This is a genomic window from Mesorhizobium sp. M0848, assembly GCF_040319805.1.
In the GTDB taxonomy this organism is placed as follows: domain Bacteria; phylum Pseudomonadota; class Alphaproteobacteria; order Rhizobiales; family Rhizobiaceae; genus Mesorhizobium.
Genome location: NZ_JAMYOM010000030.1, coordinates 1 through 56,704, shown reverse-complemented (window position 1 = coordinate 56,704; position 56,704 = coordinate 1). Strand labels below are relative to the sequence as shown.

General features: G+C 62.9%; 52 protein-coding genes. 34 read left to right on the top strand and 18 right to left on the bottom strand.

Annotated features, from left to right (window positions below; translation table 11 throughout):
* Window positions 1-24: 24 nt before the first annotated feature.
* Entirely contained in the window at window positions 25-1,134 is a 1,110-nt protein-coding gene (locus tag NKH95_RS28210; RefSeq protein WP_136621867.1) for a TRAP transporter substrate-binding protein, read from the bottom strand.
* Between the two features lie 263 nt (window positions 1,135-1,397).
* Here NKH95_RS28210 and NKH95_RS28205 point away from each other — a divergent pair, with 263 nt between their 5' ends.
* On the top strand, window positions 1,398-2,171 hold the full coding sequence (locus NKH95_RS28205; protein WP_126067369.1) for a gamma-glutamyl-gamma-aminobutyrate hydrolase family protein: 774 nt from the start codon (window positions 1,398-1,400) through the stop codon (window positions 2,169-2,171).
* On the opposite strand, the gene NKH95_RS28200 is transcribed toward NKH95_RS28205, so the two are convergent.
* The 5 genes from NKH95_RS28200 to NKH95_RS28180 all read right to left on the bottom strand — a co-directional run bounded on the left by NKH95_RS28200 (window position 2,172) and on the right by NKH95_RS28180 (window position 6,217).
* Window positions 2,172-2,576 carry a hypothetical protein gene (locus tag NKH95_RS28200; RefSeq protein ID WP_352893929.1) on the bottom strand — a complete coding sequence of 135 codons (405 nt, stop codon included), beginning with the start codon at window positions 2,574-2,576 and terminating at the stop codon, window positions 2,172-2,174. It abuts the gene before it with no gap.
* 77 nt (window positions 2,577-2,653) lie between these two features.
* Complete coding sequence (locus NKH95_RS28195) at window positions 2,654-3,637, bottom strand: 2-hydroxyacid dehydrogenase (protein WP_352794631.1); 984 nt, start codon at window positions 3,635-3,637, stop codon at window positions 2,654-2,656.
* Entirely contained in the window at window positions 3,634-4,656 is a 1,023-nt protein-coding gene (locus NKH95_RS28190) for a LacI family DNA-binding transcriptional regulator (protein ID WP_352673202.1), read from the bottom strand. The genes NKH95_RS28195 and NKH95_RS28190 overlap by 4 nt, the downstream gene beginning before the upstream one ends.
* Before the next feature lie 77 nt (window positions 4,657-4,733).
* Complete coding sequence (locus NKH95_RS28185; protein WP_032909476.1) at window positions 4,734-5,618, bottom strand: DMT family transporter; 885 nt, start codon at window positions 5,616-5,618, stop codon at window positions 4,734-4,736.
* A gap of 191 nt (window positions 5,619-5,809) precedes the next feature.
* Complete coding sequence (locus tag NKH95_RS28180; protein ID WP_023813609.1) at window positions 5,810-6,217, bottom strand: DUF2000 family protein; 408 nt, start codon at window positions 6,215-6,217, stop codon at window positions 5,810-5,812.
* A gap of 48 nt (window positions 6,218-6,265) precedes the next feature.
* Here NKH95_RS28180 and NKH95_RS28175 point away from each other — a divergent pair, with 48 nt between their 5' ends.
* A complete protein-coding gene (locus NKH95_RS28175) occupies window positions 6,266-7,135 on the top strand; it encodes an AraC family transcriptional regulator (protein ID WP_352893919.1) in 870 nt (289 codons plus the stop codon).
* A gap of 24 nt (window positions 7,136-7,159) precedes the next feature.
* Here the strand turns inward: NKH95_RS28175 and NKH95_RS28170 are convergent, their stop codons facing one another.
* Window positions 7,160-7,630 (bottom strand): MarR family winged helix-turn-helix transcriptional regulator, encoded by a 471-nt coding sequence (locus NKH95_RS28170; RefSeq protein ID WP_127289750.1) that lies wholly within the window; start codon window positions 7,628-7,630, stop codon window positions 7,160-7,162.
* Window positions 7,631-7,845: 215 nt separating this feature from the next.
* Entirely contained in the window at window positions 7,846-8,577 is a 732-nt protein-coding gene (locus tag NKH95_RS28165) for an intradiol ring-cleavage dioxygenase (protein WP_352893917.1), read from the bottom strand.
* A gap of 201 nt (window positions 8,578-8,778) precedes the next feature.
* On the opposite strand from NKH95_RS28165, the gene NKH95_RS28160 reads away from it, so the two are divergent.
* The 4 genes from NKH95_RS28160 (at window position 8,779) to NKH95_RS28145 (ending at window position 11,804) form a co-directional block, all read left to right on the top strand.
* Window positions 8,779-9,831, top strand: coding sequence for a CobW family GTP-binding protein (locus tag NKH95_RS28160; protein ID WP_023813612.1), 1,053 nt, complete (start codon window positions 8,779-8,781; stop codon window positions 9,829-9,831).
* Window positions 9,832-9,919: 88 nt separating this feature from the next.
* Entirely contained in the window at window positions 9,920-10,198 is a 279-nt protein-coding gene (locus NKH95_RS28155; RefSeq protein WP_023813613.1) for a type II toxin-antitoxin system TacA family antitoxin, read from the top strand.
* A complete protein-coding gene (locus NKH95_RS28150; protein ID WP_352442658.1) occupies window positions 10,195-10,722 on the top strand; it encodes a GNAT family N-acetyltransferase in 528 nt (175 codons plus the stop codon). The genes NKH95_RS28155 and NKH95_RS28150 overlap by 4 nt, the downstream gene beginning before the upstream one ends.
* A gap of 107 nt (window positions 10,723-10,829) precedes the next feature.
* The gene (locus NKH95_RS28145; RefSeq protein WP_023813614.1) at window positions 10,830-11,804 is read left to right on the top strand and encodes a WD40 repeat domain-containing protein; all 975 of its coding nucleotides are present in this window, start codon (window positions 10,830-10,832) and stop codon (window positions 11,802-11,804) included.
* 6 nt (window positions 11,805-11,810) lie between these two features.
* On the opposite strand, the gene NKH95_RS28140 is transcribed toward NKH95_RS28145, so the two are convergent.
* Window positions 11,811-12,263, bottom strand: a complete 453-nt coding sequence (locus tag NKH95_RS28140; protein ID WP_023813615.1) for a hypothetical protein — start codon at window positions 12,261-12,263, stop codon at window positions 11,811-11,813.
* A gap of 156 nt (window positions 12,264-12,419) precedes the next feature.
* Between NKH95_RS28140 and NKH95_RS28135 the strand changes: the two genes are divergently transcribed.
* The 4 genes from NKH95_RS28135 to NKH95_RS28120 all read left to right on the top strand — a co-directional run bounded on the left by NKH95_RS28135 (window position 12,420) and on the right by NKH95_RS28120 (window position 18,005).
* Window positions 12,420-13,799, top strand: a complete 1,380-nt coding sequence (locus NKH95_RS28135; RefSeq protein WP_352442657.1) for an aspartate aminotransferase family protein — start codon at window positions 12,420-12,422, stop codon at window positions 13,797-13,799.
* On the top strand, window positions 13,796-15,217 hold the full coding sequence (locus tag NKH95_RS28130) for a glutamine synthetase family protein (protein WP_502895369.1): 1,422 nt from the start codon (window positions 13,796-13,798) through the stop codon (window positions 15,215-15,217). The genes NKH95_RS28135 and NKH95_RS28130 overlap by 4 nt, the downstream gene beginning before the upstream one ends.
* A gap of 86 nt (window positions 15,218-15,303) precedes the next feature.
* Window positions 15,304-16,539 carry a putative DNA modification/repair radical SAM protein gene (locus NKH95_RS28125; RefSeq protein ID WP_023813618.1) on the top strand — a complete coding sequence of 412 codons (1,236 nt, stop codon included), beginning with the start codon at window positions 15,304-15,306 and terminating at the stop codon, window positions 16,537-16,539.
* A gap of 2 nt (window positions 16,540-16,541) precedes the next feature.
* Window positions 16,542-18,005 (top strand): UdgX family uracil-DNA binding protein, encoded by a 1,464-nt coding sequence (locus NKH95_RS28120; RefSeq protein WP_352442655.1) that lies wholly within the window; start codon window positions 16,542-16,544, stop codon window positions 18,003-18,005.
* A gap of 63 nt (window positions 18,006-18,068) precedes the next feature.
* On the opposite strand, the gene NKH95_RS28115 is transcribed toward NKH95_RS28120, so the two are convergent.
* From NKH95_RS28115 to NKH95_RS28100, 4 genes are all read right to left on the bottom strand, one after another.
* Window positions 18,069-19,334, bottom strand: coding sequence for a glycerate kinase type-2 family protein (locus NKH95_RS28115; RefSeq protein WP_352442654.1), 1,266 nt, complete (start codon window positions 19,332-19,334; stop codon window positions 18,069-18,071).
* Window positions 19,331-19,834 (bottom strand): heme-degrading domain-containing protein, encoded by a 504-nt coding sequence (locus tag NKH95_RS28110; RefSeq protein WP_128302778.1) that lies wholly within the window; start codon window positions 19,832-19,834, stop codon window positions 19,331-19,333. The genes NKH95_RS28115 and NKH95_RS28110 overlap by 4 nt, the downstream gene beginning before the upstream one ends.
* Before the next feature lie 217 nt (window positions 19,835-20,051).
* Window positions 20,052-21,368 carry a guanine deaminase gene (gene guaD / locus NKH95_RS28105; RefSeq protein WP_128302777.1) on the bottom strand — a complete coding sequence of 439 codons (1,317 nt, stop codon included), beginning with the start codon at window positions 21,366-21,368 and terminating at the stop codon, window positions 20,052-20,054.
* Window position 21,369: 1 nt separating this feature from the next.
* Window positions 21,370-22,587: a urate hydroxylase PuuD gene (locus tag NKH95_RS28100; protein ID WP_352442653.1), complete on the bottom strand. Its 1,218-nt coding sequence runs from the start codon at window positions 22,585-22,587 to the stop codon at window positions 21,370-21,372.
* Window positions 22,588-22,749: 162 nt separating this feature from the next.
* Here NKH95_RS28100 and NKH95_RS28095 point away from each other — a divergent pair, with 162 nt between their 5' ends.
* The 3 genes from NKH95_RS28095 to NKH95_RS28085 all read left to right on the top strand — a co-directional run bounded on the left by NKH95_RS28095 (window position 22,750) and on the right by NKH95_RS28085 (window position 26,040).
* Window positions 22,750-23,670, top strand: a complete 921-nt coding sequence (locus NKH95_RS28095; RefSeq protein ID WP_128302775.1) for a LysR family transcriptional regulator — start codon at window positions 22,750-22,752, stop codon at window positions 23,668-23,670.
* 103 nt (window positions 23,671-23,773) lie between these two features.
* Window positions 23,774-24,787, top strand: a complete 1,014-nt coding sequence (locus NKH95_RS28090) for an LLM class flavin-dependent oxidoreductase (protein WP_128302774.1) — start codon at window positions 23,774-23,776, stop codon at window positions 24,785-24,787.
* Window positions 24,784-26,040: an LLM class flavin-dependent oxidoreductase gene (locus tag NKH95_RS28085; RefSeq protein WP_128302773.1), complete on the top strand. Its 1,257-nt coding sequence runs from the start codon at window positions 24,784-24,786 to the stop codon at window positions 26,038-26,040. Before NKH95_RS28090 ends, NKH95_RS28085 begins: the two co-directional genes overlap by 4 nt.
* A gap of 19 nt (window positions 26,041-26,059) precedes the next feature.
* On the opposite strand, the gene xdhC is transcribed toward NKH95_RS28085, so the two are convergent.
* The 4 genes from xdhC to uraH all read right to left on the bottom strand — a co-directional run bounded on the left by xdhC (window position 26,060) and on the right by uraH (window position 31,270).
* Window positions 26,060-26,998, bottom strand: coding sequence for a xanthine dehydrogenase accessory protein XdhC (xdhC, locus tag NKH95_RS28080; protein ID WP_023813627.1), 939 nt, complete (start codon window positions 26,996-26,998; stop codon window positions 26,060-26,062).
* Between the two features lie 61 nt (window positions 26,999-27,059).
* A complete protein-coding gene (gene xdhB / locus NKH95_RS28075; protein WP_023813628.1) occupies window positions 27,060-29,411 on the bottom strand; it encodes a xanthine dehydrogenase molybdopterin binding subunit in 2,352 nt (783 codons plus the stop codon).
* Entirely contained in the window at window positions 29,411-30,892 is a 1,482-nt protein-coding gene (gene xdhA, locus NKH95_RS28070) for a xanthine dehydrogenase small subunit (protein WP_352893916.1), read from the bottom strand. The genes xdhB and xdhA overlap by 1 nt, the downstream gene beginning before the upstream one ends.
* A 3-nt stretch (window positions 30,893-30,895) precedes the next feature.
* Window positions 30,896-31,270, bottom strand: coding sequence for a hydroxyisourate hydrolase (gene uraH / locus NKH95_RS28065; RefSeq protein WP_023813630.1), 375 nt, complete (start codon window positions 31,268-31,270; stop codon window positions 30,896-30,898).
* A gap of 203 nt (window positions 31,271-31,473) precedes the next feature.
* On the opposite strand from uraH, the gene puuE reads away from it, so the two are divergent.
* The 16 genes from puuE (at window position 31,474) to NKH95_RS27985 (ending at window position 48,610) form a co-directional block, all read left to right on the top strand.
* A complete protein-coding gene (gene puuE / locus NKH95_RS28060) occupies window positions 31,474-32,892 on the top strand; it encodes an allantoinase PuuE (protein ID WP_023813631.1) in 1,419 nt (472 codons plus the stop codon).
* Window positions 32,893-32,902: 10 nt separating this feature from the next.
* Window positions 32,903-33,766: a bifunctional allantoicase/(S)-ureidoglycine aminohydrolase gene (locus tag NKH95_RS28055; protein ID WP_128302771.1), complete on the top strand. Its 864-nt coding sequence runs from the start codon at window positions 32,903-32,905 to the stop codon at window positions 33,764-33,766.
* Window positions 33,763-34,254 (top strand): ureidoglycolate lyase, encoded by a 492-nt coding sequence (locus NKH95_RS28050; protein WP_128302770.1) that lies wholly within the window; start codon window positions 33,763-33,765, stop codon window positions 34,252-34,254. Before NKH95_RS28055 ends, NKH95_RS28050 begins: the two co-directional genes overlap by 4 nt.
* Before the next feature lie 66 nt (window positions 34,255-34,320).
* A complete protein-coding gene (locus tag NKH95_RS28045; RefSeq protein WP_128302769.1) occupies window positions 34,321-34,914 on the top strand; it encodes a nucleoside deaminase in 594 nt (197 codons plus the stop codon).
* 60 nt (window positions 34,915-34,974) lie between these two features.
* Complete coding sequence (locus NKH95_RS28040) at window positions 34,975-35,280, top strand: type II toxin-antitoxin system MqsR family toxin (RefSeq protein WP_352753122.1); 306 nt, start codon at window positions 34,975-34,977, stop codon at window positions 35,278-35,280.
* Entirely contained in the window at window positions 35,277-35,696 is a 420-nt protein-coding gene (locus tag NKH95_RS28035; RefSeq protein WP_050592750.1) for a type II toxin-antitoxin system MqsA family antitoxin, read from the top strand. Before NKH95_RS28040 ends, NKH95_RS28035 begins: the two co-directional genes overlap by 4 nt.
* 79 nt (window positions 35,697-35,775) lie before the next feature.
* Entirely contained in the window at window positions 35,776-37,761 is a 1,986-nt protein-coding gene (locus tag NKH95_RS28030) for a CocE/NonD family hydrolase (protein WP_352753120.1), read from the top strand.
* A 154-nt stretch (window positions 37,762-37,915) separates the two neighbouring features.
* On the top strand, window positions 37,916-39,502 hold the full coding sequence (locus NKH95_RS28025; RefSeq protein WP_023813638.1) for an ABC transporter substrate-binding protein: 1,587 nt from the start codon (window positions 37,916-37,918) through the stop codon (window positions 39,500-39,502).
* A gap of 16 nt (window positions 39,503-39,518) precedes the next feature.
* Window positions 39,519-40,478, top strand: coding sequence for an ABC transporter permease (locus tag NKH95_RS28020; RefSeq protein WP_352629889.1), 960 nt, complete (start codon window positions 39,519-39,521; stop codon window positions 40,476-40,478).
* A gap of 9 nt (window positions 40,479-40,487) precedes the next feature.
* On the top strand, window positions 40,488-41,312 hold the full coding sequence (locus NKH95_RS28015; RefSeq protein WP_027039888.1) for an ABC transporter permease: 825 nt from the start codon (window positions 40,488-40,490) through the stop codon (window positions 41,310-41,312).
* Entirely contained in the window at window positions 41,312-42,967 is a 1,656-nt protein-coding gene (locus NKH95_RS28010) for an ABC transporter ATP-binding protein (protein ID WP_352672745.1), read from the top strand. Before NKH95_RS28015 ends, NKH95_RS28010 begins: the two co-directional genes overlap by 1 nt.
* 183 nt (window positions 42,968-43,150) lie before the next feature.
* A complete protein-coding gene (locus tag NKH95_RS28005; RefSeq protein WP_352629893.1) occupies window positions 43,151-44,740 on the top strand; it encodes an ABC transporter substrate-binding protein in 1,590 nt (529 codons plus the stop codon).
* 98 nt (window positions 44,741-44,838) lie between these two features.
* On the top strand, window positions 44,839-45,678 hold the full coding sequence (locus NKH95_RS28000) for an alkaline phosphatase family protein (RefSeq protein ID WP_023813643.1): 840 nt from the start codon (window positions 44,839-44,841) through the stop codon (window positions 45,676-45,678).
* A gap of 271 nt (window positions 45,679-45,949) precedes the next feature.
* Window positions 45,950-46,516 (top strand): sigma-70 family RNA polymerase sigma factor, encoded by a 567-nt coding sequence (locus NKH95_RS27995; RefSeq protein ID WP_023813644.1) that lies wholly within the window; start codon window positions 45,950-45,952, stop codon window positions 46,514-46,516.
* Complete coding sequence (locus NKH95_RS27990) at window positions 46,513-47,181, top strand: hypothetical protein (RefSeq protein WP_023813645.1); 669 nt, start codon at window positions 46,513-46,515, stop codon at window positions 47,179-47,181. Before NKH95_RS27995 ends, NKH95_RS27990 begins: the two co-directional genes overlap by 4 nt.
* Complete coding sequence (locus tag NKH95_RS27985) at window positions 47,171-48,610, top strand: S8 family serine peptidase (protein ID WP_023813646.1); 1,440 nt, start codon at window positions 47,171-47,173, stop codon at window positions 48,608-48,610. Before NKH95_RS27990 ends, NKH95_RS27985 begins: the two co-directional genes overlap by 11 nt.
* A 32-nt stretch (window positions 48,611-48,642) precedes the next feature.
* On the opposite strand, the gene NKH95_RS27980 is transcribed toward NKH95_RS27985, so the two are convergent.
* Complete coding sequence (locus NKH95_RS27980; protein ID WP_023813647.1) at window positions 48,643-49,665, bottom strand: substrate-binding domain-containing protein; 1,023 nt, start codon at window positions 49,663-49,665, stop codon at window positions 48,643-48,645.
* 361 nt (window positions 49,666-50,026) lie between these two features.
* On the opposite strand from NKH95_RS27980, the gene NKH95_RS27975 reads away from it, so the two are divergent.
* The 5 genes from NKH95_RS27975 to NKH95_RS27955 all read left to right on the top strand — a co-directional run bounded on the left by NKH95_RS27975 (window position 50,027) and on the right by NKH95_RS27955 (window position 56,585).
* A complete protein-coding gene (locus NKH95_RS27975; protein WP_127267791.1) occupies window positions 50,027-51,382 on the top strand; it encodes an ABC transporter substrate-binding protein in 1,356 nt (451 codons plus the stop codon).
* Window positions 51,383-51,609: 227 nt separating this feature from the next.
* A complete protein-coding gene (locus NKH95_RS27970) occupies window positions 51,610-52,623 on the top strand; it encodes a carbohydrate ABC transporter permease (protein ID WP_023813648.1) in 1,014 nt (337 codons plus the stop codon).
* Window position 52,624: 1 nt separating this feature from the next.
* Window positions 52,625-53,779, top strand: a complete 1,155-nt coding sequence (locus tag NKH95_RS27965; protein WP_352794646.1) for a carbohydrate ABC transporter permease — start codon at window positions 52,625-52,627, stop codon at window positions 53,777-53,779.
* 4 nt (window positions 53,780-53,783) lie between these two features.
* Window positions 53,784-55,448, top strand: a complete 1,665-nt coding sequence (gene bglA, locus NKH95_RS27960) for a beta-galactosidase BglA (protein WP_352893914.1) — start codon at window positions 53,784-53,786, stop codon at window positions 55,446-55,448.
* A 24-nt stretch (window positions 55,449-55,472) separates the two neighbouring features.
* On the top strand, window positions 55,473-56,585 hold the full coding sequence (locus tag NKH95_RS27955; protein ID WP_023813651.1) for an ABC transporter ATP-binding protein: 1,113 nt from the start codon (window positions 55,473-55,475) through the stop codon (window positions 56,583-56,585).
* Window positions 56,586-56,704 lie beyond the last annotated feature (119 nt).

Genomic DNA, 56,704 nt, shown 5'->3' with positions numbered 1-56,704 from the left:
TTTTGCGTCAATGCGATGGGCTGATTACAGCTTCCCGTTGCGCTGCTGCACCATCATGAAGGTGTCGTAATTGTATTCGGCCACCTGCGCCCAGAGATAATGCTCCTTGCGGAAGCCCTTGATCGATTCCCAGATCTTCTTGAACGGGGCGTTGGAGGCTTCCATTTCGGCATAGACCTCGTTGGCCTTTTCGAAACAGGCGGCCATGATCTCCTGGCTGAACGGGCGCAGTTTCGCGCCGCCAGCCACCAGCCGCTTCACCGCTGCAGGGTTCAGATAATCGTATTTCTGCAGCATGTTGGCGTCGGCCGCTTGTGCCGCGGTGCGCAGCAGCGACTTGTAAGCCGGCGAAAGCTCGTCGTATTTCGCCTTGTTGAACATCAGGTGGACGGTCGGGCCGCCTTCCCACCAGCCGGGATAGTAGTAATAGGGCGCGACCTTGTAGAAGCCGAGCTTCTCGTCGTCATAGGGGCCGACCCATTCGGCGGCGTCGATGGTGCCTTTTTCCAGCGCCGGATAGATATCGCCGCCGGCGATCTGCTGCGGCACGACGCCGAGCTTCTGCACCACTTTACCGGCAAAACCGCCGATGCGCATCTTGAGGCCGGAAAGGTCGGCCACCGTGTTGATTTCCTTGCGGAACCAGCCGCCCATCTGCACGCCGGTGTTGCCGCCAGGCAGGCCGAAAAGGCCCTGCGTGGCGAGGAACTCGTTGAACAGGTCGATGCCGCCGCCATGGTAGTGCCAGGCATTCATGCCGCGCGCGTTGAGCGAGAAGGGAACGGCCGCACCGAGCGCCCATGTCGGGTCCTTGCCCCAGTAATAATATGCCACCGTGTGGCAGGCTTCGACCGTGCCGGCCGTGGTGGCGTCGGCGGCCTGCAGGCCCGGCACCAGCTCGCCGGCGGCGAAGACCTGGATCTGGAAATTGCCATCAGTGGCTTCCGACAGCATCTTGGAAAACACCTCGGCGCCGCCATAGATGGTGTCGAGCGACTTCGGGAAGGACGACGCCAGCCGCCACGTCACCTTGGGATTGGACTGCGCTATTGCAGGCGCCGCCAGCGTGGCCGCTGCCGCTGCGGCACCGACGCCGGTGACACCGGCCTTACGAATGAATGAACGACGATCCATGAAGTTCCTCCCTTTTGGATCAACAGACCGACGTTCGGGATACCTCGTTCCCGTGTCGGTTGGGGGAAAACAATACACAGGCAAAAGGTCGAGTCCAGCACGCTGGCCCGATTCGATGGCGAAGCCGCGCGGCCCTGCAACTATAGTCTAACGAGATGTTTCGTGGCCCATGCGACACGCTGAAACTTGGCATGGAAAAATACCCAGGGATCGCCTATTTTAGAGGCAGGACATCCCTTGCCCAAATGGAACACAGAGCCAAAATGCACCAGCCGCTCGTCGCCATATCGACCGACGTCCGTCAGTTCGACAACTACACCTGGCATGCCGCCCCGCAGCAATATCTGGAAGCGGCGATCACCGGCGCTGGCGTGTTCCCGCTGCTGGTGCCATCGTTCGGCGACCGGCTCGACTTCGACGAGCTCCTGTCGTCAGTCGACGGCGTCATGGTTACCGGCTCGAAATCCAATGTGCATCCTTCGCTCTATGGCGGCGACGCCAGCGAAGCCAATGGCCCCTATGACCCGGCGCGCGACGCCACGACGCTGCCGCTGATCCGCCGGGCGATCGAGCGCGGCGTGCCGCTGCTCGCCATCTGCCGCGGCATCCAGGAATTGAACGTGGCGCTCGGCGGCACGCTGGGCACCGAGATCCAGGAGCGAGAGGGTTCGCTCGACCACCGCGCGCCGGTGAGCGACAAACAGGACGAACGCTTCGCCATCCACCAGACCATTTCGATCAAGCCAGGCAGCTGCCTGGCCGGCGTGTTCGGTGCCGGCGACATCAAGGTCAATTCGTTGCACCGCCAGGCGATCGACCGGCTCGGCTCGAAGCTGCAGATCGAGGCGGTCGCCAGCGATGGCACGGTCGAGGCGGTTTCGGTGCGCGACTCCCGCGCCTTCGCCGTCGGCGTGCAATGGCACCCGGAATATTGGGTCAAGTCGGACAGCAACTCGGTGAAAATATTCCGGGCCTTCGGCGATGCGGTTCGCCTGCACGCCGCAGCGAAGGCTGGCGCGCGGGCCGCAGCGGAATAATCAGTCGCCCGATTTCGGATCGCCGGTGACCGCCAGCGACAGCAGCGGCAGCGCCGGGGCATAGGATTCGTAGCCGTCGCCGTCGGCAGCCGCGAAGGTGACGATCGGATCGAAACCGTTGACGCTGAAGGCGACCGTGCCGTCGTTTTGCTCGCGCCAGAACTTCGCCTGCTCTATGCCCGGCAAGAGCCGACGGCATTTCGGAGCAACGGTGAGCAGCGACAAGCCGTCCGAAATTTCGGCCCCGCGGCTGACTGCACAGGCCGCCTCATCGCCATTGGCGACCAGCCTGTAGCTGTTGGACGGCGTGGCCTCGTTGGCCACGCTTTCCCCGCTGCCTAGATGAAACAGCTGAACGCCGCCAAACAGCGCTGCGGCAGCGATCAATACGGAAAGTGCTTTCATCATTCTTCATCCACGTACACGGATAGGTTGAAGAATGATTCCAAAGGGTTAAGCTGACGTTAATAAGTGAGGCAGCCTCAAGCTCGCGCCTTGACTTCCGCCGTCTCGGGCACCGGGGTCAGCGGACGGCGCTCGGTGAACCAGGAGACCAGATTGTCGACGCAGAGATCCGCCATGGCGCGGCGGGTATGGTCCGAGGCCGAGCCGACATGCGGCAGTAGCGAGGTGTTGGGCGCATCGAGCAGCGCCTTGGGCACGTTCGGTTCGTAGGCAAAGACGTCGAGGCCGGCGGCGGCGATGGTGCCGGTGACAAGGGCTGCCGCAAGCGCCGCCTCGTCAACCGTGCTGCCGCGACCGATGTTGACGAAGACGCCGTTGGCGCCAAGCGCCGACAGGATCTCGGCATTGACCGCCTTCTCCGTCGAGTCGCCCCCCGGCACGACCGAAATCAGCGTATCGACGGCTTCGGCAAGTCCTTGCAGGGTCGCATGGTACTGGTATGGAAGACCTTCGACACGGCGCCGGTTGTGGTAGGCGACCGGCAAGCCAAAAGCTTCCAGACGCCGGGCGATGGCCTGCCCAATGCGGCCCATGCCGAAAATACCCACACTGCGCCCGCGCAAGGTCAGCCGGCTCAGCGGATAGTTGCCGTTGCGCACCCAGCTGCCGTCGCGCAGCCAGGTTTCGGCGCGCGGCAGGTCGCGGATGGTGTTGATCAACAGCCCGATCGTGGTATCGGCGACCTCCTCGGTCAACACGTCGGGCGTGTTGGTAACCATGATGTTCTTCGCTCGGGCATGGCCGACATCGACCGAATCATAGCCGACGCCAAAGGAGGCGATGAGCTCGAGGTTGGGCAATGCATCCATCATCGCCGCGTCGATGCCGGCAAACGAAGCGATGCCGCGCACATCACTGCGCATCTCGTCGGTGACGAGCGCCGGATCGGCGCGTTCGATTCTGACACGCCTGAACGTGCGGTTGATGCGGTCGACCGCATGGTCGTTGAAATCGCCCGGCACCAGGATGGCGACGGATTGCAGCTGTTCGGCCTTGGTCATACACGCTCCACCGGCTTGCCGGTCGACTGACGCACATGCAGTTCCGGCTTGATCAATTCCTGCGAGGGCCGCACCGTCTGGCCGTTGAGCTTGTCGAGCAGCGCGCTGGCGGCGCGGCGGCCAACCTCGCGCTGGCCGTTCCAGACAGTGGTCAGCGCCGGCGTCGCGATCGCCGCTTCCTCAAGGTCATCATAGCCGGTAACGGAGATGTCGACGCCGGGCACAAGGCCGGCACGGGCAATGCCGTTCATGAGGCCGATGGCGACAAGGTCGTTCCAGCAGCAGGCAGCCGTCGGCCTGTCCTTCAGCGCCAGGAACTGTCCGGCGGCCTCGAAGCCGGCCTGCTTGGTGCGCGGCCCGGCGATGCGCCATGACGACCTGACTTCCAGCCCGGCCGCCTCCATCGCATTGACATAGCCCTGGTAGCGGTCACGGCCGGTCGAGGTCTGGTCGGTGCCGCCGATCATGGCGATGCGCTTGTGGCCGAGCGAGATCAGGTGGTTGGTGGCGAGACCTGTCCCGTAAGAGTCGTCGCCGCGAAACACCGGCACGTCGGCACCCTCGACGGTGCGCGCGATCAGTACAGCGGGGAGGCCGTTCTCCTCGGCCATCAGGATGTCGGAAGCCGGAGTGCCTATCGCCGGCGACATGATGACGCCGTCGGCGCCGAGCTGCAAAAGCGTATCGATAAAGGTGCGCTGCTTTTCGAGCTGATCATAATGATTGGACAGGATGAAGGTCTGCCGGCTGCGGTCGAGCTCGCTTTCGATCGAGCGCAGGATCTCGGCGAAGAATGGGTTCATGATGTCGTGGACGACGACGCCGACAATGCCGGAACGCGAGGTGCGCAGGCTGGCGGCGCGTCGGTTGTAGATATAGCCGATGGCGCGGGCATGTTCCTTGATGCGGTCACGGGTGGTCCCGGCAACCAGAGGGCTGTCGCGCAGCGCCAGCGAGACCGTGGCCGTGGACACGCCGAGCGCATCCGCGATCGTCGAAAGCTTGATTTTTTGTGCCAGCGACGTGTGCTCCCCGGACCTGAACTTCCAGACCTAAACTGTTTAAAGGCGGCGTTATGCCACCGATCGGGGGCAAATCAAAGTTTTTTTGCCAACGCTTCGGCCTCGACATCCGAGGCCGCGCGGCTCCGCAGCCGAAGCCTATGCTCGCGATGGACGATGTAGAGACCGCTGGCGACGATGATGGCGGCGCCGACCAATGTCCAGCGGTCGGGAAACTGCTTGAAGACGATCCAGCCGGAAATGATCATCCACACCATCTGCGAATAGGGATAGGGCGCCAAAGCCGTGGTTGTCGCCAGCCGGTAGGCCTGGACCAGCAGCCAGTGACCGACGCCGCCGAACACGCCGAGCATCAGCAGCACGAACCAGTGCCAGCCATCATGCGGCAGGGAAAACGAAAACGGCAGCAGGGGCAACAGCAGCAGCGCCGGCGCCAGCGCCGAAAACAGGATGAGGCTCTCCGATGTCTCGGTCGCCGACATGCGGCGCGTCATGATGACGTAGAAGCAGTTCGACAGCATCGAGCCGAGCGCGAAGAGATGTCCGATGCCGAAAACGCCGACGCCCGGCCGGGTGATGATGAGGACGCCGGCAAAGGCCGCCAGGATCGCCAGCCAGCGCCGCCAGCCGGCCCACTCGCCAAGCAGCGGACCGGCCAGTGCCGTGATCACCATCGGCCCGAAGAAATAGATCGAGGTTGTCTCGGCCAGTTGCAGGGATTTGAGCGCCAGGACATTGAATATGGTCGATCCGAACAGGAACGCGCCACGCAAGATATGCGCCGGCAGGTTGACCGGACGAAACCGCACCGGTTCGCGCCAGCCGCGCAGCAGCGCGCCGACCAGCACCACATGCACGGCAAAGCGCACCCAGGCAACGACCAGCACGGAAACGCCGGCAAGGACGAGGTATTTGCTTGATGTGTCGAGGAAGGTGAAGCAGACATAGGTGGAAAGCATGCACAGGATCGCCACCGGGGGCGTTGCGCTTTCTACATATCTTTGGGGAGCACTCACTTGCAGGCCGGGTGGGAAGCTGGGCTGGAGCCCACCTTTGCGGGAATTGCCGGCTCCCGGCAAGCCAATTGTCGCCAGCCGCGACATGAAAGCCTGCTGGCACAACAAGAGCCGCGGCAGGCGTAGTGCCTTGGCTAGGCGTGCATGCGGGCGCCCTTGGTGATCTTGTCGACCAGCTTCTTGTCGGCGCGAAGCGCGATCCCGACCACCTTGGCGTCTTCAGGCGCGAATTCGGCGAAGACGGCGCGGTTGGCCGCGTCAAAGCCGGTCGAAAACATCTCCTCGACATAGAGCGAGGTCGTCACGCCGCGCTCCAGCGTGCGCCGGTGGATGGCGCCCAACGTTGCCTGGTCGGCGGACAAAACGATGACCGGCTGGATCGACAGCGGGTTGTAGAGATTGCCGGCGCGGTCGCGATAGGGTTCACCGATGATATCGGGAAACTGCGCGACGATGCCGCTGGTCAGGAAAGCGGTGACGTTGAGTTTCTGCCAGACCGGCAGATCTTCCCCGAGCACGATTGCAAATTTCGTATCGAACATGAGACATTGGCCATTCGGTTGTGCCCCAATGCGAGGCTGAAGGAGACGATGTCGCACGATCTAGACAGCCAGGCTTTCAAGGGTCTTGGACGTTTGTGCGTCGATGCGGCGGAAAACCGTATCATCTCCGCCCCCGATCCCGCAGGCATGGAGCGGATCGAGGCGCGCTTCCATGGCAGCGCGTTCGACCTGCATCGCCACGACACCTATGCGATCGGGGTGACGCTGCACGGTGTGCAGACGTTTCGCTATCTCGGCGCTGCGCGCCACAGCCTTCCGGGACAGATCATCGTTCTGCATCCCGACGAGTTGCATGACGGCGGCGCCGGCACCGAGGACGGCCTGCGCTACCGAATGCTCTATCTGGAGCCGTCGCTGATGCTCGGCTGCCTTGGCGGCGCTTCGCTGCCTTTTGTCAGGGATGGCGTGGTGACGGACGCCGCCTTTTGCGCAACGCTGCTTTCGGCGCTGGGTCCGCTGGAGCAGGAACTCGACGAGTTGTTCGTCGACGACTTCCTGACGCAACTGATGCAAAGCCTGATCCGGCATGGCGGCCAGTCGGCGAAGCCGATGACCAGGACGGCGTGGCGGGCGGCTGCGCTAGCACGCGACTATCTTACGGAAAACCTGACCCGGCCGGTGCGCTCCGGTGAACTGGAAGCGGTAACCGGGCTCGACCGCTATGCCTTGTCGCGGCACTTCCGCGCCGCTTTCTCGACCAGTCCGCATCGCTTCCTGGTGATGCGCCGGCTTCAGCGCGCGCGGCGGATGATCGCCGCCGGCGAACCGTTGGCACAGATCGCAGTCGAAGCCGGCTTCAGCGACCAGAGCCATTTTATCAGGCAATTCAAGAAGGCATTCGGCATGACACCGGGACGCTGGTCGTCGCTGATCCAGGGCTCTGCCGCGGCGGCTTGATCGCCTGCCGCGACAATCTGCCGGTCAGTCGTCCGACTCGGCGTCGTCGTCGATGAGCACCAGTTCCTCGTTCGAGAGGTTGGCCTCGATGCGGGCAAGCAGTTTGAACAGCGACTTCTGGTCCTTCTTGTCGAGGCCCTTCAGCGCCTGCTTTTCGGTCTTCTTCACCGATTTCTCGATGGCGTGGATGATGTCGCGACCGGTGTCGGTGAGGAAGATATGCGCCTGACGGGCATCGGCCGACGAAGCGCGCTTCTCCAGAAAACCCTGCGCCTGCAGCCGGTTGATAGTCTTGGTGATGGTCGGCGGGCGCACGCCGAGGCGTCCGGCCAGATTGCCAGGCGTCTGGCCGTCCTCACGGTCGAGCGACAGCATGATCTGGTCCTGGCCGGCATAGAAGCCGTGCGCCAGAAGCCGCGCCGCCAGCGCCGTTCTTGCCAGCCTTGCCGCCGAATGCAGCCGGCTCATTGTCGCAGTCTTGTCCGCCTTGGCCATGGTCTTCCCTCTTCGGCCGTACCGGTGCGGGCAGCATAGAGGCAGCCGGCCGGTTGGCAATCGACGATCAAAAAGATTCCGGTGCTTCAAACAGCTTTGCCGGCAAGCATTGTGGTGTCCGCCGTGGCTAATGCCAGATGTTTATTTCAGTTAGATGACAAACGAATTCCCAGCCGGAGTTTTCGTCGCGAGCAGGGTGGTGGAGTGACCGCCGCTCAGCCGGGCTTCACCGCCACGATCATCAGCGCCTGATAGGCATCCTCCAGTTCGCGCAGCGCAGCCTGCGATTGCGGTCCGGCCCGCCTGGCGATGCCGTCCGCGGCATTCGAGGTGTCGCGCTTGCCGGGCCGGTCATTGTAGGGCGCGACTGTGGTGAATATCTGCTCGCTGAGGCTGTCGGGGAAGAACAACTGTCCGGTCATCACCGAACTGTCGTTAGGGAAGATCTTGAAATGGATATGGGTGGTGCGGCCGCGATACCAGCCGGGATAGATGGTGGCGAAGGAAACGATGCCGCTTGCATCGGTCTTCTTCCAACCACGCAGGAAGGTCTGGCCCGACGTGTCGCCGTCGCGGCCGTCACCCTGTCTGGGATAGCCGGAATGGGCGCCTTGCGCGTCGCAATGCCAGATGTCGACGCGGGCGCCGACAAGCACGCGGCAGGCCGCGTCGACGACCTGCAGCCGGACGTCAAGGGCAATACCTTTCTTGCCTTCGGTGACGTCCGCACGTTCGAGTTTCGGGTCGAAATAGAACGGCCCCTCGGTCACTTCAGGCGTAATGGTGCAGACACCGGCGCCGTTTTCGGACAAGGCCAGTCCGGCATAGGGTAAAGTCTGGTCTGCTATCGCGGCGGCGGGCAGGAAGGCACCACCGCCGGCGGTGACCGCGATCAAACCGAGCGCCTGGCGCCGGCTCATTGAGAAGGAGGATGGCTTGCCGGACATATCTTGCCTCTCGAATTGGCCTCTCGTATCCTGATCTAGGCGGTCACATCGGCTCTCGCCAACGAAAATTCAGCAATGTCGGCAAGCCGGTTTGGCCCATCGGTTTGCCCCGTGCAAAAGCCCGGCACACACCCTATATGGAGCCGACATTCCCTTTTTCTCAGGCCGAATTTTCGAGGCCCAGCACTTTCGAGGCAAGCCATGAGCGACGCACAGACGCAGATCCCCGTAACCGTTCTCACCGGCTATCTCGGCGCCGGCAAGACGACGCTGCTCAACCGCATCCTGTCGGAAAACCACGGCAAGCGCTACGCCGTTATCGTCAACGAATTCGGCGAAATCGGCATCGACAATGATCTGATCGTGGAATCCGACGAGGAAATCTACGAGATGAACAATGGCTGCATTTGCTGCACGGTGCGCGGCGACCTGATCCGTGTCGTCGAGGGCCTGATGCGCCGGCCAGGCCGCTTCGACGCCATCGTGGTCGAGACCACCGGGCTCGCCGATCCGGTGCCGGTGGCGCAGACCTTCTTCATGGACGACGACGTGCGCTCCAAGACCAGGCTTGACGCGGTGGTGGCGCTGGTCGACGCCAAGCATCTGCCGTTACGGCTCAAGGATTCCAGGGAAGCCGAGGACCAGATCGCCTTCGCCGACGTCGTCGTGCTCAACAAGACCGACCTCGTCACATCAGAAGAACTCGCCAAGGTCGAGGCGACGATCCGCGCCATCAATCCGGCGGCGAAGATCCATCGCACGACGCGAGCCGGCGTCGCGCTGACCGAGGTGCTCGACCGCGGGGCCTTCGACCTGTCGAGGGCACTGGAAAACGACCCGCATTTCCTCGAGGCGCATGACGATCACGATCATCATGACCACGATCATGACGGTCACGATCACCACCACCACGATCATGACGGGCACCACCATCACGCTCATGCGTCCGACATCCATGACGTGACAGTGCAGTCGGTGTCGCTGCGCGGTGGCGAGATGGACCCGAAGAAATTCTTCCCGTGGATCGAGAAGATCACCCAGATGGAAGGTCCCAACATCCTGCGGCTGAAAGGCATCATCGCGCTCAAGGGCGACGACGAGCGCTATGTCATCCAGGGTGTCCACATGATCATCGAGGGCGACCACCAGCGCGCCTGGAAGGACGGCGAGAAACATGAGAGCCGGCTAGTGTTCATCGGCCGTGAACTCGACGCCGAGCGGCTGAAGAAGAGCTTTGACGCCTGCCAGGCCTAGGTCCTTCGTAGCGCTGCTCGTTGCGGGTTGAATATCTCTTCATGTACACATATCATGTGTACATGATATTAGCGGCGAGGAGTGACCTATGCCTAGATCAGCCGACAACAAGACCGAGCGCTACCAAATCCGCATTCCGCCTGAGCAGAAGGCGATGATCTCCCGCGCCGCAGCGCTGTCGCACAAGGACATGGCCGACTTTATCCTCGACAAGGTCGTGCCCGAGGCGCAGGCCGTAATAGAGGCAGCGGAGGTGACGAAGGTGTCGGGTCGCGATTTCTCACGCATCCTCGATCTACTGGAACACCCGCCAAGACCCAACGCCAAGCTCAAGGCCGCGATCGCCGCCTTGCCGGACACTCTGTGACGCTTCCGTCCTGGCATGAAGAACCGATTGCGAGACGTCACGATCGGGCTTCCTTCGATTGCGGCGACGCGCAAATGAACGATTTTCTGCGGCGGTTCGCGCGACAGAGCCACGATCAGAATGCAGCCAAGACCTTCTGTGCGATTGATGACGCGGCTTCGGAGCGTATCCTTGGGTTCTATACGATCGCACCGTCTGCAGTCGCCCATGAAACCGTGCCCGAAGCCATGACGAGAGGCTTGGCGCGACACGAGGTTTCCGGTTTCAAGCTTGCACGGCTCGCGACCGACCGCACCGTCGCAGGGCAAGGGCTCGGCGGTCAGTTGCTTGCTGCCGCGGCGTTGCGCTGCCTACGGCTTGCCGGCGAGGGCGGCGGCATCCTACTCATCATCGATGCCAAGAGCGAGCGGGCGGCAAGGTGGTATGCCAGTTATGGCGCCGAGCCCCTCCAAGGATCGGATTTGACCCTGGTGATGCCCCTGGCGACGTTCGCAACCGATCTGCGGGAGAGAGGGCTGCTTTGACAACCGCCTCTCGCGACTTGCCTAACCTCATGGTTGCCGGAACCGCAAACGTCGAGTAAGCCGCCCGGGCTGTCTCTACAATCTCGTCCAGGTGAATAAGAATAGTCATGCCCACAGTCGCCCCGCTTGATCTCGAAGGCCATTGCATCGCCGCCGTCTTTCTCGGTGACGTGCCGCATTTCGCGATGGCCGACGGCGTCGTCCATCGGCTCGACCATGGCCACAAGACAGTTCAGGCCAATGACGGGCTGCTGGCCGCCTTCCATGATGCGGCCAACGACCGGCTGATCACCGGCGGCGAGGACGGCAAGGTGTTTGCCGTGAAAGCGGGCGGCGAGGCCACGGAATTGGCAAGCGCCGCCAGGAAGTGGATCACCAGCGTTGCCGCCGGGCCGCAAGGCGCCATCGCCTATGCCTCAGGCAAGACCGCCTTCGTGCGCTTCGCCGACGGCAAGACCAGGGAATTCACCCATCCGCGTTCGGTCGAGGGCCTGGCCTTCTCGCCCAAGGGCATGCGCTTCGGCGTTGCCCGCTACAATGGCGCGACGCTGCATTTCCCCGCCGCCGAGGGCAAGCCGGTGGAACTCGAATGGGCCGGTGCCCACACCGGCGTCACCTTCTCGCCGGATGGCGCCTTCCTCGTCACCACCATGCAGGAAAACGCGCTGCACGGCTGGAAGCTCGCCGACGGCAAGCACATGCGCATGACCGGCTATCCCGGCAAGGTGAAAAGCCTGTCGTGGAGCGTGAAGGGCAAGTGGCTGGCGAGTTCCGGCGCGCCGGCGGCGATCGTCTGGCCGTTTTCGGGCAAGGATGGGCCGATGGGCAAGGCGCCGCTGGAACTCGGCACGCGAGGCAACGCCATGGTGACGGCTGTCGCCTGCCATCCGAGCCAGGATGTCGTCGCCATAGGCTATGATGACGGCATGGTGATGGCGGTGCGTTTTGCCGACGCCAAGGAAGTGCTGTTGCGACGGCCGGGCAAGGGCTCCATCACCTCGATGATGTGGGACAAGGAAGAACGCCGTGTCGCCTTCGGCAGTGCCGCCGGCGATTGCGGCGTCATCGACATCACGGCCTGACCCCGCTCACTCCGCTCCACACGACACTTTGCCGCTGATTTCAACCGGTTTGCCGTCCTGGTCCGTATCCGCCGCGGCGTCGTAGATGGAGAGCGTATAGCTCCCGTCATAGACGCCTTCGTCGCTGGTCTTGGTCAGGATCGTCAGTTCGATCGAGTTGATCTTTTGCGCGGCCTCGTGCTCACGATAGATGTTCAGCCGCAATTCCTTGCCGTCGAGCCAGTACTGCGTCAGGTTGGAATCCTCGAACACGGTCTTGCGCAGGCTGTCGCCGGCAGGCCGGCTCAGAATTTCGAGGTTGCCGCGAAAGTTGAAGGTCGGCCCGCCCATGCCTCTGGTGACGCCTGCCTCGACCTCGAATGTCGCCGCCGTGTCCTCGGTGGAGCACCAGATGCCGCCCGACGCAAAGGCAGCGCCAGCCGACGACAGAAGCATTGCCACACACATGATCGTTCTCATTTTGCCCCTCCACCTCAAATCCCGCTCATATTGGCGCTGACTTCGGCAGCACGGTCAAGCGCCGCTGCCAAAGGCTGAGCCAACGCAGGACAGATGCGCGGCCAATTGCGGATGCGGACACGGATTGGCTAAGAGGGATCGACCAGAGGGGTTTTCATGCACAGCGATATGTCCAAGACGTCCATCGGCGGCATCGGCCGCGACCGCATTGCCGATTTGCGCGAAACCGAGGGGGCAGCCTTCCGCAAGGCGCGGCCAAAATCGCAAGCCAAGATCGGCAACGGCCTGCCCGGCTTCTTCGGCGGCGTCCCGATGCACTGGATGAACGATTGGCCGACGCCGTTCCCGATCCTGGTCGACAACGCCAGGGGCGCGACGATCACCGACATCGACGGAAACAAGCTCGACGATTTCTGCCTTGGAGACACCGGCTCGATGTTCGGCCATTCGCCGCCACCGGTGGCACGCGCCATCCGCCGCCAGGCCGGACGCGGCCTGACCTATATGCTGCCTTCGGAAGATGCGCTGGCCATAGGGCCGCTGCTGCAGCAGCGCTTCGGCCTGCCGTTCTGGCAGATCGCGACGACGGCGACCGACGCCAACCGCTTTGCGCTGCGTGTTGCCCGTGCCGTCACCGGCCGCGAAAAAATCCTGGTCTTCAACGGCTGCTATCATGGCTCGGTCGACGAGACGATGGTGCGGCTGATCGACGGCAAGCCCGTCAACCGGCCGGGATTGGCGGGCGAGTTCCGCGACCTGACCCGCACGGCCAAGGTCATCGAGTTCAACGATGTTTCAGCACTCGAAGCCGCGCTCAGGGATAAGGATGTGGCCTGCGTCATTGCCGAACCGGTGCTGACCAACTCCTGTATGGTGCTGGCCGATCCGGGTTACCATGACGCCCTGCGCAAACTGACACGCCAAGCCGGCACGCTGCTTCTGATCGACGAGACGCACACGATCTCGACCGGCCCCGGCGGCTATACGAGGAAGTATGGCCTCGACCCGGACCTCTTCGTGCTGGGCAAGCCGATTGCCGGAGGTGTGCCGGCCAGTGTCTGGGGCATGAGCGACGACGTTGCCTCACGCTACGCGGATTACAACAGGACCAAGGAGCCGGGCTATTCCGGCATGGGCACGACGCTGTCGGCCAACCCGCTGCAGTTCGCGGCGATGCGCGCCACGCTCGAAGAGGTGATGACCGAGGGGAATTACGACCGGATGGATCATCTGGCGCGGCGGCTCGATGCCGGGCTGATCGGCGTGATCGATCGCTATCGTCTGCCCTGGCATGTTTCCCGCGTCGGCGCCCGCGTCGAGTTCATCTGTGCGCCCGGTCCGCTGCGCAATGGCGCCGAGGCGGAAATGGCGCATGCACCGGAACTGGAGGCCGCCATCCATGTCGCGCTGGTCAATCGCGGCGTGCTGATCGCACCCTTCCACAACATGATGCTGATCTCGCCGGCGACCTCGGCTGCCCAGGTCAACCGGCTGATCACCGCCTTCGGCGCGGTTGCGGCGAAGCTTGCGGCATGAGACAAGCGGCGATGGACCACCCCAATGCCATGATAACCTCACCTTCGGGCTCGACACCTGCCGAGGCGCAAGCCTTTCTCGACGCCCATCCCGAGATCGAGGCCTTCGATATCGTCCTGACCGATGCCAATGGCGTCGGCCGTGGCAAGATCGTGCGCCGGCATGAGCTGAAAAGCATCTTCGAGGGCGGCCGCCACATGCCGATCTCGATCCTCGGCCTCGATATCACAGGCGAGGATGTACACGAGACCGGGCTGATCTGGACCACCGGCGACGGCGACCTCAGGGCCTGGCCGATCCCCGGCACGCTGGTGCCGCTCTATGGCACGAGCCCGCCGCGCGGCCAGTTGCTGATGGCGATGTACATGCTCGACGGCCGGCCGATGTCGTCGGATCCGCGGCTGGCGCTGGCTCGGCAGGTGGAGATCCTGGCGGCCAAGGGTCTCTATCCGGCCGGCGCCTTCGAACTTGAATTCTTCCTGCTGGCCAACGAACGCGACGCCGACGGCAAGGTGCAGCCCGCGCGCGCCGTGCTCGACGGCCGCGTCTCGGGCAAGACTGAAGTCTATTCGGTCGATCATCTGCACGGCATGGAGCCGCTGTTCTCCGACATCTATGCCGCGGCCAAGGCGCAAGGCATTCCGGCCGAGACGGTGATTTCCGAATATGCGCCCGGCCAGTACGAACTGACGCTGAACTACCGCAAGGATGTGATGCGGGCGGCCGACGATCTGGTCATGCTGAAGCGGCTGGTGCGGGCGCAGGCGCGCCGCCATGGCGTCACCGCCTGTTTCATGGCCAAGCCGATCGAGAAATATGCCGGCTCGGGCATGCATTTCCACGTCTCGCTGCAGGACAAGGCCGGCCGAAACGTCTTTGCCGAAGCCGGCGGCGAGAGCTGGTCGCTGCCGCTGCTGCAGGGGCTTGGTGGCCTCATCCAGACGATGGCGGAATCGATGCTGGTGTTTGCGCCGCACGCCAATTCCTGGCGGCGTTTCGTCTCGCAATCCTATGCGCCGGTGGCGCCGACCTGGGGCGTCAACAACCGCTCGGTGGCGCTACGCGTGCCGGCAGGCGACGCGAAGAACCGGCGCATCGAGCACCGCCCGTCCGGCGTCGACGCCAACCCTTATCTGATCGCCGCGACCGTGCTCGCCGGCATCATCAAGGGCATGGATGAAGGCCTCGATCCGGGCCCCGAAACGACCGGCAACGGCTATGAGGCAGCGGTCACGCGCACGACCATGCCTGTCGACTGGCGCGCCGCGATCGAAGCGGCGCGGACGTCCAGCTTCCTGAAGAACGCGCTCGGCGAGGACCTGCACCGGACGTTCGTGGCGATCAAACAGTCCGAGTATCTGCGGGTGGCACGCACGGTCAGCGAACTGGATTACCACCTCTATCTGCACGAGGTTTGATGGATTCATGATGGGCGGCGATCACTTTTTCGCCGCCTCCATCAAATGAGGTAGCGGATCTCCTGTTCAGAACATATCATGAACATATGAGCGCACTTACCGTCCGTGAAAAGCTGGCGATCCTCTCCGACGCCGCCAAATACGATGCCTCCTGCGCCTCTTCCGGTGCTGCAAAAAAGGATTCCTTGAAATCCGGCGGCATCGGCTCCACCGAAGGCATGGGCATCTGTCATTCCTACGCGCCGGATGGCCGCTGCATTTCCCTTCTCAAGATCCTGCTGACCAATTTCTGCATCTACGATTGCAGCTATTGCATCAACCGCTCGTCGTCCAATGTGCGGCGCGCCCGTTTCACCATCGAAGAGGTGGTGAAACTGACCATGGATTTCTACAGGCGCAACTATATCGAAGGCCTGTTCCTGTCCTCCGGCGTCGTCCGCTCACCGGACGAGACCATGGGCGAGATGGTCGAGGTGGCACGCCGGCTGCGCTTGGAGGAGAAGTTCTCCGGCTACATCCATCTGAAGACGATCCCGGAAAGTTCGGCGGAACTGGTCGAGAAGGCAGGGCTTTATGCCGACCGGCTGTCGATCAACGTTGAACTGCCGACCGATGAGGGCGTGAAGCGGCTGGCGCCCGAGAAGAAGCCGGAGACAATCCGGCTTTCCATGGCCAGGCTGCGCCAGAAGATGGAGGAGAAGGCTGAGCCGACTTTGAAGACCAAGAAGCGCGAACGCTTTGTGCCGGGCGGTCAGTCGACGCAGATGATCATCGGCGCCGACAAGACATCCGACGACGGCATCCTTCACACCAGCGCGCGGCTCTATGGCAGCTATCATCTGCGGCGCGTCTATTACTCGGCTTTCAGCCCCATTCCGGATTCGTCATCGTCGCTGCCCTTGCTGAAACCACCGCTGATGCGCGAGCACCGGCTCTATCAGGCCGACTGGCTGATGCGGTTCTATGGGTTTTCACAGCCGGAAATCCTTGCCGGGAGCAGCGACGGCATGCTCGATCTCGCCATAGACCCGAAGCTCGCCTGGGCGCTGCGCAACCGGGGACAGTTTCCGGTCGACATCAACCGCGCCGACCGCGAAGCGCTGCTGCGGGTGCCGGGTCTCGGCACCAAGGTGGTGGCGAAGATTTTGGAGACGCGCCGGCACCGGCGCATGCGGCTCGAGGACGTCGGACGGATCTGCCAGTCGGTCGCCAAGCTCAGGCCCTTCATCATCGCCGAAGGCTGGTCACCTGGTGCGCTGACCGACAAGGCCGGCCTGCGCGACAGGATCGCCTACTCCTGCGAACAATTATCGTTGTTTTGATCATGCGGCCGGCGCAACTCGATCTCGCCAGATACAGAGTTCGGCTCGACAGCGAGACGGATTTTGCCGGCTGGCGTGACGCGGCACGGCGGCTCGCCCTGAATGAGGTCAGGCCCGAGGACGTCGGCTGGCATGTCGCGCCGGGCTCTGATCAGGCAGAATTGCCTGAAGTGCCTGCGGGCGCGCAGCTCGTCGTGCCGCGCGACTTCATCGGGCATGCCGAAACGGCGTTCTGCCATTCCGATTCCGGCCGGTTTGCCTTTATCTACAGAGTGCTTTGGCGATTGCGCGACGAGCCTAAACTGCTGGAAATCGCGTCGGATCCCGACACCAGGCGGCTTGAGACCATGGAAAAGGCGGTGCGGCGCGACAGCCACAAGATGCACGCCTTCGTGCGCTTCCGAAAAATCGGCGACGGTGCCGATGAGCGCTATGTCGCCTGGTTCGAGCCGGATCATTTCATCGTCGAGCGCAACGCCGATTTCTTCGTCAGGCGTTTCACCGGCATGCGCTGGACGATCCTGACGCCCTATGCCTCCGCCGATTGGGATGGCGAAAGGCTGGCGATGGGGCCGGGTGCTGCCAAGGGCGATGCGCCTGATCAAGACGACACCGAGGCGCTCTGGCGGACTTATTTCGAGAACATCTTCAACCCGGCGCGGCTGAAGGTGAAGGCGATGCAAAGGGAGATGCCAAAGAAATATTGGCGGAACCTTCCCGAGGCCTCGCTCATTCCAGACATGATCGCAGGAGCGGACAAGGCCGCCAAGGACATGATTGCGAAGATGCCGACAACACCCGCGCCGCACCACGCAAAGGTGCAGGCACGGCATTGGCCGAAGCAACAGCCTGCCGAGACGGCGGAGGACGATGCCGCAAGCACGATTTCCGAGTTGCGTGAGGTAGCGAAAGGCTGCCGTCGCTGCCCGCTTTGGCGCGACGCGACGCAGACCGTCTTCGGTGAGGGCCCCGACAATGCCAAAGTGATCTTCGTCGGCGAACAGCCGGGGGATCAGGAGGATCTCGCCGGCAAACCTTTCGTTGGTCCGGCCGGCAAGGTGTTCGATGCGATCCTGGACGATGCCGGTGTCGATCGGCAAAAGGTCTATGTCACCAACGCAGTCAAGCACTTCAAGTTCGAGCCGCGCGGCAAGCGCCGCATCCACTCCAAGCCGAATTCCGGTGAGATTCAGGCCTGCCGCTGGTGGATCGACCAAGAATTCGAGCTGATCAAGCCTAACCTCGCCGTGGCACTCGGCGCGACAGCGGCGATGTCGCTGCTCGGCAAGGCGATCCCGGTGACAAAGATGCGCGGACAAGTGATCGAGCGCGAGGACGGATTGCGCGTGTTCATCACCATCCATCCCTCCTTCATCCTGCGCATCCACGATCGGGCGGACAAGGAAGCCGAACGCGAACGGTTCCTGCAGGATATGAAGCTGGTGAAGCGGCTGATGGCCGCCTGATCAGTTTTGTTTTTGCGCGATTCCAGACGGAAAACCGCTTCACACTTCCTGGAATTGCTTCAGCTACCTGATCAGAATTGCCCTGAGATCGTTGACATTCGTACCGGTCGGGCCGGGTACGAAAAGATCGCCAACCGCGTTGAAGGCCGTCCAGGCATTGTTGCCGGCAAGCATAGCCTTGGCGTCCACCCCGGCTGCGCGCATGCGCGATACGGTCGAGCCATCGGCGAAGGCGCCGGCATTGTCTTCCGAACCGTCGATGCCGTCGGTGTCGGCGGCCAGCGCGTGAATGCCGTCGACGCCATTGATGCCGATGGCGAAGGCCAGCAGGAATTCCGAATTGCGGCCGCCCTTGCCTTTTGCGCGCAGCGTCACGGTTGTCTCGCCGCCCGACAGGATCAGCACCGGCTTTTGAAATGGCCGGTTGCGCGTCGCCACTTCGCGCGCGATCGCGGCATGGACGCCGCCGACTTCGCGCGCTTCGCCCTCGATCGCATCGGAGAGGATGATGGCTTCAACGCCTTGCCGTTTCGCTTCCGCAACAGCCGCTTCGAGCGACACCCCGGCCGAAGCGATCAAATGCACCTCGTTGCGCGAAAAGCGCTCGTCATCCGGGCTTGGCGCATCGGCGGCCGGCGAATTGATATGCGCCATCACCGAGGCCGGCAGTTTCATGCCATAGGCCGATATCGAGGCCAGCGCGTCTGCGCGGCTGCCTGTATCCGGTACGGTTGGGCCGGAGGCGACCATTGCCGGATTGTCGCCGGGAATATCGGAGACGATCAGCGACACCACCCTGGCCGGCCATGCGGCCGCTGCCAGCCTGCCGCCCTTGATGGTGGAAAGGTGCTTGCGGATGGTGTTCATCGCCGCGATCGGCGCACCCGAGGCGAGCAGCGCCTCATTGACGGCGATCTCGTCGGCCAACGTCAAGCCGCCAGCGGGCGACGGCAACAGCGCCGATCCGCCGCCGGAAATCAGCGCCACCACTAGGTCATCCTCAGTCAGACCCTGGACCTTGGCGAGCAGGCGCCGCGAGGCTTCCAGACCGGCAGCGTCCGGCACCGGATGAGCCGCCTCGATGATCTCGATGCGCTCGCAGGTCGCGCCATAGCCATAGCGGGTGACGACCAGCCCTTCGATCGGGCCGGCCCACACTTTCTCGAACGCTGCCGCCATCTGCGCCGAGCCTTTGCCCGCGCCGATGACGATGGTACGGCCCTTTGGCTTGGCCGGCAGATGATCCCGGATGGTTCGTTCCGGATCGGCGGCGGCAACGGCGGCGTTGAAGATGGAGGTCAGGAAGGCCTTGGGATCGAGCACGGTCATTCGGCGTCCCGAGGCAATGCCAAGCCGCGCTTGTCGACGCCCAAATGATCGCACAGCGCATCGACGACGAGGCCATGATCCTCCCGCTCCGGCAGTCCGGAGACGGCGATCACACCAATGACGCCGGCGCCCGTGACGGTCACCGGAAAGCCACCGCCGGCCAGCACGTAGTCGGCAATATCCAGCCCTTCGCCGATCTTGAAGCTGCGGTCCGGGCGCTGCTGTTCCAGCACCATGTGGTAGGTGCTTCTCAGGAACCGCTTGACCACATTGGTCTTGCGTCGCGCCCAGTCGGGGTTCGAGGCGTTCGAACCCGGCATCGCGGCGTAGAACAGCGGCCGATCCCACAGCCTGACGTCGACAATGATGGGCAGTTTCTCGGCAATTGCACGATCGCGAATGGCGGAGCCGATTTTGAAAGCGACGGCCTCGTCGAAGGTGGCGAAGACAAGGGTCTCTTCCTGTCTCTTGATCAGAGCGATGTCGTCAGCAACGGCCATTTTCTTTCTCCGAAATCGTCACACGTCGTGTGTACGACAAGCTCCGCTCGGTCAAGCTTCCGTGGAGCGGCCCCCTCATCCGGCCGCTTCGCGGCCACCTTCTCCCCGGTGGGGAGAAGAGGAAGCGTCGGCACTGGCGATCTCCTCTCCCCTCGGGGAGAGGTCGGATTGCCCCGAATTGCCCTTGCAATTCGGTTGGCAATCCGGGTGAGGGTTCTTACCCCGCGATCATATCCGCCTTGGCTGGCCGCCCCGCCACATAAACCTCGCGGACAGTGCGGTCGTCACCCAGCGTCTGCAGCAGGAACAGTTCCTGCGCCAGCGTCTCGACCGTTTCCATCCTGAGCCGCATCGCCGGCGTTGCCCTGGCGTCCAGCACGACGATGTCGGCATCGCTGCCTTCATCCAGCGTGCCGATCTTGTCAGCCACCGACAGCGCCTCGGCATTGCCGCGCGTCATCTGCCAGAAGGACTGGAGCGGGTTGAGCTTCTCTCCGTTCAGCGCGATCACCTTGTAGCCCTCGTCCATGGTACGCAGCATGGAGTAGTTGGTGCCGCCGCCGACATCGGTGGCAGCGGCGATCCGGACCGGCTTGCCGCGGCGCCGGAAGCGCTGGTAGTCGAACAGGCCGGAACCGAGGAACAGGTTGGAGGTCGGGCAGAACACCGCTACCGAGCCCGAGTCCGAAAGCGCATCCGCTTCGCGCTCCGACAGATGGATGCAATGTCCAAACAGGCTCTTTTTGCCCAACAGCCCGTAGTGCTCGTAAACGTCGGTATAGTCGCGCGACCACGGGTAGAGTTCCTGCGTGAAAGCGATTTCGGCGTGGTTTTCCGACAGATGCGTCTGCATGTGCAGGTCGGGATATTCCAGACACAGCGCGCCCGCCATCTCCATCTGCTCCGGCGACGAGGTGATGGCGAAGCGCGGCGTGATGGCGTAGTGCTGCCGTCCCTTGCCATGCCATTCCTTGATCAGCGCCTTCGTGTCGTCGTAACCGGATTGCGGTGTGTCGAGCACGCCGTCGGGAGCATTGCGATCCATCATCACCTTGCCGGCAATGTTGAGCATGTTGCGGTCATGCGACTCGGCGAAAAAGGCTTCGGCTGAAGCCTTGTGCACCGAGCAGTAGGCGGCGACCGTTGTTGTACCGTGGCGCACCATTTCGTCGAGGAACAGCCGCGCGATGCGGCGGCCGTGCTGGGCGTTGGCGAACTTCGTTTCCTCCGGAAAAGTGTAGGTTTTCAACCAGTCGAGCAGTTCTGCGCCATAGGAGGCGATGACCTGCATCTGCGGAAAATGCACATGGGCATCTATAAAGCCGGGCAGCAGCAGATGCGGCCGATGGTCGATTCTCTTCACCGTTTCGCCGGCCTGCTTTTCAACCTCGGCATAGGCGCCGGCGGCGACGATCCTGCCGTCGCGGATCAGCAGGCCGCCATCCTCTTCGTAGCGCCAGGCGGAATGGTCGTCGATGGTTTGCGGCCAGCGCACGAAGGACAGCGTGCGGCCGCGCAGAAGTGTCGAGGTCATGCTATTTCCCTGCGCCTTCGAACCAGGCCACCAGCAGCGCCCGTTCCTTGTCGGTGATCTGTGAGACGTTGGCGGGCGGCATGGCGTGGCTGCGACCGGCCTGCAGATAGATCTCGCGGGCGTGGTTGGCGATATCCGCATCGGTGTCGAGCATCACGCCCTTCGGTGCATGATAGATGCCCTCATAGACCGGCTCCGCCGCATGGCACATCGAGCAGCGGCCGAGCACGGTGTCGCGCACGGCCGGGAAATGCGCTGAAGCGACATAGATTTGCGCCGACGCGGATTCCTTGGGTTCGCCGGTCAGCACTTTCGGCGCAGTCGACAGCCAGATGATGACGATGAACAGGACGAGTGCCGCCATCCAGGTCCAGGTCGGATTGCCTTTGCGGGCATGGATCGAGTTGAAATAGTGCCGGATCAGCACGCCGATGATGAACACCAGCGAGGCGATGACCCAGTTGAACTCAGTGCCGAACGCCAGGGGATAATGGTTCGACAGCATCAGAAACAGCACCGGCAGCGTCAAATAGTTGTTGTGCAGCGAGCGCTGCTTGGCGATCTTGCCGTATTTCGGATCGGGCTTGCGGCCAGCGATGAGGTCGGCGACAACGATCTTCTGGTTGGGGATGATAACCATGAAGACGTTGGCCGACATGATCGTGGCGGTGATGGCGCCCAGATGCAGGAAGGCGGCGCGGCCGGTGAAGAGATGCGTCAGCCCCCAGGCGATGAACACCAGCACACAGTAGAGCACCAGCATCAGGCCGGTGTCGCTTTTGCCGAGCGGCGAGCGGCACAGCAGATCATAGACCACCCAGCCGACGCCGATCGTTGCCAACGACAGCAGGATGCCGACCGGGACGGACATTGGGAGCACGTTGGGATCGATCAGGAACAGATCGGCCCCGGCATAATAGACGACGCACAGCATGGCGAAGCCGGACAGCCAGGTGGCGTAGGATTCCCATTTGAACCAGGTCAGATGCTCGGGCATTTCGGCCGGCGCCACCAGATATTTCTGGATGTGGTAAAAGCCGCCGCCATGCACCTGCCATTCCTCGCCGAAGGCGCCGACGGGCATGCCGGGACGCTGGCGCAGGCCGAGGTCGAGCGCGACGAAGTAGAAGGACGAGCCGATCCAGGCGATGCCGGTGATGACGTGCAGCCAGCGCACGGCAAAACTTAGCCAGTCCCAGAAAATCGCGAAATCCATCATTGAAATCGTCCCTGCCGATTGGGCGACTTTACGGGTTGGAGCGCAAACGGAAAGAGGCGAGGCGCACGATGACTTTCAAAAAAAAATGGAAAATACTAGGGTAGTCACACGCAGCAGGATGGGAGCCGCCCGAAGGCGGCCTCAGGAAAGCCACGAAACCGCATGGCCTATCTGGACAACATTGCCGTCTTCGTTCGCGTGGTCGAACTCGGCAATCTGTCGGCGGCCGGTCGCGACATGCGGATTTCGCCGGCGGTCGCCTCCAACCGCATCAAGGAGTTGGAGAAGCACCTGGGCGTGCGTCTGTTCAACCGCACGACGCGGCAATTGATGCCGACCGAGCATGGCACGGTTTTTTACGGGGGCGCCAAGCAGGTCTTGGAGGCGATCACCGAGGCGGAAGCCGCGGTCTCGGCGCTTTCCGGCCAGCCGCGCGGCACCATCCGCGTTACGGCACCCTTGGGCCTCGGCCGCCGGCTGGTCGCCTCGGGCATTCCCGATTTTCACGACAAATACCCAGACATCGAGGTGAGGCTGAGGCTTTCGGACCACAATGTCGACATCATGAAGGAAGGCATCGATGTCGCCTTCCGGCTCGGCATCATCGAAGATTCCAGCCTCAGGATGCGCGGCATCATGGAATGCGAGCGCGTGCTGGTGGCGGCGCCGAAATATCTCGAGGCCCGCGGCGAACCGTTGGAGCCGCAGGAGCTGATCGGCAAGAAGCACGACTGCCTGATGCTGCGTTATTCCGGCGCGCGCGAATATGTGTGGACGCTGCAGACCCCCACAGGCCCGCAGAAATTCGAAGTGCACGGGCCCTACGACACCGACGATGGCGACGTGCTGACCGGCTGGGCGCTTTCGGGGCGCGGCATCATCAACAAGCCGCGCTTCGAGGTCGAGCCATTCATCCGCGACCGGCGGCTGAAGGTGATCCTGAGCAGCACGCCACCGACACCGGTGCAGTTCGCCGCCGTCTATCCGCACAAGAAGCTGCAGGATCCAAAAGTACGGCTGCTGCTCGACTTCATGGCCGAGCGCTGCCAGCGACTGATCAACGATCTGCTAGCTGGGAAATAATGCTGGCCGGCACGTGACCGGCGCTTGGCCCAGCGCCAGCGGTTGCCATCCCTGGATGTGGCGAACATAGTTCGGGTGGTATTTCGTCTCGCAGGGACCATCGATGGACAACGGCGCCACAATGCATCTTGCCGTTTCGCTGTTTCCGGGAACCATCGATCCATCACCGGGGCGGGAATTCAGCCGCCTGGCCGGTTTAGTGCAAAAGGCCGAAGCGGCGGGCCTGGACATGGTGCTGCTTGCCGATTCAGCGCCGGCTTCCGGCGGCGGTGCCGCGAACAGTCCGATGCCCTTCGAAGCGACCACTTTGCTGGCCGCATTGGCAACTGTCACAAGCAGGATCGGCCTGGTTGCCGCTGCCTCGACAATTGCCCACCAACCCTACAATCTGGCGCGCCGTTTCGCTTCGCTCGACATCATCAGCCATGGCCGCAGTGGCTGGAACGCGACCATGGCGCAGGCGCCACGGGAAACAGCCAATTTCAGCCGGCCCGAAGGATTTTCGCCTGACGATTTCCGCCGTCGCAGTGAGGAATATATCGGCATCGTGCAAGGTCTGTGGCAGGGCTGGGATGCGGACGCGCTGCTGTTCGACCAGAGCGGCGGCCGCTTCCACGACCCCGAAAAAATGCACCTGCTCGAGCACAAGGGCGCGTCCTTTTCCGTGCGCGGACCGCTGAACGTCGCCCGGTCGCCGCAGGATACGCCAGTGCTCGTCTTGTCGGGCCTGCAGGAATCCGACTTCGATATTGCCGCTCGCACCGCCGATATCATCCTGCTGGACGGCGGACCGGTGGAGGGCACGACAGAACGCTATGACGATATCCGGCGCCGTGTCACGGCGTGCGGACGCGATCCGGACGCTGTGAAAGTGCTGACGAACGTCGCGCCTACCGCCGATAGTAAGCCGGCTGCCCTCGCCGAGAGGCTGGAAAAGGAATTCCGGGCGAGAGGCTGCGACGGGTTCAACATCCTGATGCCGGCACAGCTTTCAGCGCTCGACGATTTCGTCGATCTGGTTTTGCCGGAACTGAGGCAGCGCGGCCTGTTTCGAGAGAACTATCGCGGCACGACGTTGCGCTCGCATCTCGGGCTTGCCGGCGGAGGTGACCGATGACCGCTCGCCAGATGAAACTCGGCGCCTTCCTGTGGGCGACAGGCCACCACATCGCCGCCTGGCGCCATGCCAAGGCGCACGTCACCGCCGGCACTGACATCGACCACTACATCGCGCTGGCGCGCACGGCAGAGGCGGCGAAATTCGACATGATCTTCTGCGAAGATGCCGCGGGCCTGCGGGAAGCCAATGTCGGCATTGCCAGCCAGACCTCGCGCTCGATCGGCTTCGAGCCGATCAGCCTGCTTTCGGCGCTTGCCGTCCAGACCAGCCGCATCGGCCTCGTCTCAACAGCCTCGACGAGCTACAACGAGCCCTATGGGCTGGCACGAACCTTCCTGTCGCTCGACCATCTGAGCGGCGGCCGCGCCGGCTGGAACCTGGTCACCTCGGCCAGCCCCATCGAGGCCGCCAATTTCGGCTCGACCGGCCTCAAGCCCCATGCCGATCGCTATGAGCGCGCGCGTGAATTCGCCGAAGTCGTCACCGGGCTCTGGAACGGCAAGCTCGGCGCCTCCGGTCACGACGGCCAGAGCTTTTCGGTTCGCGACCCGCTCGATCTGCCAAGCTCGCCGCAGGGCGCCCCGGTCATGGTTCAGGCCGGCGCCTCGGATGTCGGCCGCGACCTTGCCGCCCGCACCGCCAATGTGGTGTTCACCGCGGCGCAGACCTTCGAGGAAGCGAAGGCCTTTTACGACGATCTCAAGGGACGTCTGGCGGCCTATGGGCGCGAGCCTGACGACATCAAGATCATGCCCGGCGTCGCGCCGGTGGTGGCGGAGACCGAAGCGGAGGCCCTTGAAAAATATGAGGAATTGCAGGCGCTGATCCCCGACGATGTCGGCGTTGCGCTGCTGTCCAGCTATCTCAGCATCTCCGATCTGTGGTGCTACCCGATCGACGGGCCGCTGCCGGATCTGCCGGAGAGCGAGGGGATGAAAAGCCGGCAGGCGCTGGTCATCGAGCAATCGCGCCGCGACGGCCTCTCCATCCGCCAGCTTGCCCGGCATTTCGCCGGCGCGCGTGGCCATTGGCGCATCGTCGGCACTGCGGCCCAAGTCGCCGACGAACTGCAGGCTCGGTTCGAGGGTGGCGCGGCCGACGGTTTTAACGTCATGCCGTCATATTTCCCCGGCGAACTTGATGCCTTTGCGACGCTGGTCGTGCCGGAACTGCAGCGGCGCGGCCTGTTCCGCAGGGACTATGAAGGCCGCACCTTGCGCGAGCATCTGGGCTTGAAGCGGCCGGCATGAGATGCGTTGAGGCGCAAGCTTAGCCGACCATCACCTTGTCGTGCGGGACCTGATGGTCGGCATTTGATGCTGTGGCGTGCATGACCAGCGCCGTCATGATTTCGGCGGCCGCGAGCGCTGCAATGACTTGCGGGCGCTTGTCCTTGACGGCAGCGCCGCCGATCGGCGAGACGAGGCGGGCAAATTCCGCCTCGCTGCCGTCCGCCGATTTCAGGAACCAGTTCTTGAACGTCGCTTTCTTGGTCTTGGACCCGATCATGCCGACATAGGCGGCATCGCCGCGTTTCAGCGCCTCGGCGACGATCAGGAAATCCAGCGCATGATCGTGGGTCAGGATGGCGAAGGCGGCGCCAGCGGGAGCGTTTCGCACCATCGCTTCCGGCATAGCTGTCAGCCTGGTCTCGACGGATTCCGGCATGCCTTCCAGTGCTTCGGCCCGCGTCTCGATGACGATGCCGTGCACGGGAAGAAGTGCGATCGTCGACGCCAGCGCCTGGCCGACATGGCCGCCGCCGAAGATGTAGACACGCGGCAGGTGCGCCTCCTCGGCTTCCGCAGCCGCAACCAGATCGGCGGCAAGGGCTGCATCGACGAGCCGGATCAGCACTTCGACGCGCCCGCCGCAGCATTGGCCGATTTCCGGGCCTAGCGGCACATCGAGGGTCGCGCGGCTTTCCCTGCCCCTTGAGGGGAGGGTGGCGGCGAAGCCGCCGGGTAAGATCGGATCGGCGCGGGTTCTCTCCCCCCTTGAGGGGGAGAAAAGCATCTGCCGGGCTTTGTCGATCGCCATGTATTCGAGTTGACCGCCGCCGATGGTGCCAAAGATCGCCGCCTGCGAGACGAGCATGAAGGCGCCCTTCTCGCGTGGCGTCGAGCCTTTTGTTCCGGTCACTTCGACCAGGGCAACCTGGCCGGCGCTGGTGAGAAAGGCTTTCAGGCTTTGCACTTTCGAGTTCATGGTTCACATTCCCGAATGGGAAATATAGGTTTTTCGGCCCAGATTGCACATTCTGCCAGATTCAGGCGCCGGCCTTCGTCTCTTTCTTCAGCCTCTCGATCGCCATCAGCACCCGCTCCGGCGTTGCAGGAGCATCGAGGCGCGGACAGATCTTGTGGTCGGCGACGCTGGCCACTGCATCCGACAGGGCGTGCAGCACCGACATGCCGAGCGGGAACGGCGGCTCGCCGACTGCCTTGGAGCGGTGGATGGTCGGCTCGCTCGCTTCCGGCCAGTCGGCCAAGGTGATGTTGAATATCTTCGGCCGGTCGGAGGCGAGCGGGATCTTGTAGGTCGATGGCGCGTGCGTGCGCAGCCGGCCCTTGGCGTCCCACCACAGTTCTTCCGTCGTCAGCCAGCCCATGCCTTGGATGAAGCCGCCCTCGATCTGGCCGATGTCGATGGCGCTATTCAGAGATCGGCCGCAGTCATGCAGAATATCGGTGCGCTCGACCATGTATTCGCCGGTCAGCGTGTCGACCGAGACCTCCGAGCACGACGCGCCATAGGCGAAATAATAGAAGGGGCGGCCCTCGCCCTTGTCGCGGTTCCAGTGGATTTTCGGCGTCTTGTAGAAACCCGCCGCCGACAGCTGGATGCGAGCCATATAGGCCTGCTTGATGAGGTCGGCGAAGGCGATTTCCTGGTTGCCGATGCGCACCCGGTTGGGCAGGAACAGCACCTGATCGCGCGGCACCTGATATTTTTCAGCGGCGAAATCGATCAGCCGGTCCTTGATCTGGCGAGCGCCATTTTGCGCCGCCATGCCGTTGAGATCGGAGCCGGACGACGCTGCCGTGGCCGAAGTGTTCGGCACCTTGCCGGTCGTGGTCGCGGTGATCTTGACCTGGTCGAGGTCGATCTGGAACTCTTCCGCCACCACTTGCGCAACCTTGACGTAGAGGCCCTGCCCCATCTCGGTGCCGCCATGGTTCAGATGCACCGAACCGTCGGTATAGACATGCACCAGCGCGCCGGCCTGGTTATAATGCGTGGCGGTGAACGAGATGCCGAACTTGACCGGCGTCAGCGCCAGGCCGCGCTTGATGAAACGGCTGTTGGCGTTGAAGGCCGATATCTCACGCCGGCGCCGCGCATAGCTGGCGCTTTGCTCGAGCTCGGCGACGATGCGCTGGATGATGTTATCCTCGACCGTCTGGTGGTAGGGCGTGATGTTGCGGTCTGACGTACCATAAAAATTCTTCTTGCGGATTTCGAGTGGATCCTTGCCGACGGCGAAGGCCACCTCGTCGATGACGCGCTCGGCGCCGACCATGCCTTGCGGGCCGCCGAAACCACGAAAGGCGGTGTTCGACACGGTGTTGGTGTAGAGCGGCGCCGATTGCGCATGCACCGCCGGCCAGAAATAGGTGTTGTCGCAGTGGAACAGTGCGCGATCGGTCACCGGGCCGGAAAGGTCCGACGAAAAACCGCAGCGCGCCGCGAACATGAAATCGACGCCGAGGATGTTGCCCTCGTCATCGAAGCCGACTTCGTAGTCGACGAGGAAATCGTGACGCTTGCCGGTGGCGATCATGTCGTCGTCGCGGTCGGGCCGGATCTTCACGGCGCGATGGTGTTTCTTCGCGGCGATCGCCGCCAATGCGGCAAACTGGTTGCCTTGCGTCTCCTTGCCGCCGAAGCCGCCGCCCATCCGGCGGATCTCCACCGTGATGGCATTGCTCGGCACGCCGAGTGCATGGCTCACCATGTGCTGGACTTCGCTCGGATGCTGGGTCGAGGAATAGATGGTGACGTCCTGATCCTCGCCCGGAATGGCCATGGCGATATGGCCTTCGAGATAGAAGTGTTCCTGGCCGCCGATGCGCATTTTTCCCTTTAGCCGGCGCGGCGCCTGACGGATCGCTGTAGCGGCATCGCCGCGCTTCAGCGTCAGTGGCGGCGTGACGACCTTGTCCTTCTTCGGATCGAGCGCGCCAATGTCGGTGACGAAGGGCAATTCCTTGTATTCGACCTTGGCCAATCTGGTGGCGCGACGCGCCTGCTCGCGCGTCTGCGCAATGACGCAAAAGATTGGCTGGCCATAGAATTGCACCTTGCCGTCGGCCAGCACCGGCTCGTCGTGGCGGCCTGTCGGCGAAATGTCGTTCTCGCCCGGCACATCCTTGGCCGTCAGCACGTCGACAACACCGGGCGCTGTACGCACCGCCGAGAGATCCATGCTGGTAATCGTGGCATGCGTGGCGGCAGAAAGCCCGAGGCAGCCATGCAGCGTGCCGGCCGGTTCCGGCATGTCGTCGATATAGACGGCCGTGCCGCTGACATGCTTGTGGGCGGAGTCATGGCGTTGATCGGTGGCAACGCCGCCGGCGATCTTTTCAGCCTTCAGATTGGGGGGAGCGTGCTTGTTCATCATGCCGCCTCGTGCCTCGAAACCTGGATCGGCTCCCTGGTACCGCTGGTCTCGGCGAAGAAGCGCAGCAAGAGATTGCGCGCCGCGAGCGCACGATACTCGGCCGAGGCCCGCATGTCGGTGAGCGGGGTGAAATCCTTGGCATATTCGACCATCGCCGCGTCAACCGTGGTCTCCGTCCATGGCTTGCCGAGCAGCGCTTTTTCGACAGAAGACGCCCGCTTCGGCGTCGCCGCCATGCCGCCATAGGCAATGCGCACCTCCGCGACCGTGCCATCGCTGGCCAGCGTCAGGAAGAAGGCGCCGAGGGCCGCGGTGATGTCCTCATCGCGGCGCTTGGTGATTTTGTGGACGGCGAATTTCGTGCCCTTGACCGGAACCGGAACGTGCACGGCCTCGACGAATTCGCCCGGCTGCCGGTCCTGTTTGCCATAGGCAATGAAGAAGGTTTCCAGTGGAATCGAGCGCCGCTTCTTGCCCTTGCGCAGGGTGAGACTTGCGCCAAGAGCGATCAAGGGCGGCGGCGTGTCGCCGATCGGCGAGCCGTTGGCGATATTGCCGCCGATGGTCCCCATGTTGCGCACCTGTTCGCCGCCGATGCGATCGAACAACGGCCCCAGCGCCGGGATACGCTTCGCCAATATCGCGAAGGCATCAGTGTAGGTGACGCCCGCGCCGATCGAAATGATGCCGTTGTCTTCCGAGATGGTGCAAAGTCCGTCGAGATTGCCGATGAAAATGGCCGGCGAAATATCGCGCATGTGCTTGGTCACCCAGAGGCCGACATCGGTCGAGCCGGCAACGATGGTGGCGCCGGGTTCCTTGTCCAGCACGGCGGCGAAATCATCGACATCGGCCGGCACGACCAGCCGCGTCTTGGCCGAACCGATCTCAATCCGGGCGCCGTCATGCATGGCCTCGAGCCTCGCGGTGATCGCCTTGCGCTCCGTGGCCAGCGGATCCTTTACCGCCTTGCCGTAGCTGGAGATGGCATGCGCAGCGCGCATGATCGCCTCGTAGCCGGTGCAGCGGCAGAGATTGCCTTGCAAGGCCTTTTCGATATCCGCGTTCGACGGATTCGACGACTTCATCCACATGCCATAGAGCGACATGACGAAGCCCGGTGTGCAGAAGCCGCATTGCGAGCCGTGGAAATCGACCATCGCCTGCTGCACCGGATGCAGTTGGCCTGATACGCCGCGCAGATGCTCGACGGTCACGACATGGGTGGCGTCCAACGAGCCGAGGAAACGGATGCAGGCATTGACGCTTTCATAGACCAGCCCGCCGGCCGAGAGCTTGCCGACCAACACGGTGCAGGCGCCGCAATCGCCCTCGGCGCAGCCTTCCTTGGTGCCGCGCAGCGACCGGTCGAGCCGCAGCCAGTCGAGCAGGGTCGCGTCGGGTGCCACCGACGAAAGCGCGACGTCCCTGCCGTTGAGGATGAAGCGGATTTCATTGCGGATGCTAATTTTGGCCATGCCTCAGCTCCCCCTGTAGGTCGAATAGCCATAGGGCGAGACGAGCAGCGGCACATGGTAGTGCAGCGGTTCGGCCATGCCGAAGCGGATCGGTATCACATCGAGAAAGGCGGGGTTCGGCAGGCTCGACCCCTGCTGGCGCAAATAGTCGCCTGCGGCGAAGACCAGTTCGTATTCTCCGGGGCGGAACTCCGCGCCGGCGAGCAGCGGCTTGTCACAACGGCCGTCGGCATTGGTGACAACGGTCTTCAAATGTGTCCGCGCCTTGCCCTCGAGGTGATAAAGCGCGATCGACAATCCCGCCGCCGGCTTGCCTGTCGCCGTGTCGAGGACATGGGTCGTCAGACGCCCGCCATCGGCATTCGACGTTTCTGCCATTGGCCGCCTCCCATTTCCGGTACGAGCGAATTGGCCCGGTACGATCAAGTATCAACAGTGAATTGTGCGCCAATTAAAGGCGATGCATAAGTCCCGGTCGAGCGGAGTGCGACAAAAACACTTTCAAAAATTTTCGGGGGAATGCGAGAAGCACCCTTTCGATATTCTGATCATACTTCGGGCCATGCCCGGCGGGAGGGACGATGCGTTACAGCAGAGACATGCGCGGCTACGGAGTCAATCCGCCGGACCCGAAATGGCCTGGCGGCGCGCATGTCGCCGTGCAGTTCGTCGTCAACTACGAGGAAGGCGGCGAGAACTGCGTGCTGCATGGCGACAAGGCGTCCGAAGCCTTCCTGTCGGAAATCGTCGGCGCGGCACCCTGGGTGGGCCAGCGCCACTGGAACATGGAATCCATCTACGAATACGGTGCCCGCGCCGGTTTCTGGCGGTTGCTGCGGCTGTTCAGCGAGGCCGAGGTGCCGATCACCTGCTATGGCGTCGCCACCGCGCTCGCCCGTTCGCCGGATCAAGTCACGGCCATGCAGGAAGCCGGCTGGGAGATCGCCTCGCACGGGTTGAGATGGATCGACTACCGCGACCACAGCGCCGAGGATGAGCGCCGCGACCTCGAGGCGGCGATCAAGCTGCACTACGAAGTGACCGGCGCGCGCCCGACCGGCTGGTATACGGGTCGCACATCGATCAACACAGTGCGGATTGTGGCGGAAGAAGGCGGTTTCGACTATGTGTCGGACACCTATGACGACGAGCTGCCCTACTGGTTCGAGCATGATGGCGGCGCGCAGCTCATCATTCCCTATACGCTCGACGCCAACGACATGCGGTTCGCAACGCCGCAGGGCTTCAACTCCGGCGACCAGTTCTTTGCCTATTTGAAGGACAGCTTCGACACGCTCTATGCCGAGGGCAAGGCAGGCCGGCCACGCATGATGAACATCGGCCTGCACTGCCGCCTCGTCGGGCGGCCGGGCCGGGTGGCGGCGCTGAAGCGCTTCGTCGACTATGTGAAGTCGCACGACAGGGTCTGGCTGGCGCGGCGCATCGACATCGCCCGCCACTGGCAAGAGGTCAATCCTTATCAACCGGCGGCACTCCGCCCCTCGAAGATGGAATTCGAGACCTTCGTCCACACTTTCGGCGGCGTGTTCGAGCATTCGCCCTGGATCGCCGAACGCGCCTACGAACTGGAACTGGGCCCGGCGCATGACACTTCAGGCGGCCTGCACAATGCGCTTTGCCGTGTCTTCCGGTCCGCCAGCGAAACCGAGCGGCTTTCCGTGCTCAACGCTCATCCCGACCTTGCCGGCAAACTTGCCAAGGCCAAACGGCTGACGGCGGAATCGACCAGGGAACAGGCTTCGGCCGGCCTCGACGCGCTGACCGACAAGGAGCGCGAACTGTTTTCCAAGCTCAACGCCGCCTACGTCACCACTTTCGGTTTCCCCTTCATCATCGCGGTGAAGGGCAAGACGAGGCAAGAGATTCTGGCGGAATTCGAGGCGCGCATCGGCAACAGCCGCGGCGTCGAATTCGAAACCGCCTGCAAACAGGTCGAGCGCATCGCGCTGCTCCGCCTCAAAGACATGCTTCCGCAATAGGTTTGAACCCATGGATACGATCAGGATGCCCGAGCGAACCTATTACGCACCACATGGCGGCCACCCCGGCCAGAGCGAGCTTCTGACCGGCCGCGCCGTCTTCACCGAGGCCTATGCCGTCATTCCCCGGGGTGTGATGCAGGACATCGTGACCAGTGCGTTGCCGTTCTGGGACAAGACCCGCGCCTGGATCTTGTCGCGACCGCTATCCGGTTTTGCCGAGACGTTCTCGCAATACATTGTCGAGGTCGCGCCGAGCGGCGGCAGCGAGCGGCCGGAACCCGATGCCGGCGCCGAGGGCGCCCTGTTCGTGGTCGAGGGCGAGTTGACGGTTCTGCTTGCCGGCAAGAAGCATGTCTTGCGGCCCGGCGGCTTTGCCTTCCTGCCGCCGGCCAGCGGCTGGACGGTTCGCAACGAAAGCAAGGCCGACGTGCGCTTCCACTGGATTCGCAAGGCTTACGAGGTGGTTGACGGTCTCGATGTGCCGGAAGCCTTCTTCACCAACGAGCAGGAGATCGCGCCAACCCCTATGCCCGGCACCGAAGGCCGCTGGGCGACGACGCGGTTCGTCGATCCGGCCGATTTGCGCCACGACATGCACATGACCATTGTCACGCTGGAACCCGGCGCGGTCATTCCCTTCGCCGAGACCCATGTCATGGAGCATGGGCTCTATGTGCTGGAGGGCAAAGCGGTCTATCGCCTCAACCAGGACTGGGTCGAGGTCGAGGCCGGCGACTATATGTGGCTGCGCGCCTTCTGTCCGCAGGCCTGCTACGCGGGCGGCCCGGGAAAATTCCGCTATCTGCTCTACAAGGACGTGAACCGGCACGCCAAGCTCGGCGGCGCCGGTGTCCCCGGGCGGACGCCGTGACGCGGATCATTGCGCGGCCACTGACCCGCGAGAGCTTTGCTCCGTTCGGCGACGTCATCGATATGGGCGGCGACAACCACTACCCGATCAATGGCGGCCGCGCGGAACGCTATCACGATCTGGCGACCGCCGAGGCGATCGGACCGAATGCCCGCGTGCTGATCTCGATGGTGCGCGGCACGCCTTACGAACTGCCGCTGAAGCTGAGCATGGTCGAGCGCCACCCCTTCGGCAGCCAGGCCTTCATCCCGCTGTCGCCGCGCCCATTCCTGGTCGTCGTCTGCCATGATGGCGATGAGGGGCCGGGCGAGCCGCATGCCTTCACCACCGCACCCGGACAAGGTATCAACTATTCCCGCAATCTCTGGCATGGCGTGCTGACGCCGCTCGGCGAGCCTCAGGACTTCCTGATCGTCGACCGGGGCGGCGACGGCTCCAATCTCGAAGAATTCCATTTCTCGCATGCTTACGAGATCCATCTCCCTTAATTTTTGTGCATGTCGTTACCCCAAAACCGGGGCACTTTTGGGCGACATGCAGCAGGAGAGCCTGAAATGACCGACATTTCTTTGATCGACCGCCTGCTCGACGTGATCGAACACGACATCGTGCCGAAGACGGCCGACGGTGTTGTCCATGGCAACAAGCTGTTCGGCGCGGCGATCCTGCGCAAGGACGACCGTTCGCTGGTGCTGGCCGAGACCAACAACGAGAGGGAAAACCCGCTCTGGCATGGCGAGGTGCACTGCCTGAAACGTTTCTACGAAATGCCGAAGGCGGAGCGCGTCGATACAAGAGACGCCATTTTCCTCGCCACGCATGAGCCCTGCTCGCTCTGCCTGTCGGCGATCACCTGGACTGGCTTCGACAATTTCTACTATCTGTTCAGCCACGAGGATTCGCGCGACAGTTTTGCCATCCCGCACGATCTGAAGATCCTGAAAGAGGTCTTCACCCTCGACCCCGGCGGCTACAATGCCGAGAATGCCTACTGGAAGAGCTTTTCTATCCGCAGGCTGGTGCGAGCGTTGCCCGAGGTAGAGCGGCAACGGCTGGAAATACGCATCGGCGCGATTTCGGCGCGCTACGATGATCTGTCCGGCGTCTATCAGGCGAACAAGGACGATAACGACATCCCGCTGAATTAGGGCTCTCGGCCTACCGGGGGGCACCCTTGAATTGCCACCTTTATGGTGGCATATTGCGTCATGGAGAAACGAAGGCCCACCTACGATCTTGATGCCATCAAGACGACGTTCGGGTCTGTCGATACGCTGGCGATCACGACGTCCGCTCTGCTGGATGCCACAGGCCTTGGCTTCGACCGTGCCGGCGTCGTCGAGGTAATCGGCGGCATGACGAGGAAAATGTTCGTGAAATCCATGACGACCTTTGCGGATCACCGGGTCTGGCAGGATGCCTATCACGTGCCCGTGCGCGACCTGATCCTCTACGTGAAATTCCAAGCGGATGTCGTGACCGAGTTCACGGTCATGTCGTTCAAGGAGAAATGACCATGGCGACAAGAGAAGAAAATCGGACCATGATTTCCCCCGAAACCGGGGAAACGCTCACGCGTGACGTGCGTCCATTCACAGTGGCGTACAAGGGCGAGAGCATAATTGTCGACCTTCCGGGTTACTATCCAGCATCCGGTGACGAGGGTGTGCATATCGGAGGCGACATGGCTGCCGTCGATGCCGCACTACGCGCCCTCAAGGAGAGGATCGATGGCGTGCCGGCCCCGGCAACCATCCGCCGCATGCGCACAAAGCTCAATCTGTCGCAGCGCGAGGCAGGATCCCTGTTCAAGGTCGGCGAGAATGCTTTCGACAAGTATGAAAGGGGCCTGATCGAGCCGAGTGGCCCGACCATTCAATTGATGACGCTGCTGGAAAAACATCCCGAACTGCTGGATGAATTGCGGTAGCGGCACAGGTCGCATTTTTCGCTGCTCCAGTCGCGAATGGTGATTGAAAGTCGTCGCGCCGCGGGGCGTTATGCGGGCCATGAAAACAGTCACCGAATTTCCCCGCAAGGTCGTCGAGTTCCCGGATATGGGCATCGTCATGCCGGATGGCTGCCGGCTGTCGGCGCGGGTCTGGATGCCGGAGGATGCCGGCGACGATCCAGTGCCGGCGATCCTGGAGCATCTGCCCTACCGCAAGCGCGACGGCACCATCTTTCGCGATCAGCTGACGCATCCCTATTTCGCCGGCCACGGCTACGCCTCGATCCGGGTCGATATGCGCGGCAATGGCGATTCCGAAGGGCTGATGGACGACGAATATTCCGAGCAGGAATTGCAGGACGCCTGCGACATCATCGCCTGGGCGGCAAGCCAGCCCTGGTGCAACGGCAATGTCGGCATGATGGGCATTTCCTGGGGCGGCTTCAACTGCCTGCAGGTGGCGGCCAAGCAGCCGCCGGCGCTCAAAGCGGTGATCAGCTTGTGCTCGACCGTCGACCGCTACGCCGACGACATTCACTACAAGGGCGGCTGCCTGCTGATCGAGAACTTCGGCTGGGCCTCGACCATGCTGTCCTACTCATCGCGGCCGCCGGACCCGCTGCTGGCCGGCGACAACAGATGGCGCGATCTGTGGCTGACCCGGCTGGAGAACCAATCCTTCCTGGCGCCGCTGTGGCTGAAGCACCAGCACCGTGATGCCTACTGGAAGCGCGGCTCGATCTGTGAGGATTTTTCCGCCGTCAAAGCCGCGGTTCTGTCGATCGGCGGCTGGCATGACGGCTACCGCAACACCGTCTCGCATCTGGCCAGCAACATCGAAGCCCCGGTCAAGGGCATTATCGGGCCATGGATCCATAAATACCCGCATTACGCAGGACCAAAACCCGCCATCGGCTTCCTGCAAGAGGCCTTGCGCTGGTGGGACCGCTGGCTCAAGAGTGTCGAAACCGGTGTCGAGTCCGACCCGGCCTACCGCGCCTATGTCATGGACAGCGTGCGTCCGGCGCGCTGGCACCCCGAGCGTCCCGGCCGCTGGATTGCCGAGCAGCAATGGCCCTCGCCAACCATCAAGACGCAGGCGGTCGATCTGATCCCCGCAACGGAAAAACCCGCCATCGTTGCCTCGCCGCAAAGCTGCGGCTTGGCTGGCGGCGAGTATTTTCCCTTCACCTTCGGCCCCGAACTGCCAGGCGATCAGCGCCCCGACGATGCGCTGTCGGTGTGTTTCGACCAGACGGAACTCAGTCAGGCCATCGACATCGTCGGCACCGCGGAAGTCGAATTGCGGCTGTCCTCCGACCGTCCGCAGGCCAACATCGCGATCCGACTCTGTGACGTGCATCCCGATGGCGCGTCGGAGCTGATTTCCTACGGCGTGCTCAACCTGACGCATCGCAACTCGCACGAGTTCCCGGAAGCCCTGGTGCCGGGCGAAACCATCTCAGTACGCGTCGTGCTCGATCAATGCGGCTATCGCGTTCCGCCCGGCCACCACCTGCGTGTTGCCGTTTCGAACGCCTATTGGCCTGCCATCTGGCCGTCGCCGGAGCCGGTCCGGCTGACCTTATCGGCGGCGACGCTCCGCTTGCCGCTGCGGCCGTTGGCGACAGACGATGAAGCGGCGTTCGCCGAGCCGGAAGGTGCCACTCCCTGGGCAACGGAGACGATCCGCGCCAGCAATTCCGAGCGCCATATCGATCGTGACGAAAAGACGGGAATCGTGACGCTTTCCATCGTTGATGATTTCGGCGAGGTGCGCGATCTCGCTCATGGCCTCGCCAATGGCAGCATCGCCCGCGAGACCTGGACGATCCATCCCGACGACCCGCTGTCGGCCTCGGGGAAGACGCACTGGACGCAGACCCTGTCGCGAAACGGATGGTCGGTACGCACCGAAACGACAGCCGAAATGCGATCGGACGCGCAAAACTTCATCGTCAGCGCCAGAATCGAGGCCTATGAGGACGAAACGCTCGTCTTCGAGCGTAATTTCAAGGAGAAGGTGCCGCGCGCGCTTCTTTGAGCACCGAGTTCATTGGTCCAATTGCGACGTACGATTTACGCCACGGCATGTCGCATTCGGTCTTGCTTACCGCTTTCCCTTGCGGTCATTATTCTCCTCACAAGAAACAAGTAAAACGACCGCAGAGTCGAACCAACAGAGTGAGGAACTCAAAATGTCGAACGAACTGGAATTTCTTAGCCGGCGTGTCGCGTCGGGCAAACTGAGCCGTCGTGATTTTCTCGGCCGGGCGGCGGCGCTCGGTATCTCCGCGCCCTTCGCCAACTCGCTGCTTTCAAGCGCGGCACGCGCGGCAGGTCCGGTCAAAGGCGGCACTCTGAAGGCCGGACTTGTCGGCGGCGAGTCCACCAACAGCCTTGATCCGGCACTGTTCATGACTCAGGTGCCGTTCGCCTTCGGCAAGATGTGGGGCGAATTGATCGTCGAGCTTTCGCCGGAAGGCAAGCTCGAGAACCGCATCGCCGAGGAGATCGGCTCGTCGGACGACGCCAAGGTATGGACGCTGAAGATCCGCGACGGCGTCGAATTCCACAACGGCAAGACGGTGACCGCCGAGGACGTGGCCGCCACACTTGAGCGCCATTCCGACGAGAAGTCGAAATCCGGCGCGCTCGGCTACATGAAGGGCATCGAGACCATCAAGGCCAGCGGCAAGGAAGTCGTGCTGACCCTGAAGGAAGCCAATGCCGATCTGCCCTATTTGCTCAGCGACTATCACCTGATCGTCCAACCGAATGGCGGCAAGGATAAGGCCGACGCAGGCATCTCGGCCGGTCCTTACAAGGTCACGACCAATGAGCCCGGCGTGCGCCATGGCGGCGAGCGTTTCGCCAATTATTGGCAGGGCGACAAGATGGGCCATGCCGACCAGATCGAGATCATCGTCATCAACGATGCGACGGCGCGCACCGCCGCCCTGCAAGGCGGCCAGGTCAACATGATCAACCGCGTCGAGCCGAAGATCGTCGACCTGATCAAGCGCCTGCCTGGCGTGACCATCCGCAACCATGCGGGTCCTGGCCACTATGTCTTCATCGCGCATTGCAACACCGCCCCCTTCGACAACAACGATCTGCGCATGGCCCTGAAGCTGGCCATCGACCGCGAAGAAATGCTCGACAAGATCCTGCGTGGCTACGGTTCGATCGGCAACGATTTCCCGATCAACGCTTCCTACCCGCTGTTCACTGATATCGAGCAGCGCAAGTACGATCCCGACAAGGCCAAGTTCCACTTCAAGAAGTCGGGCCATGACGGCGCCGTGCTGCTGCGGACTTCGGACGTCGCTTTCCCGGGCGCCGTCGACGCTTCCCAGCTCTTCCAGCAGAGCGCTGCCAAGGCCGGCATCAAGATCGAGCTCAAGCGTGAGCCCGGTGACGGCTATTGGAACGAGGTCTGGAACAAGCAGCCCTTCTGCGCTTCCTACTGGGGTGGCCGCTCGACCCAGGACCAGATGTACTCCACCGCTTATCTGTCGACCGCCGACTGGAACGACACGCGTTTCAAGCGCCCGGACTTCGACAAAATGGTGCTGGCCGCGCGCGCCGAGCTAGACGAGACCAAGCGCAAGCAGATGTACCATGACATGGCTGTCCTGGTCCGCGACGAAGGTGGCCTGATCTTGCCGATGTTCAACCAGTTCATCGACGCTACCGGCGCCAAGGTCGACGGCTGGGTCGACGATCCACATCAGGAGCTGATGAACGGTTACGCGCTGGCGAAGTGCTGGCTCGAAGCCTGAGCTTGGCCTTGCGGATATGTCCTCACCCATCTTGAAACTGGTGGCCCAGCGCGTTGCGCTGGGCATTCTCCTCTTGTTGGCCGTTTCGGTCCTGATCTTCGCCGGCACCCAGATCTTGCCCGGCGACGTCGCGCAAGCCATTCTCGGACAATCGGCGACACCGGAGTCGCTCGCCAATCTGCGCGAGCAACTCGGGCTCAACCAGCCAGCCTATCTCAGGTATTTTCATTGGCTGGGCGGCGTGCTGACCGGCGATCTCGGCACGGCCATGTCGAGCGGGCAGGATATCGCCACGTCGATCAAGGGACGGCTGTGGAACACGCTGTTCCTCGCCTTCTGGGCAGCGATCGTCGCCGTGCCGCTGGCGATCATCCTCGGCCTGATCGCGGTACGCTATCGCAATGGCTGGGTCGACAAGCTGATCTCCGGGCTGGCGCTGGCCTCGACCTCCTTTCCCGAGTTCTTCATCGGCTACGTGCTGGTCTATTTCTTCGCCGTGAAATGGCAAATCTTCCCCGGCATCTCGACCGTCTATGACGGCATGCCTTTTGGCGAGCGCATGCAGGCGATCGCCCTGCCGGCGGCAGCGCTGACGCTGGTCGTGCTCGCCCACATGATGCGCATGACACGCGCGGCGATCCTCAATGTCATGCAGTCGGCCTATGTCGAGACGGCGGAACTGAAAGGCCTGTCGGCCTTCAACGTCATCCGCAAGCACGCCTTCCCCAATGCCATCGCGCCGATCATCAACGTCGTCATGCTCAACCTCGCCTATCTGATCGTCGGCGTCGTCGTGGTCGAGGTGATCTTCGTCTATCCGGGCATGGGGCAGTATCTCGTCGACCACGTCACCAAACGCGACGTGCCGGTGGTGCAGGCGGTCGGCCTGATCTTCGCCGCCGTCTACATCAGCCTGAACATCATTGCGGACATCGGGGCTATCGTCGCCAATCCGCGTCTCAGACACCCGAAATAGGGGGCGGATATGCTCGATATCAAACGCATCCCCATCCCCGCGCTGATCGGCATTATCCTGACGACGCTGTTCGTGCTGGCGGCGGTCTTCGCACCGTGGATCGCACCGCACGGCAATGGCGAAATCGTCGGCGATGTCTGGGAACCGATGTCGGCTGCCCATTTGCTGGGCACCGACAATCTCGGCCGCGACCTGCTTTCGCGCATGATCTACGGTGCCCGCATCACTTTGTTCATCGCGGTGCTGGCCACCGCGCTGTCATTCTCGCTCGGCGCCATCCTCGGCTTCTCGGCGGCGGTGTTCGGCGGCTGGTTCGATACGCTGCTGTCGCGCCTCGTCGATCTCTTGATGTCTATCCCGACGCTGATCATGGGTCTCGTCGTGCTGTCCGTGCTGCCTACCAATCTGGTGACGCTGATCCTGGTGATGGGCATTCTGGACTCGACCCGCGTCTATCGCCTGTCGCGCGCGGTCGCCGTCGACATCAACGTCATGGACTATGTCGAGGCGGCGAAACTGCGTGGTGAGGGCAGCGGCTGGATCATCTTCCGCGAGATCCTGCCCAACGCATTGTCGCCGCTGGTTTCCGAACTCGGTCTGCGCTTCATCTACGCGGTGCTGTTCCTGTCGACGCTGTCGTTCCTCGGCCTTGGCGTGCAGCCACCGGACGCCGACTGGGGCGGCATGGTCAAGGAAAACAAGGACGGCATCGTCTTCGGCATCGCGGCCGCACTCATCCCGGCGGCGGCGATCGCCTTGCTGGCGATTTCCGTCAACCTGGTTGCCGACTGGGTGCTCAACCGGACGACAAGCCTCAAGGGAGGACGCGGGTGATGGCCGACACCAAAGCGAAACCTGGCTTGTTGCTCGACATCCGCAATCTGCGCATCGAGGCCACCGTCTTCCCGCCCGGAGAGCCGCCGAAGAACATCGTGCTGGTGCACGATGTCTCGCTGACGCTCGAGAAGGGCAAGGTGCTCGGCCTGATCGGCGAATCCGGGGCCGGCAAGTCGACCATCGGTCTGTCGTCGATGGGCTATGGCCGCGGCGGCGTACGCATCACCGGCGGCGAGGTCATCCTGAACGGCCGCGACATCCTCAAGGGCGGCAAGGATGGCTTCCGCAAATTACGCGGCCGCGAAGTCTGCTATGTCGCGCAGTCGGCGGCAGCGGCCTTCAATCCGGCGCACAGACTGATGGACCAGGTGGTGGAAGCCACGCTGCTGCACGGCACCGCGACACGAGCCGAGGCCGAGAAGCGCGCGGTTGCGCTGTTCAAGAAGCTCAGCCTGCCCAACCCCGAAACCATCGGCGAGCGTTTTCCGCACCAGGTTTCGGGCGGCCAGTTGCAGCGTGTGATGACGGCGATGGCGCTCTGCTCCGAGCCGGACCTGATCGTCTTCGACGAGCCCACAACGGCGCTCGATGTGACGACGCAGATCGACGTGCTGGCGGCGATAAAGGACGCCATCCGCGACACCCATGTCGCTGCGCTCTACATCACGCACGACCTTGCCGTCGTCGCCCAGGTCTCCGACGAGATCATGGTGCTGCGCCATGGAAGGCTGGTCGAATGGGGCGGCACGCGGCAGATCATCAAGGAGCCGCGTCAGGAATACACCAACGCGCTTGTCTCGGTGCATGAGATCGAACACCAGGAGCAGAAGCCCGGCACGGCACCGTTCCTGTCGGTGAAGAACATCACCGCCGCCTATGGCGGCAGCCATATCAAGGTGCTGAAAAACGTCTCCGTCGACATCTATCCGGGACAGACGCTTGCCGTGGTCGGCGAGTCCGGCTCTGGCAAGTCGACGCTGGCGCGCGCCATCACCGGTCTGCTGCCGCCCGAACAGGGCACCGTCACCTTCGACGGGCGCCCGCTGGCGAACCGGCTGGCCGACCGGCCGAAGGAGGATTTGCGCCAGCTGCAGATGATCTATCAGATGGCCGACGTGGCGATGAATCCCCGCCAGACCGTCGCCACCATCATCGGCCGGCCGCTGGAGTTCTATTTCGGCATGCGCGGCCGCGAGCGTGACAGGCGCGTTACCGAACTGCTCGACAAGATCGAGATGGGCAAGGGCTTTTCCGACCGCTACCCGGCCGAGCTTTCCGGCGGCCAGAAGCAGCGCGTCTGCATTGCCCGGTCGCTTGCCGCCAAGCCCAAGTTGATTATCTGCGACGAGGTCACCTCGGCACTCGATCCGCTGGTGGCACACGGCATTCTCGAGCTGCTGCTCGAGCTGCAGAAGGAAGAGAACGTCGCCTATCTGTTCATCACGCATGACCTCGCCACTGTGAAGTCGATCGCCGATTCGATCGCGGTGATGTATCGCGGCGAGGTGGTGCGCTACGGCCCCAAGAGCAAGGTGCTGAGCCCGCCCTTCGACGCCTACACCGACCTGCTGCTCTCCTCGGTTCCAGAGATGGAAATCGGCTGGCTGGAAAAGGCAATCAAGGGACGGCGCATGGCCAGCGCGGGGAACTAAAGCAATTCCGGGAAAACTGGAGACCAGTACTCCCGGAAGAAATGCAGGGCGCTTCCCTGGAAATCGCGTCAGATCAAGCCGCCACATCGGGGCGCCGGCGACCGTCATCCGGATGCAACACTAGAACGCCACACGTCCTTCGGGACAAGCGCCGCTCGCACGACTTTTAAACAGGGGTAGGACATGAAGACTGAATTCGATTATCTCGCTGAACTCGCCGGTCAAGGCCGGATATCGCGTCGCGCCTTTCTCGGGCGCGCCGCCGCGCTCGGCGTATCGGCGGCCCTGATGCCGGCGCTGGCCGGCAAGGCATTTGCCCAGACGGCGGTGAAGGGCGGTATCATCAAGGCCGGCCTGCAGGGCGGTGAATCCACCAACAGTCTCGATCCGGCGTTGAACCTCAGCCAGGTTACCTTCAGCTTCGGCAAGCTTTGGGGCGAGTATCTCGTGCGCCTCACACCGGACAACAAGCTGGTCAACCTGATTGCCGAGGAGATTGGCGCCTCGGCCGACGCCAAGACATGGACAATCAAGATCCGCGACGGCATCGAGTTCCACAATGGCAAGACGGTCGGCGCGGAGGATGTTGCCGCCACCATCGAGCGACATGCGGATGAGAAGTCCAAGTCCGGAGCACTCGGCATCCTCAAGAACATCAAGGGGATCAAGGCGAGCGGCAAGGAGGTCATCGTCACGCTCGGCGACGCCGATGCCGACTTCCCCTATCTGATGGCCGACTATCATCTCACCATCCAGCCGAATGGCGGCAAGGACGATCCGAACGCCGGCATCAGCGCCGGTCCCTATAAAGTTAGCGTCAACCAGCCCGGCGTGCGCCATGGCGGCGAGCGTTTCGCCAATTACTGGCTGCGCGACAAGGCCGGCCATGCCGACCAGGTCGAGATCATCGTCATCAATGATGCGACCGCACGGCTTGCAGCCTTGCAGGGCGGCCAGGTGCACATGATCAACCGCGTCGAACCCAAGGTCGTCGATCTGGTCAAGCGCATCGCCGGCGTTTCCATCGAGAACGTCTCGGGCAAAGGCTACTATCCGTTCAACATGTTCTGCGACACCGCACCTTTCGACAGCAACGACCTGCGCATGGCGCTGAAGCTAGCCATGGACCGCGACGAGATGCTGGAAAAGATCCTGCGCGGCTATGGCTCGGTGGGTAACGACTTCCCGATCAACGAGGCCTATCCGCTGTTTTCCGCCGACATCGAACAGCGCAAGTTCGACCCGGAAAAGGCAGCGGCAGCCTACAAGAAATCCGGCCACAGCGGCTCGATCGTGCTGCGCACCTCGGACGTCGCTTTTCCGGGCGCCGTCGATGCCGCACAGCTCTATCAGCAGTCCTGCGCCAAAGCCGGCATCAAGATCGAGATCAAGCGCGAACCCGGCGACGGCTACTGGTCTGAGGTCTGGAACAAGCAGCCTTTCTCGCTCTCCTACTGGGGCGGACGCGCCACGCAGGACCAGATGTATTCCACCGGCTATGTCTCGACCGCCGACTGGAACGACACGCGCTTCAAGCGGCCGGAATTCGACAAGATGCTGTTTACCGCGCGCGGCGAGCTCGACCAGGCCAAGCGCCAGGCGATCTACCACGATATGGCAGTGATGATGCGTGACGAAGGCGGGCTGATCGTGCCCTTCTTCAACCAGTTCATCGACGCGGCCGCCACCAACAAGATCGGCGGCTATGCCAAGAGCCCTATCGGCGAAATGATGGACGGCTACGCGCTTGCCGAGTGCTGGCTCAACGCTTGAGCGGACTCTGATCGTCCGATTTCATCTATCAAGAACGCCGTGTGCCCGGGACGGCACACGGCGTTCCCGTTTCAACCGCCAACCGCATGGAGCAGCTCATGGCGCTCAAATCCAAGCTTCTGCTGATCATCCTCGATGGCGTGCCCTACCGGAACTGGCGCCGGCTGATGGGCAATCTCGAAGGTTGGGTGCAATCGGGCGAGGCGCGCGTCTGGAAGATGCGCTCGGTGCTGCCGTCGACCTCGGCCTGCTGCTATGCGTCGATCCACACCGGGGTCTCACCGCAGGTGCACGGGATTCTCTCCAACGAGAACCGGTTCCGCGTCGAGCAGCCCGATATCTTCTCCGAGGTCAGCAAGGCAGGCGGCAAGACGGGGGCGGTGACCCATTCCTACTGGTCGGAGTTCTTCCGCGCCTATCCGTTCGACCTGGTCGAGGACATGGAATTCGACGAGCCAAGCGGGCCGATCACGCATGGCCGCTTCCACACCATGACCGGTTACAATCTTCGCAACCAGATGACGCCGAGCGATGTCGACCTGTTCGCGACACTGACGATGCTGACGAAACGCCATGGCATCGACTACGGCATCCTGCACACCTGCACGCTGGATTCGATGGGGCACCGCTTCGGCCACGACTGCCATGAGATGGACCACGCTGTCTATGCGATGGACGGCATGCTGGCGGCCTTCCTGCCGCGCTGGATCGAAGCCGGCTATGAGGTGATCGTCACCGCCGATCACGGCCAGACCGATCGTGGCCATCATGGCGGCCATGACGACGAGATGCAGGATTTCGCGCTGTACTATTTTGGACAAGATAAGGGTCCGCAGGCCGACACGCTGCTCGACCAGCTGCAGCTGGCGCCGACAGTGCTGAGCCGGCTGGGTGTGGCAATACCGGAGACGATGAAGGCGAAGCCGTTTTTGGGGTGACAAGCGCTCCGTTGGCGTCCCCCTCTCCCCGTCCTTTACGGGAAGAGGGTAAGGATGAGGGCAGCGCCAACATGGCATATGAACAGCGAACGCCGGCGCCGCCCCTCATCCGCCTGCCGGCACCTTCTCCCCGTATAGTGACGGGGGAGAAGGGATGCTCTGGCAACCGCCCCGCTCTTCGGTTAGCCTCCTAAAAATTCCTTGGCGGAGGATGAACCTTTTTGGACCGATCAGCGACAGAGCAGACAGGAGCCAGGCGGCTCGACCGGCCATGACGGCAGCGACGGAGACCGATCGCGCTCTCGTCGACCGGGTCGCGAAGGGCGACCGTGCCGCCGTGCGGCTCCTGTTCATGCGTCACCATGCGCGGGTCTACCGCTTCGTGACGCGCCAGACGGGATCGGAAATGATGGCCGACGATATCGCCAACGAAGTCTTCCTCGAGCTGTGGCGCCAGGCGCCGGGCTTCGAAGGGCGCTCCGAAGTCTCGACATGGCTGCTCGGCATCGCCCGTTTCAAGGCGCTGTCCTTTCTGCGCAAGAAGAAGGAAGACTGGATCGACGACGAGGCCGCCGCCGCGGTGCCCGACGGCGCCGACACGCCGGAAGTCGTCACCATGAAGGAAGACAAGGCCGCCGCCCTGCGGCGCTTCGTCGAAACCTTGCCCGAAGAGCATCGCGTCGTCATCGATCTTGCCTATTATCACGGACAGTCGGTGAGCGAGATCGGCGAGGTGCTCGACATTCCGGTCGCCACCGTCAAGACCCGGATGTTCTACGCCCGCAAGAAACTCGGAGAGGCCCTCAAGGCCGCCGGTTACGACAGGGGGTGGCCATGAGCGCCGCTGAAAAGATGTCGCGCCGCGACGAAATGGAAACGCTGCTGCCGTTCTACCTGAACGGCTCGCTGGAAGGTTCCGATCTGGAAGCGGTCGAGGAATGGCTGGCCAGCGATCCGGCCGCACTTGCCGCCCTTGGTGAGGCTGAAGCCGAATTCTCCGGCGCCACGGCCGCCAACGAAGCAATCCGGCCGCCGGCCGATGCGCTCAGCCGCTTTGCCAAGGCACTCGACGCCGAGGCCGGGCCTGCGCGCAAGCCGGCAGGATCGTCCTGGCTGGCGCAGGCCTGGGGCCGCTTCATGGCGGTGCCGGTCGGTGTCGCCTGGGCGGCAGCCGCGGTTCTGCTGGCCCTGGTCATGGTGCAGTCGTTTGTCGAACCAGGCGGCAAAGGCAATGATTTCGAGATTGCCGGCGCGGAAAACGATCCGGCGAAAATGCCGTTCGCCCTGGTCAAGTTCAAGCCGGATGCCAACATGTCGGACATATCCGCCTTCCTCGGCAGCAACGGGCTGAAGATCATCGGCGGACCGACCGCCGACGGCGTGTTCCGGCTTGGCATTCCGGCCCCGACCGCTGCCGACTACAACAAGCAAATCGGCCTTGTTGCCGCCCAGGCTTTCACGGAAACTGTGATCGAGGGAAGGAAACCCGTTGATGGCGGCTGAGGCAGTCATTCGATTTGCGGCAATCCTTGCGGCGGCGATGACAATCGTCGCCGTGCCCGCGTCGGCGCAGACCAACGACCCCAATCCAGACCAGACCAAAATCGACTGCCGCGACGGGACCAATGCGGCGGGAGCCGACTGCGCCAAGAACGGCAATGACACAAAGGGCGGATCGGACGCAGGCCAATCCGGCGCCGTCTTCCTGCCGGCGCTGATCGTCGACCTGTTTCCCAACCCGGAGGCGCCTCCGACCCCTGTGCCGACGCCACGGCCGGCACCCGCGACGCTGCCTGCCGATACTCAAGCCGGCCCCCCGCCTGGCGGCCCGATCGTCTCGCCGACCGATCTCATCGCCGTTCAGCCGCGGCGCGCCGTGGTCGGCGATTTCGTGCCCGACGAGGTGCTGGTGACCGTCGACGGCGATGCCGGTGCCGTGCAGCAGATCGCCGCCTCCTTCGGCCTGCAGGTGCGCTCGCAGCGCCAGTCGCGGCTGCTTGGCACCACGCTGGTGCGCTTCGGCATTCCCGACGGCCGGCCCGTCGGCGTCGTGCTGGCGCAACTGGCCGCCGACGGCCGCACACAGCGGCGCGAGCCCAATCATGTGTATTCGCTGCAGCAGGCCGCCGGCATCGTCAACTATGCGTTCGATCATATCGCGCTCGATTCCAAACAGGCCAGCGGCGAAAACGTTCGCATCGCGGTGATCGACACCGGCATCGACGACACCAACCCGGCGCTGTCGGGCGTCATTGCCGGGCAGTTCGACGCCATGCCCGACGTGCCGATCGAAAAGCGCGATCACGGCACGTCGATCGACGGGCTGATCGCCGGCGTCGGCGTGCTGGAAGGCATGGCGCCGGGCGCAAAAATCTATCACGCCCGCGCCTTCGAGGGCGGCAAGTCGACCATGGACGTCATCCTGTCGGCGCTCGACTGGGCGGCGGAACAGGACGTGCGCATCATCAATATGAGCTTCGTCGGGCCGAAGAACGATTTGCTCGGCGTCGCCTGCCGCAATGCCCGCGCACTCGGCATGGTGCTGGTCGCCGCAGCCGGCAACAACGGGCCGAAGGCGCCCTATGGCTATCCGGCGGCCTTCGATGGTGTCATCGCAGTCACCGCCACCGACGCCAAGGATGGGCTGATGCCGCAGGCCAATCGCGGCGCCTATGTCTTCATCTCGGCGCCCGGCGTCGAGATGGTGGCGCCGAGCGGCGGCGGTTCGGACGTGGTCACAGGCACCTCGTTTGCGGCGGCGATCGTGAGTGGCGCCATCGCCAATCTCATCCATGCCGCGCCTGATCGTTCGGCCGACGACATCGAGAAAGCGCTCGCGGCGACGGCCAGGGATCTCGGCCCAAAGGGACGCGACAATGATTTCGGCTACGGGCTGCTGGACATCAAGGCGGCAGGGGCTGCGAAGGAGTAAGGTCGGCGCTTGCAGCGCTTCGGGAGACAGTTCTAAACAGGCGCCCCCGCCACCGATCCCCTAACCACCAGGTCGACCGGCCAGACCTCTCCGCGGGCACCCTCCTCCAGGCCGGAAATCCGTGCCGCCAGCCGCTCGGCGACACGGGCGCCGGCCAGACGGATCGATGAACGCGTCGTTGACAGCGGCACCGAAAAATTCTCCGGCCTCAGCCAGGGGAAGACATCGTCATGGGCGATCAGCGACACGTCGCCCGGAATGCTCAGGCCGAGGTCGCGCACCGCACGCACGACGCCCAGCGCCATGATCAGGCTGGAGCAGGCGATCGCGGTCGGCGCGTCGTCCTCTTCCAGCAAGCGCCTGGTGGCGCGATAGCCGTTCTCCTCGGTCATATCGACCGAGCAGACATGGCGTTCGCTCAATGTCAGTCCGCTCGCGGCAAGCGCCCGGCGCACGCCGCGTTCTCGATGGATGGCGAAGGTCTCGCGGTCGTCACCATTGATCAGCGCCAGCCGCCGATGACCGAGCTGGATCAGCAGCCTGGCCGCTTCGTGGAAGGCGCCCTCATTGTCGATGTCGGTAAAAGCATAGTCGAAGTCGAAGCCCTCACTGCGGCCATGGACGATGAAGGGAATGCCGAGCGTGTTGACCAGCGCCACGCGCCGGTCAACGGGCCGCGGCGAGGAGATGTAGACGGCGTCGACCTGCCGGTTGGCGACGATGCGCCGGTAGGTGGTTTCCTGGTCGTCGGCGTCGGCCGGCGACAGCACAAGATCGAGCTCGTGCGAGCGGGCATAGTCGCCAAGACCGGACAGGAACTCGACGAAATGCGGATCGATGTCGACGGACGCACCGGTCGGCAGGACATAGCCGATCATGCCGGTCTTGCCGGTCGCCAGCCGGCGCGCGCTCGGGTTGGGACGGTAGCCATGGCGCTTGGCGGCATCCATGACACGCCTGCGCGTTTCCTCGTTGACCTCGGGATAGCCGTTCAGAGCGCGGCTTACCGTGGTTTGCGAAAGTGCCAGCATGTGGGCGAGCTGCTTGAGGTTCACGAAAGTCTCCATTCCCTCAAAGCGCTTTTAAATTGAATCGACCCAAGTGCCACCGAGGCCGAGCCATACAAGCCGAACCATAGACGCGGTTTGGGCGTGTTTGAAACAAAAATTGCTGCTGCATCGCCATAATAGTATGCTGCAGCGCACTTTCAGGAGTTAAGATGCGCGAACCTAAATCGATTAATTCGCCAGCCTCTTGACTTCCTGGCAATTCAATGGCGTGATCGAAAAAGCCAAAGCGCTTTGGAAGACTCTTCGAAAGGTTGCGGTTCCTTTCCGACTGAGTCACAGTCCTGCGGCGTCGGCGGGCGGAATGGAGGTTCCGTCCGGTGTGTGAGACCCACTGGGAGGAATACCGATGAAGAAAATGCTTTTGCTGGGTGCTGCGTTTGCCACGTTCGCCCTGAACGCGCCCGCGCAGGCCGAACTGAAGTTCAAGCCCGGCGAAGACAAGCGCTTCAACTGGGCGAACTACGAAGAACTCAAGAAAGTCGACCTCAAGGGTGAGACACTGTCGATCTTCGGGCCGTGGCGCGGCGAGGACGAAGGCCTGGTGCGCGGCGTTCTCGACTATTTCTCGGAAGCCACCGGCGTCGAGATCAAATACTCCTCCTCGGAGAATTACGAGCAGCAGATCGTCATCGACACACAGGCCGGCAGCCCGCCCAACATCGCCGTGCTGCCCCAGCCGGGCCTGATCCAGGATCTGGCATCGAAGGGCCTTTTGACGCCACTCGGTGACGACACCGCCAAATGGGTCAAGGACAATTATGGCGCCGGCCAGTCATGGGTCGATCTCGGCACCTTCAAGGACAAAGACGGCAAGCCGGGCTTCTTCGCCTTCCCTTACAAGGCCGACGTGAAGTCGCTGGTCTGGTACTCGCCGGATAATTTCGAGGAAGCCGGCTACAAGGTGCCGAAGACCCAGGAAGAACTCGCCGATCTCGAAAAGAAGATCATCGCCGATGGCGGCAAGCCATGGTGCATCGGCCTCGGCTCCGGCGGCGCCACCGGCTGGCCGGCGACCGACTGGGTCGAAGACCTGATGCTGCGCACCCAGCCTCCGGAGGTCTACGACAAATGGGTGAAGAACGAGATTCCGTTCAACGATCCGGCGGTGGTCAACGCCATCGACATATTCGGCAAGATCGCGACCGACGACAAGATGGTCGACGGCGGCGCCAAGGCGGTTGCGGCGACCGATTTCCGCGACAGTCCGAAGGGTCTCTTTTCGGTGCCGCCGAAATGCTACCTGCACCACCAGGCATCGTTCATCCCGACCTTCTTCCCGGAAGGCACCAAGGTCGGCCAGGACGCGGACTTCTTCTACTTCCCGCCCTATGCCTCCAAGCCTGAACTGGGCACGCCCGTGCTCGGCGCCGGTACGCTGGCGATGATCACCAAGGACAGCAAGAGTGCGCGCGCGTTCATCGAATTCCTGAAGATGCCGCTCGCCCACGAGATCTGGATGGCCGAAGGCGGCTTCGTGACGCCGCTCAAGTCGGTCAACAAGGATGCCTATGCCAGCGACGCGCTGAAGAAGCAGGGCGAAATCCTCGCCAATGCCTCGACTTTCCGCTTCGACGGTTCCGACCTGATGCCGGGCAAGATCGGCGCCGGCGCCTTCTGGACCGGCATGATCGACCTGGTCGGCGGCAAGTCGGCGCAGGACGTCGCCACCGACATCCAGAAGAGCTGGGACGCGATCAAGTAGCGGCCGGCACGTAAGCGACCAACCATTCTCGCACTGGGTCCGGGCCCTACTGGCCCGGATCCGACGGCGGCCCGTGCCGCAGCCTTTCGTCATGAGCGCATTGACATGAAGCGCGATCGGCAATGTGCGCAAACCGCCGATGACGTGCTCCAAACAACTGAATCGGCGCCTGGTCCCCGTCACCAAGGTCATTCCTTGTCGGATCATGCGCAGGGGGAGAGGGACCCATGGCGGCTCAGATTTTCTCGGCCATAACTGTCATCATCATCGGGGTCGGCGGTTGCGTCGCCTATTTCTGGGGCGCCAACAGGCTGGTCGACCTGATATTCCCGTCACGCGGCGTCGCCGGTGCCGCGGCCATCGACAATCTGCGCCGGCAAGGGCTGGTCCGGCCATGGCTGTTCGTCGGTCCGGCGATGATCATCCTCACCATTTACCTGATCTATCCGGTGGTCGAGACGCTGCGGCTGTCGTTCCTCGATCGCAGCGGCATCAATTTCGTCGGCCTGGCGAACTATGAATGGGCGTTCGGCGATCGCGAGTTCCGCAACTCGATCCTCAACAACATCATCTGGCTCGCGGTGGTGCCGGCAGCTTGCACCTTCCTCGGGCTGATCATCGCCGTGCTCACCGACAAGATCTGGTGGGGCACGATCGCCAAGAGCCTGATCTTCCTGCCGCTGGCGATCTCCTTCGTCGGCGCCAGCGTCATCTGGAAATTCATCTACGAGTATCGGGGCGAAGGCCAGACGCAGATCGGCATCCTCAACGCCATCATCCAGCATTTCGGCGGCCAACCGCAGGTCTGGATATCGCTGCCGTTCTGGAACAATTTCTTCCTGATGATCATCCTGATCTGGATCCAGACCGGCTTTGCCATGGTCATCCTGTCTTCCGCCCTGCGCGGCATCCCCGAGGAAACGCTGGAAGCCGCTGTCATCGACGGCGCCAATCCGTTCCAGATCTTCTGGAAGATCATGGTGCCGCAGATCTGGGGCACCATCGCCGTGGTCTGGACCACGATCACCATTCTGGTGCTCAAAGTGTTCGACATCGTGCTGACCATGACCAACGGCCAGTGGAACAGCCAGGTGCTGGCCAATCTGATGTTCGACTGGATGTTCCGCGGCGGCGGCGATTTCGGCCGCGGCGCCACCATTGCCATCATCATCATGATCGCGGTCATTCCGATCATGGTCTGGAACATCCGCCAGGCGAACAAAGAGACGGGAGGACATTGAGATGGCCGTCGCGACCGGAAATTCCTTCGCCAGCCGCTTTGGCGTCCACATCGCCGTGCTCATCTTCGTCGCGATCTGGACCATACCGACGCTCGGCATCCTGGTCTCGTCGCTGCGCGACAAGAACCAGATCATCGCCTCGGGATGGTGGAACTCGTTCGCCAGTTCCACCCAGACGGAAGCCGGCCGGCTGCCGCCCGCCTCGGCGCAAGCCGAGAAGGACGGCAAGTTCGTCCTCGAAGGCAATATCTTCGGCGACGGCGCCAAGCGCGACATCAGCGCCTTCGGCGTCAAATCGGCGGCGCCGACGCAGTATACCTCCGGCACGACAGCCGATCTCGGCGACGGCGTGACCTTGCAACTCAATGCCGACGGCAGCTTCGTCATGCAGTCCCCGAAAGCGTTCGAAGGCGATCGCGGCCAGCGCATCTACTATGCCTCATCGGCGCCGCCGAAATTCACCACCGACAATTACAGAACCGTGCTGTTCTCCGAGGGCATCGGACGGTCATTCATGAATTCGCTGACCGTCACTATCCCAGCGACAATCATCCCGATCCTGATCGCCGCCTTTGCCGCCTATGCGCTGGCCTGGATGCGGTTTCCCGGCCGGGCGCTGCTGATCGCGGTTATCATCGGCCTGCTGGTGGTGCCATTGCAGATGTCGCTGATCCCGTTGTTGAAACTCTATAATGGCGTCGGCGCTTTCTTCGGCATGCCGTCGAAGACCTATCTCGGCATCTGGCTGGCGCATACCGGCTTCGGCCTGCCCTTCGCCATCTACCTGCTGCGCAGCTACATTGCCGGCTTGCCGCGCGAAATCATGGAATCGGCGCGCATCGACGGCGCCAGCGATTTCGAGATCTTCGTCAAGATCGTCTTGCCGCTGTCGTTCCCGGTGCTGGCTTCGTTTGCCATCTTCCAGTTCCTGTGGGTATGGAACGATCTGCTGGTGGCGATGGTTTTCCTCGGTACAGAGGCAGACCAGATCGTGCTGACCGCCAAGCTCAACGCGCTGTTGGGCTCGCGCGGCGGCGACTGGGAGATTCTGACGACATCGGCTTTCGTGACCATCATTGTGCCGCTGATCGTGTTCTTCTCGCTGCAGCGCTATTTTGTCCGCGGGCTGCTTGCCGGCTCGGTGAAAGGAGGCTGAGACGATGCAATCCGCTTTGAAGGCCAGCTCGAAGCCTGACCTCGCCATCGATCGCGACTGGTGGCGGGGCGCGGTGATCTACCAGATCTATCCGCGCAGCTATCAGGACTCGAATGGCGACGGCATCGGTGATCTCAAGGGCATCATAGGCCGCCTCCCCTACATCGCCGCACTCGGCGCGGACGCCATCTGGATTTCGCCGTTCTTCAAGTCGCCTATGAAGGATTTCGGCTACGACGTGTCAGACTATTGCGATGTCGATCCGATGTTCGGCACGCTGGCCGATTTCGACGCGCTGACCGCCGAGGCACACAGGCTGGGCTTGAAGGTGATGATCGACGAGGTGCTGTCGCACACCGCCGACAACCACCCATGGTTCAAGGAAAGCCGGTCGAGCCGCAGCAACCCGAAAGCCGACTGGTACGTCTGGGCGGACGCCAGGCCGGACGGCACGCCGCCCAACAACTGGCTGTCGATCTTCGGCGGCTCGGCCTGGCAATGGGACACCAGTCGCCAGCAATATTACATGCACAATTTCCTGGCCGAACAGCCCGACCTCAACTTCCACAACCACGAAGTCCAGGACGCATTGCTCGACGTCACCCGCTTCTGGCTGGAGCGCGGCGTCGATGGTTTCCGGCTCGACACCATCAATTTCTACTTCCACAGCCAGGGCCTGGAAAACAATCCGCCGCTGCCGCCGGAAGAGCGCAACGACCAGACGGCCCCCGCGGTCAACCCCTACAACTACCAGGACCATCTCTACGACAAGAGCCGCCCCGAGAACCTCGGCTTCCTCGAACGGTTCCGCGCCCTGCTCGATGAATATCCGGCAACCGCCGCGGTCGGCGAGGTCGGCGATTCGCAGCGCGGGCTGGAAGTGGTGGCGGCCTACACCGCCGGCGGCAAGCGCGTGCACATGTGCTACTCCTTCGACTTTCTGGCGCCGGAAAAGATCAGTGCGGCCAAGGTCCGCTCGGTGCTGGAATCCTTCGGCAAGGTCGCCAGCGACGGCTGGTCGTGCTGGGCCTTTTCCAACCATGACGTGATGCGCCCGGCCTCGCGCTGGGCCGCCAATGAGGCCGACCCGACCGCCTACCTCAAGATCATCTCGGCACTGCTGATGTCCTTGCGCGGTTCGGTCTGCATCTATCAGGGCGAGGAGCTTGGGCTCGCCGAGGCCGACCTTCGGTTCGAGGATCTGCAGGACCCCTACGGCATCCGCTTCTGGCCGGAATTCAAGGGCCGCGACGGCTGCCGCACACCGATGGTGTGGGATGGCGGCGCCAAGAATGGCGGCTTCTCCCCAGCAAAGCCCTGGCTGCCGGTGCCGGCCAAGCATCTAGCGCAAGCGGTCAATGTCCAACAGGGCGACGAGGCTTCGCTGCTTGAGCACTACCGACGCTTTCTCACCTTCCGGCGTGCCCATCCGGCGCTCGCCAAGGGCGACATCACCTTCATCGAAAGTGAGGGAGATACCGTCGCCTTCACGCGCCGCGCAGGCAACGAGCAGATCGTCTGCGTCTTCAATCTGGGAGCAGGGCCGGCCAAGGTTGACCTTGGCGGCCGATCGCTGCAACCTCTGCCCGGGCACGGATTTTCGGGGCAGGCGAACAGCGGTTCCATCGAGCTTGGCGGCTACGGCGCCTGGTTCGGGCGTCTCGACTGAATTTCCAATCACTGGAGGAAACCAATGGCCGATGTCACGCTAAGACAAGTGAAGAAGTCCTACGGCAATCTGAACATTCTCCACGGCATCGACCTCGATATTAAGTCGGGCGAGTTCATCGTCTTCGTCGGCCCGTCGGGCTGCGGCAAGTCGACATTGCTGAGATCGATCGCCGGGCTCGAGGAAATCACCTCCGGCGAGCTTAGAATAGCCGGCGAAGTGGTGAACGACGTGCCGCCGTCGAAGCGCGGCATCGCCATGGTGTTCCAGTCCTACGCGCTCTACCCGCACATGACCGTCTACGACAACATGGCGTTCTCGATGAAGATCGGCAAAGAGAACAAGGCCGAGATCGACCGCCGTGTGCGTCAGGCCGCCGAGATCCTGCAATTGACCAAATATCTCGACCGCCTGCCCAAGGCGATGTCAGGCGGCCAGCGCCAGCGCGTCGCCATCGGCCGCGCCATCGTGCGCAATCCGAAGGTGTTCCTGTTCGACGAGCCGCTTTCGAACCTCGACGCCGCGCTGCGCGTCGCCACCCGCATCGAAATTGCCAAGCTCAAGGAATCGATGCCCAACACGACCATGATCTACGTCACCCACGATCAGGTCGAGGCGATGACGCTTGCCGACCGCATCGTGGTGCTCAAGGACGGCCATATCGAGCAGGTCGGCACGCCGATGGATCTCTACAAGAAGCCCGGCAATCTGTTCGTTGCCCAGTTCATTGGCTCGCCGGCCATGAACATCCTGCCCGCGACCATCGAAAAGACCGGCAATCCGACCGTCGTCAGCCATGTCGGCGGACGCAAGGCAACCGTGCCGATCGCAACGCCTGCTTCGGCGAAGGGTGCTGCGGTGAGCTTTGGCGTGCGGCCGGAGGACCTGATCATCGCCAGCGGCGCGGACTATCTGTTCGAGGGGACGGTCGACTATCTCGAGCAGCTCGGCGAGGTTCAGCTGGTCTATGTCGACATCGGTCGCGCCGACCTGCCGCTGGTGACCAAGCTGCCCGGCAATGTCGAGGTCAAGCGTGGTTCGACGTTGCGGCTGAGCGCCAATGGCGAGGACCTGCATATCTTCGACGCTGACGGACGGTCGTTTGCCCTTCATGAGGCTGAAGCGAAGGCGGCCTGAGGCAGGACCGCGTCTTGGACGCAAAAAGAGGGGCGGGGGATGGCCCCCGCGGGGTTTTTTTATATCAGCTTCGGGGGTTTTCGGGCGGATAGGTTACGGTCGCGGGCCCGGGGGGGGGG

Excerpts from the sequence above, each read along its gene's own strand:
- NKH95_RS28210 (WP_136621867.1), bottom strand. The coding sequence starts at position 1,134 with ATGGATCGTCGTTCATTCATTCGTAAGGCCGGTGTCACCGGCGTCGGT.
- NKH95_RS28205 (WP_126067369.1), top strand. The coding sequence starts at position 1,398 with ATGCACCAGCCGCTCGTCGCCATATCGACCGACGTCCGTCAGTTCGAC.
- NKH95_RS28200 (WP_352893929.1), bottom strand. The coding sequence starts at position 2,576 with ATGAAAGCACTTTCCGTATTGATCGCTGCCGCAGCGCTGTTTGGCGGC.
- NKH95_RS28195 (WP_352794631.1), bottom strand. The coding sequence starts at position 3,637 with ATGACCAAGGCCGAACAGCTGCAATCCGTCGCCATCCTGGTGCCGGGC.
- NKH95_RS28185 (WP_032909476.1), bottom strand. The coding sequence starts at position 5,618 with ATGCTTTCCACCTATGTCTGCTTCACCTTCCTCGACACATCAAGCAAA.
- NKH95_RS28180 (WP_023813609.1), bottom strand. The coding sequence starts at position 6,217 with ATGTTCGATACGAAATTTGCAATCGTGCTCGGGGAAGATCTGCCGGTC.
- NKH95_RS28175 (WP_352893919.1), top strand. The coding sequence starts at position 6,266 with ATGTCGCACGATCTAGACAGCCAGGCTTTCAAGGGTCTTGGACGTTTG.
- NKH95_RS28170 (WP_127289750.1), bottom strand. The coding sequence starts at position 7,630 with ATGGCCAAGGCGGACAAGACTGCGACAATGAGCCGGCTGCATTCGGCG.
- NKH95_RS28165 (WP_352893917.1), bottom strand. The coding sequence starts at position 8,577 with ATGTCCGGCAAGCCATCCTCCTTCTCAATGAGCCGGCGCCAGGCGCTC.
- NKH95_RS28160 (WP_023813612.1), top strand. The coding sequence starts at position 8,779 with ATGAGCGACGCACAGACGCAGATCCCCGTAACCGTTCTCACCGGCTAT.
- NKH95_RS28155 (WP_023813613.1), top strand. The coding sequence starts at position 9,920 with ATGCCTAGATCAGCCGACAACAAGACCGAGCGCTACCAAATCCGCATT.
- NKH95_RS28145 (WP_023813614.1), top strand. The coding sequence starts at position 10,830 with ATGCCCACAGTCGCCCCGCTTGATCTCGAAGGCCATTGCATCGCCGCC.
- NKH95_RS28140 (WP_023813615.1), bottom strand. The coding sequence starts at position 12,263 with ATGAGAACGATCATGTGTGTGGCAATGCTTCTGTCGTCGGCTGGCGCT.
- NKH95_RS28135 (WP_352442657.1), top strand. The coding sequence starts at position 12,420 with ATGCACAGCGATATGTCCAAGACGTCCATCGGCGGCATCGGCCGCGAC.
- NKH95_RS28130 (WP_502895369.1), top strand. The coding sequence starts at position 13,796 with ATGAGACAAGCGGCGATGGACCACCCCAATGCCATGATAACCTCACCT.
- NKH95_RS28125 (WP_023813618.1), top strand. The coding sequence starts at position 15,304 with ATGAGCGCACTTACCGTCCGTGAAAAGCTGGCGATCCTCTCCGACGCC.
- NKH95_RS28120 (WP_352442655.1), top strand. The coding sequence starts at position 16,542 with ATGCGGCCGGCGCAACTCGATCTCGCCAGATACAGAGTTCGGCTCGAC.
- NKH95_RS28115 (WP_352442654.1), bottom strand. The coding sequence starts at position 19,334 with ATGACCGTGCTCGATCCCAAGGCCTTCCTGACCTCCATCTTCAACGCC.
- NKH95_RS28110 (WP_128302778.1), bottom strand. The coding sequence starts at position 19,834 with ATGGCCGTTGCTGACGACATCGCTCTGATCAAGAGACAGGAAGAGACC.
- guaD (WP_128302777.1), bottom strand. The coding sequence starts at position 21,368 with ATGACCTCGACACTTCTGCGCGGCCGCACGCTGTCCTTCGTGCGCTGG.
- NKH95_RS28100 (WP_352442653.1), bottom strand. The coding sequence starts at position 22,587 with ATGATGGATTTCGCGATTTTCTGGGACTGGCTAAGTTTTGCCGTGCGC.
- NKH95_RS28095 (WP_128302775.1), top strand. The coding sequence starts at position 22,750 with ATGGCCTATCTGGACAACATTGCCGTCTTCGTTCGCGTGGTCGAACTC.
- NKH95_RS28090 (WP_128302774.1), top strand. The coding sequence starts at position 23,774 with ATGGACAACGGCGCCACAATGCATCTTGCCGTTTCGCTGTTTCCGGGA.
- NKH95_RS28085 (WP_128302773.1), top strand. The coding sequence starts at position 24,784 with ATGACCGCTCGCCAGATGAAACTCGGCGCCTTCCTGTGGGCGACAGGC.
- xdhC (WP_023813627.1), bottom strand. The coding sequence starts at position 26,998 with ATGAACTCGAAAGTGCAAAGCCTGAAAGCCTTTCTCACCAGCGCCGGC.
- xdhB (WP_023813628.1), bottom strand. The coding sequence starts at position 29,411 with ATGAACAAGCACGCTCCCCCCAATCTGAAGGCTGAAAAGATCGCCGGC.
- xdhA (WP_352893916.1), bottom strand. The coding sequence starts at position 30,892 with ATGGCCAAAATTAGCATCCGCAATGAAATCCGCTTCATCCTCAACGGC.
- uraH (WP_023813630.1), bottom strand. The coding sequence starts at position 31,270 with ATGGCAGAAACGTCGAATGCCGATGGCGGGCGTCTGACGACCCATGTC.
- puuE (WP_023813631.1), top strand. The coding sequence starts at position 31,474 with ATGCGTTACAGCAGAGACATGCGCGGCTACGGAGTCAATCCGCCGGAC.
- NKH95_RS28055 (WP_128302771.1), top strand. The coding sequence starts at position 32,903 with ATGGATACGATCAGGATGCCCGAGCGAACCTATTACGCACCACATGGC.
- NKH95_RS28045 (WP_128302769.1), top strand. The coding sequence starts at position 34,321 with ATGACCGACATTTCTTTGATCGACCGCCTGCTCGACGTGATCGAACAC.
- NKH95_RS28040 (WP_352753122.1), top strand. The coding sequence starts at position 34,975 with ATGGAGAAACGAAGGCCCACCTACGATCTTGATGCCATCAAGACGACG.
- NKH95_RS28035 (WP_050592750.1), top strand. The coding sequence starts at position 35,277 with ATGACCATGGCGACAAGAGAAGAAAATCGGACCATGATTTCCCCCGAA.
- NKH95_RS28030 (WP_352753120.1), top strand. The coding sequence starts at position 35,776 with ATGAAAACAGTCACCGAATTTCCCCGCAAGGTCGTCGAGTTCCCGGAT.
- NKH95_RS28025 (WP_023813638.1), top strand. The coding sequence starts at position 37,916 with ATGTCGAACGAACTGGAATTTCTTAGCCGGCGTGTCGCGTCGGGCAAA.
- NKH95_RS28020 (WP_352629889.1), top strand. The coding sequence starts at position 39,519 with ATGTCCTCACCCATCTTGAAACTGGTGGCCCAGCGCGTTGCGCTGGGC.
- NKH95_RS28015 (WP_027039888.1), top strand. The coding sequence starts at position 40,488 with ATGCTCGATATCAAACGCATCCCCATCCCCGCGCTGATCGGCATTATC.
- NKH95_RS28010 (WP_352672745.1), top strand. The coding sequence starts at position 41,312 with ATGGCCGACACCAAAGCGAAACCTGGCTTGTTGCTCGACATCCGCAAT.
- NKH95_RS28005 (WP_352629893.1), top strand. The coding sequence starts at position 43,151 with ATGAAGACTGAATTCGATTATCTCGCTGAACTCGCCGGTCAAGGCCGG.
- NKH95_RS28000 (WP_023813643.1), top strand. The coding sequence starts at position 44,839 with ATGGCGCTCAAATCCAAGCTTCTGCTGATCATCCTCGATGGCGTGCCC.
- NKH95_RS27995 (WP_023813644.1), top strand. The coding sequence starts at position 45,950 with ATGACGGCAGCGACGGAGACCGATCGCGCTCTCGTCGACCGGGTCGCG.
- NKH95_RS27990 (WP_023813645.1), top strand. The coding sequence starts at position 46,513 with ATGAGCGCCGCTGAAAAGATGTCGCGCCGCGACGAAATGGAAACGCTG.
- NKH95_RS27985 (WP_023813646.1), top strand. The coding sequence starts at position 47,171 with ATGGCGGCTGAGGCAGTCATTCGATTTGCGGCAATCCTTGCGGCGGCG.
- NKH95_RS27975 (WP_127267791.1), top strand. The coding sequence starts at position 50,027 with ATGAAGAAAATGCTTTTGCTGGGTGCTGCGTTTGCCACGTTCGCCCTG.
- NKH95_RS27970 (WP_023813648.1), top strand. The coding sequence starts at position 51,610 with ATGGCGGCTCAGATTTTCTCGGCCATAACTGTCATCATCATCGGGGTC.
- NKH95_RS27965 (WP_352794646.1), top strand. The coding sequence starts at position 52,625 with ATGGCCGTCGCGACCGGAAATTCCTTCGCCAGCCGCTTTGGCGTCCAC.
- bglA (WP_352893914.1), top strand. The coding sequence starts at position 53,784 with ATGCAATCCGCTTTGAAGGCCAGCTCGAAGCCTGACCTCGCCATCGAT.
- NKH95_RS27955 (WP_023813651.1), top strand. The coding sequence starts at position 55,473 with ATGGCCGATGTCACGCTAAGACAAGTGAAGAAGTCCTACGGCAATCTG.